At 55.8% G+C, this 55,695-nt stretch carries 60 protein-coding genes, 6 tRNA genes and 2 rRNA genes (1 of these 68 cut by a window edge); 57 read left to right on the forward strand and 11 right to left on the reverse strand.

Annotated features, from left to right (window positions below):
• The 54 genes from NK667_RS30615 (at window position 1) to bfr (ending at window position 40,298) form a co-directional block, all read left to right on the forward strand.
• Window positions 1–77: transfer RNA gene (locus NK667_RS30615), tRNA-Ile, on the forward strand.
• A 10-nt stretch (window positions 78–87) separates the two neighbouring features.
• Window positions 88–163 (forward strand) — tRNA-Ala (locus NK667_RS30620).
• A gap of 237 nt (window positions 164–400) precedes the next feature.
• Window positions 401–3,292: ribosomal RNA gene (locus NK667_RS30625) — 23S ribosomal RNA — on the forward strand.
• 176 nt (window positions 3,293–3,468) lie between these two features.
• Window positions 3,469–3,584, forward strand: a 5S ribosomal RNA gene (gene rrf / locus NK667_RS30630).
• A 136-nt stretch (window positions 3,585–3,720) separates the two neighbouring features.
• The gene (gene birA, locus NK667_RS30635; protein ID WP_054616807.1) at window positions 3,721–4,680 is read left to right on the forward strand and encodes a bifunctional biotin--[acetyl-CoA-carboxylase] ligase/biotin operon repressor BirA; all 960 of its coding nucleotides are present in this window, start codon (window positions 3,721–3,723) and stop codon (window positions 4,678–4,680) included.
• Complete coding sequence (locus tag NK667_RS30640; RefSeq protein WP_054616806.1) at window positions 4,670–5,419, forward strand: pantothenate kinase; 750 nt, start codon at window positions 4,670–4,672, stop codon at window positions 5,417–5,419. Before birA ends, NK667_RS30640 begins: the two co-directional genes overlap by 11 nt.
• Window positions 5,420–5,426: 7 nt before the next feature.
• A complete protein-coding gene (locus NK667_RS30645; protein ID WP_054616805.1) occupies window positions 5,427–5,867 on the forward strand; it encodes a hypothetical protein in 441 nt (146 codons plus the stop codon).
• Window positions 5,868–6,009: 142 nt separating this feature from the next.
• Window positions 6,010–6,094 (forward strand) — tRNA-Tyr (locus tag NK667_RS30650).
• Between the two features lie 24 nt (window positions 6,095–6,118).
• Window positions 6,119–6,192, forward strand: a tRNA-Gly gene (locus tag NK667_RS30655).
• A 26-nt stretch (window positions 6,193–6,218) separates the two neighbouring features.
• A tRNA-Thr gene (locus NK667_RS30660) sits at window positions 6,219–6,294 on the forward strand.
• A gap of 84 nt (window positions 6,295–6,378) precedes the next feature.
• Window positions 6,379–7,572 (forward strand): elongation factor Tu, encoded by a 1,194-nt coding sequence (gene tuf / locus NK667_RS30665; RefSeq protein ID WP_007896619.1) that lies wholly within the window; start codon window positions 6,379–6,381, stop codon window positions 7,570–7,572.
• A 53-nt stretch (window positions 7,573–7,625) separates the two neighbouring features.
• Window positions 7,626–7,701, forward strand: a tRNA-Trp gene (locus tag NK667_RS30670).
• A 45-nt stretch (window positions 7,702–7,746) separates the two neighbouring features.
• Window positions 7,747–8,115, forward strand: a complete 369-nt coding sequence (gene secE, locus NK667_RS30675; protein ID WP_008145488.1) for a preprotein translocase subunit SecE — start codon at window positions 7,747–7,749, stop codon at window positions 8,113–8,115.
• Between the two features lie 9 nt (window positions 8,116–8,124).
• On the forward strand, window positions 8,125–8,658 hold the full coding sequence (gene nusG / locus NK667_RS30680; protein ID WP_054052239.1) for a transcription termination/antitermination protein NusG: 534 nt from the start codon (window positions 8,125–8,127) through the stop codon (window positions 8,656–8,658).
• 117 nt (window positions 8,659–8,775) lie between these two features.
• Window positions 8,776–9,207, forward strand: a complete 432-nt coding sequence (gene rplK / locus NK667_RS30685; protein WP_003228756.1) for a 50S ribosomal protein L11 — start codon at window positions 8,776–8,778, stop codon at window positions 9,205–9,207.
• Window positions 9,207–9,902 (forward strand): 50S ribosomal protein L1, encoded by a 696-nt coding sequence (gene rplA / locus NK667_RS30690; RefSeq protein ID WP_007896626.1) that lies wholly within the window; start codon window positions 9,207–9,209, stop codon window positions 9,900–9,902. The genes rplK and rplA overlap by 1 nt, the downstream gene beginning before the upstream one ends.
• A 198-nt stretch (window positions 9,903–10,100) precedes the next feature.
• Window positions 10,101–10,601 carry a 50S ribosomal protein L10 gene (gene rplJ / locus NK667_RS30695; RefSeq protein ID WP_054616804.1) on the forward strand — a complete coding sequence of 167 codons (501 nt, stop codon included), beginning with the start codon at window positions 10,101–10,103 and terminating at the stop codon, window positions 10,599–10,601.
• Window positions 10,602–10,681: 80 nt separating this feature from the next.
• Entirely contained in the window at window positions 10,682–11,047 is a 366-nt protein-coding gene (gene rplL / locus NK667_RS30700; protein ID WP_010467258.1) for a 50S ribosomal protein L7/L12, read from the forward strand.
• A 220-nt stretch (window positions 11,048–11,267) separates the two neighbouring features.
• On the forward strand, window positions 11,268–15,341 hold the full coding sequence (gene rpoB / locus NK667_RS30705; RefSeq protein WP_054052241.1) for a DNA-directed RNA polymerase subunit beta: 4,074 nt from the start codon (window positions 11,268–11,270) through the stop codon (window positions 15,339–15,341).
• A 64-nt stretch (window positions 15,342–15,405) separates the two neighbouring features.
• Window positions 15,406–19,605 (forward strand): DNA-directed RNA polymerase subunit beta', encoded by a 4,200-nt coding sequence (rpoC, locus tag NK667_RS30710; protein ID WP_054052245.1) that lies wholly within the window; start codon window positions 15,406–15,408, stop codon window positions 19,603–19,605.
• Between the two features lie 216 nt (window positions 19,606–19,821).
• Entirely contained in the window at window positions 19,822–20,193 is a 372-nt protein-coding gene (gene rpsL / locus NK667_RS30715) for a 30S ribosomal protein S12 (RefSeq protein ID WP_002555494.1), read from the forward strand.
• A 118-nt stretch (window positions 20,194–20,311) separates the two neighbouring features.
• Window positions 20,312–20,782: a 30S ribosomal protein S7 gene (gene rpsG / locus NK667_RS30720; protein WP_002555493.1), complete on the forward strand. Its 471-nt coding sequence runs from the start codon at window positions 20,312–20,314 to the stop codon at window positions 20,780–20,782.
• 30 nt (window positions 20,783–20,812) lie between these two features.
• On the forward strand, window positions 20,813–22,918 hold the full coding sequence (gene fusA / locus NK667_RS30725; protein WP_054052247.1) for an elongation factor G: 2,106 nt from the start codon (window positions 20,813–20,815) through the stop codon (window positions 22,916–22,918).
• A 31-nt stretch (window positions 22,919–22,949) separates the two neighbouring features.
• Window positions 22,950–24,143, forward strand: a complete 1,194-nt coding sequence (tuf, locus tag NK667_RS30730; protein ID WP_008145495.1) for an elongation factor Tu — start codon at window positions 22,950–22,952, stop codon at window positions 24,141–24,143.
• A gap of 141 nt (window positions 24,144–24,284) precedes the next feature.
• Complete coding sequence (rpsJ, locus tag NK667_RS30735) at window positions 24,285–24,596, forward strand: 30S ribosomal protein S10 (protein ID WP_003186070.1); 312 nt, start codon at window positions 24,285–24,287, stop codon at window positions 24,594–24,596.
• An 80-nt stretch (window positions 24,597–24,676) separates the two neighbouring features.
• The gene (rplC, locus tag NK667_RS30740) at window positions 24,677–25,312 is read left to right on the forward strand and encodes a 50S ribosomal protein L3 (protein ID WP_003186059.1); all 636 of its coding nucleotides are present in this window, start codon (window positions 24,677–24,679) and stop codon (window positions 25,310–25,312) included.
• Between the two features lie 12 nt (window positions 25,313–25,324).
• The gene (gene rplD, locus NK667_RS30745; protein WP_007896707.1) at window positions 25,325–25,927 is read left to right on the forward strand and encodes a 50S ribosomal protein L4; all 603 of its coding nucleotides are present in this window, start codon (window positions 25,325–25,327) and stop codon (window positions 25,925–25,927) included.
• Entirely contained in the window at window positions 25,924–26,223 is a 300-nt protein-coding gene (gene rplW, locus NK667_RS30750) for a 50S ribosomal protein L23 (protein ID WP_002555488.1), read from the forward strand. The genes rplD and rplW overlap by 4 nt, the downstream gene beginning before the upstream one ends.
• A gap of 14 nt (window positions 26,224–26,237) precedes the next feature.
• The gene (rplB, locus tag NK667_RS30755) at window positions 26,238–27,062 is read left to right on the forward strand and encodes a 50S ribosomal protein L2 (RefSeq protein ID WP_003176423.1); all 825 of its coding nucleotides are present in this window, start codon (window positions 26,238–26,240) and stop codon (window positions 27,060–27,062) included.
• A 16-nt stretch (window positions 27,063–27,078) separates the two neighbouring features.
• Window positions 27,079–27,354 carry a 30S ribosomal protein S19 gene (gene rpsS / locus NK667_RS30760; RefSeq protein ID WP_002555486.1) on the forward strand — a complete coding sequence of 92 codons (276 nt, stop codon included), beginning with the start codon at window positions 27,079–27,081 and terminating at the stop codon, window positions 27,352–27,354.
• A gap of 13 nt (window positions 27,355–27,367) precedes the next feature.
• Window positions 27,368–27,700, forward strand: a complete 333-nt coding sequence (gene rplV, locus NK667_RS30765) for a 50S ribosomal protein L22 (protein WP_003103908.1) — start codon at window positions 27,368–27,370, stop codon at window positions 27,698–27,700.
• A gap of 13 nt (window positions 27,701–27,713) precedes the next feature.
• The gene (gene rpsC / locus NK667_RS30770; protein ID WP_003176422.1) at window positions 27,714–28,400 is read left to right on the forward strand and encodes a 30S ribosomal protein S3; all 687 of its coding nucleotides are present in this window, start codon (window positions 27,714–27,716) and stop codon (window positions 28,398–28,400) included.
• Window positions 28,401–28,412: 12 nt separating this feature from the next.
• Entirely contained in the window at window positions 28,413–28,826 is a 414-nt protein-coding gene (gene rplP / locus NK667_RS30775) for a 50S ribosomal protein L16 (RefSeq protein WP_008145497.1), read from the forward strand.
• On the forward strand, window positions 28,826–29,017 hold the full coding sequence (rpmC, locus tag NK667_RS30780; RefSeq protein ID WP_008030901.1) for a 50S ribosomal protein L29: 192 nt from the start codon (window positions 28,826–28,828) through the stop codon (window positions 29,015–29,017). The genes rplP and rpmC overlap by 1 nt, the downstream gene beginning before the upstream one ends.
• Before the next feature lie 2 nt (window positions 29,018–29,019).
• Window positions 29,020–29,286 (forward strand): 30S ribosomal protein S17, encoded by a 267-nt coding sequence (gene rpsQ, locus NK667_RS30785; RefSeq protein WP_003176419.1) that lies wholly within the window; start codon window positions 29,020–29,022, stop codon window positions 29,284–29,286.
• Between the two features lie 23 nt (window positions 29,287–29,309).
• Complete coding sequence (gene rplN, locus NK667_RS30790; protein WP_002555479.1) at window positions 29,310–29,678, forward strand: 50S ribosomal protein L14; 369 nt, start codon at window positions 29,310–29,312, stop codon at window positions 29,676–29,678.
• An 11-nt stretch (window positions 29,679–29,689) separates the two neighbouring features.
• On the forward strand, window positions 29,690–30,004 hold the full coding sequence (gene rplX, locus NK667_RS30795; RefSeq protein WP_003176416.1) for a 50S ribosomal protein L24: 315 nt from the start codon (window positions 29,690–29,692) through the stop codon (window positions 30,002–30,004).
• 20 nt (window positions 30,005–30,024) lie between these two features.
• Window positions 30,025–30,564 carry a 50S ribosomal protein L5 gene (rplE, locus tag NK667_RS30800; protein WP_003176415.1) on the forward strand — a complete coding sequence of 180 codons (540 nt, stop codon included), beginning with the start codon at window positions 30,025–30,027 and terminating at the stop codon, window positions 30,562–30,564.
• Between the two features lie 13 nt (window positions 30,565–30,577).
• On the forward strand, window positions 30,578–30,883 hold the full coding sequence (rpsN, locus tag NK667_RS30805) for a 30S ribosomal protein S14 (protein WP_003176414.1): 306 nt from the start codon (window positions 30,578–30,580) through the stop codon (window positions 30,881–30,883).
• Window positions 30,884–31,092: 209 nt separating this feature from the next.
• On the forward strand, window positions 31,093–31,485 hold the full coding sequence (gene rpsH / locus NK667_RS30810; protein WP_003186040.1) for a 30S ribosomal protein S8: 393 nt from the start codon (window positions 31,093–31,095) through the stop codon (window positions 31,483–31,485).
• Window positions 31,486–31,497: 12 nt separating this feature from the next.
• The gene (rplF, locus tag NK667_RS30815; RefSeq protein ID WP_007896774.1) at window positions 31,498–32,031 is read left to right on the forward strand and encodes a 50S ribosomal protein L6; all 534 of its coding nucleotides are present in this window, start codon (window positions 31,498–31,500) and stop codon (window positions 32,029–32,031) included.
• Window positions 32,032–32,041: 10 nt separating this feature from the next.
• The gene (gene rplR, locus NK667_RS30820; RefSeq protein ID WP_003186037.1) at window positions 32,042–32,392 is read left to right on the forward strand and encodes a 50S ribosomal protein L18; all 351 of its coding nucleotides are present in this window, start codon (window positions 32,042–32,044) and stop codon (window positions 32,390–32,392) included.
• Window positions 32,393–32,395: 3 nt separating this feature from the next.
• The gene (gene rpsE, locus NK667_RS30825; RefSeq protein WP_007943782.1) at window positions 32,396–32,896 is read left to right on the forward strand and encodes a 30S ribosomal protein S5; all 501 of its coding nucleotides are present in this window, start codon (window positions 32,396–32,398) and stop codon (window positions 32,894–32,896) included.
• A 2-nt stretch (window positions 32,897–32,898) separates the two neighbouring features.
• Window positions 32,899–33,075 carry a 50S ribosomal protein L30 gene (gene rpmD / locus NK667_RS30830; protein WP_003186033.1) on the forward strand — a complete coding sequence of 59 codons (177 nt, stop codon included), beginning with the start codon at window positions 32,899–32,901 and terminating at the stop codon, window positions 33,073–33,075.
• 3 nt (window positions 33,076–33,078) lie between these two features.
• Window positions 33,079–33,516, forward strand: coding sequence for a 50S ribosomal protein L15 (rplO, locus tag NK667_RS30835; RefSeq protein WP_007896782.1), 438 nt, complete (start codon window positions 33,079–33,081; stop codon window positions 33,514–33,516).
• Window positions 33,517–34,845, forward strand: a complete 1,329-nt coding sequence (gene secY / locus NK667_RS30840; protein WP_003228718.1) for a preprotein translocase subunit SecY — start codon at window positions 33,517–33,519, stop codon at window positions 34,843–34,845.
• A 27-nt stretch (window positions 34,846–34,872) separates the two neighbouring features.
• Window positions 34,873–34,989: a 50S ribosomal protein L36 gene (rpmJ, locus tag NK667_RS30845; protein ID WP_002555468.1), complete on the forward strand. Its 117-nt coding sequence runs from the start codon at window positions 34,873–34,875 to the stop codon at window positions 34,987–34,989.
• A gap of 130 nt (window positions 34,990–35,119) precedes the next feature.
• Window positions 35,120–35,476 (forward strand): 30S ribosomal protein S13, encoded by a 357-nt coding sequence (gene rpsM, locus NK667_RS30850; RefSeq protein WP_003186020.1) that lies wholly within the window; start codon window positions 35,120–35,122, stop codon window positions 35,474–35,476.
• Window positions 35,477–35,506: 30 nt separating this feature from the next.
• Window positions 35,507–35,896, forward strand: a complete 390-nt coding sequence (gene rpsK, locus NK667_RS30855; protein ID WP_002555466.1) for a 30S ribosomal protein S11 — start codon at window positions 35,507–35,509, stop codon at window positions 35,894–35,896.
• An 18-nt stretch (window positions 35,897–35,914) separates the two neighbouring features.
• The gene (gene rpsD / locus NK667_RS30860; RefSeq protein ID WP_003210056.1) at window positions 35,915–36,535 is read left to right on the forward strand and encodes a 30S ribosomal protein S4; all 621 of its coding nucleotides are present in this window, start codon (window positions 35,915–35,917) and stop codon (window positions 36,533–36,535) included.
• Between the two features lie 22 nt (window positions 36,536–36,557).
• On the forward strand, window positions 36,558–37,559 hold the full coding sequence (locus NK667_RS30865) for a DNA-directed RNA polymerase subunit alpha (protein ID WP_003186012.1): 1,002 nt from the start codon (window positions 36,558–36,560) through the stop codon (window positions 37,557–37,559).
• A gap of 42 nt (window positions 37,560–37,601) precedes the next feature.
• Window positions 37,602–37,988: a 50S ribosomal protein L17 gene (gene rplQ / locus NK667_RS30870; RefSeq protein WP_008145500.1), complete on the forward strand. Its 387-nt coding sequence runs from the start codon at window positions 37,602–37,604 to the stop codon at window positions 37,986–37,988.
• 241 nt (window positions 37,989–38,229) lie between these two features.
• On the forward strand, window positions 38,230–39,678 hold the full coding sequence (locus NK667_RS30875) for a catalase (protein WP_054616803.1): 1,449 nt from the start codon (window positions 38,230–38,232) through the stop codon (window positions 39,676–39,678).
• Window positions 39,679–39,833: 155 nt separating this feature from the next.
• Window positions 39,834–40,298: a bacterioferritin gene (gene bfr / locus NK667_RS30880; RefSeq protein WP_007933692.1), complete on the forward strand. Its 465-nt coding sequence runs from the start codon at window positions 39,834–39,836 to the stop codon at window positions 40,296–40,298.
• 77 nt (window positions 40,299–40,375) lie between these two features.
• Here bfr and uvrA read toward each other — a convergent pair whose 3' ends face one another.
• Complete coding sequence (gene uvrA / locus NK667_RS30885) at window positions 40,376–43,210, reverse strand: excinuclease ABC subunit UvrA (RefSeq protein WP_054616802.1); 2,835 nt, start codon at window positions 43,208–43,210, stop codon at window positions 40,376–40,378.
• A gap of 191 nt (window positions 43,211–43,401) precedes the next feature.
• Here uvrA and NK667_RS30890 point away from each other — a divergent pair, with 191 nt between their 5' ends.
• Together NK667_RS30890 and NK667_RS30895 are read left to right on the forward strand one after the other, a co-directional pair.
• Window positions 43,402–44,799 carry an MFS transporter gene (locus tag NK667_RS30890; protein ID WP_054052253.1) on the forward strand — a complete coding sequence of 466 codons (1,398 nt, stop codon included), beginning with the start codon at window positions 43,402–43,404 and terminating at the stop codon, window positions 44,797–44,799.
• A 9-nt stretch (window positions 44,800–44,808) separates the two neighbouring features.
• Window positions 44,809–45,336, forward strand: coding sequence for a single-stranded DNA-binding protein (locus NK667_RS30895; protein WP_010467282.1), 528 nt, complete (start codon window positions 44,809–44,811; stop codon window positions 45,334–45,336).
• A gap of 74 nt (window positions 45,337–45,410) precedes the next feature.
• Here the strand turns inward: NK667_RS30895 and NK667_RS30900 are convergent, their stop codons facing one another.
• The 10 genes from NK667_RS30900 to NK667_RS30950 form a co-directional block, all read right to left on the reverse strand.
• On the reverse strand, window positions 45,411–47,615 hold the full coding sequence (locus tag NK667_RS30900) for an OsmC domain/YcaO domain-containing protein (protein ID WP_054616801.1): 2,205 nt from the start codon (window positions 47,613–47,615) through the stop codon (window positions 45,411–45,413).
• 146 nt (window positions 47,616–47,761) lie between these two features.
• Window positions 47,762–48,919 carry a glutathionylspermidine synthase family protein gene (locus NK667_RS30905; protein ID WP_054616800.1) on the reverse strand — a complete coding sequence of 386 codons (1,158 nt, stop codon included), beginning with the start codon at window positions 48,917–48,919 and terminating at the stop codon, window positions 47,762–47,764.
• Between the two features lie 11 nt (window positions 48,920–48,930).
• Entirely contained in the window at window positions 48,931–49,659 is a 729-nt protein-coding gene (locus NK667_RS30910) for a DUF1190 domain-containing protein (RefSeq protein WP_054616799.1), read from the reverse strand.
• Window positions 49,660–49,680: 21 nt separating this feature from the next.
• Complete coding sequence (locus NK667_RS30915; protein ID WP_054052260.1) at window positions 49,681–50,109, reverse strand: DUF350 domain-containing protein; 429 nt, start codon at window positions 50,107–50,109, stop codon at window positions 49,681–49,683.
• Between the two features lie 15 nt (window positions 50,110–50,124).
• Entirely contained in the window at window positions 50,125–50,805 is a 681-nt protein-coding gene (locus NK667_RS30920; RefSeq protein WP_054052262.1) for a DUF2491 family protein, read from the reverse strand.
• Window positions 50,792–51,826: an ion channel gene (locus tag NK667_RS30925; RefSeq protein WP_054616798.1), complete on the reverse strand. Its 1,035-nt coding sequence runs from the start codon at window positions 51,824–51,826 to the stop codon at window positions 50,792–50,794. Before NK667_RS30925 ends, NK667_RS30920 begins: the two co-directional genes overlap by 14 nt.
• A gap of 60 nt (window positions 51,827–51,886) precedes the next feature.
• A complete protein-coding gene (locus NK667_RS30930; protein ID WP_054052266.1) occupies window positions 51,887–52,450 on the reverse strand; it encodes a rhomboid family intramembrane serine protease in 564 nt (187 codons plus the stop codon).
• 178 nt (window positions 52,451–52,628) lie between these two features.
• Window positions 52,629–53,327, reverse strand: a complete 699-nt coding sequence (locus tag NK667_RS30940; protein ID WP_054052268.1) for a PspA/IM30 family protein — start codon at window positions 53,325–53,327, stop codon at window positions 52,629–52,631.
• Window positions 53,328–53,351: 24 nt separating this feature from the next.
• Entirely contained in the window at window positions 53,352–53,933 is a 582-nt protein-coding gene (locus tag NK667_RS30945; RefSeq protein WP_152981122.1) for a YjfI family protein, read from the reverse strand.
• Window positions 53,934–54,202: 269 nt separating this feature from the next.
• Window positions 54,203–54,751, reverse strand: coding sequence for a cysteine hydrolase family protein (locus NK667_RS30950; protein ID WP_054052273.1), 549 nt, complete (start codon window positions 54,749–54,751; stop codon window positions 54,203–54,205).
• A 101-nt stretch (window positions 54,752–54,852) separates the two neighbouring features.
• Between NK667_RS30950 and NK667_RS30955 the strand changes: the two genes are divergently transcribed.
• Window positions 54,853–55,695, forward strand: partial view of a GlxA family transcriptional regulator gene (locus NK667_RS30955; RefSeq protein ID WP_054616797.1) — the 5' portion only. 138 nt of this gene lie beyond the right edge of the window; the window shows 843 of its 981 coding nt (coding positions 1–843); the start codon lies at window positions 54,853–54,855; the stop codon falls past the right edge of the window.

The raw sequence follows: 55,695 nt of genomic DNA on the forward strand, positions 1-55,695 counted from the left end.
GGGTCTGTAGCTCAGTTGGTTAGAGCGCACCCCTGATAAGGGTGAGGTCGGCAGTTCGAATCTGCCCAGACCCACCAATTTTGTTATGGGGCCATAGCTCAGCTGGGAGAGCGCCTGCCTTGCACGCAGGAGGTCAACGGTTCGATCCCGTTTGGCTCCACCACTACTGCTTCTGTTTGTTAAAGCTTAGAAATGAGCATTCCAATGTGAATATTGATTTCTAGTCTTTGATTAGATCGTTCTTTAAAAATTTGGGTATGTGATAGAAAGATAGACTGAACGTTACTTTCACTGGTAACGGATCAGGCTAAGGTAAAATTTGTGAGTTCTCTTAATTGAGAAATTCGAATTTTCGGCGAATGTCGTCTTCACAGTATAACCAGATTGCTTGGGGTTATATGGTCAAGTGAAGAAGCGCATACGGTGGATGCCTTGGCAGTCAGAGGCGATGAAAGACGTGGTAGCCTGCGAAAAGCTTCGGGGAGTCGGCAAACAGACTTTGATCCGGAGATGTCTGAATGGGGGAACCCACCTAACATAAGTTAGGTATCTTAAGCTGAATACATAGGCTTAAGAAGCGAACCAGGGGAACTGAAACATCTAAGTACCCTGAGGAAAAGAAATCAACCGAGATTCCCTTAGTAGTGGCGAGCGAACGGGGACTAGCCCTTAAGTGGCTTTGAGATTAGCGGAACGCTCTGGAAAGTGCGGCCATAGTGGGTGATAGCCCTGTACGCGAAAATCTCTTAGTCATGAAATCGAGTAGGACGGAGCACGAGAAACTTTGTCTGAATATGGGGGGACCATCCTCCAAGGCTAAATACTACTGACTGACCGATAGTGAACTAGTACCGTGAGGGAAAGGCGAAAAGAACCCCGGAGAGGGGAGTGAAATAGATCCTGAAACCGTATGCGTACAAGCAGTGGGAGCCCACTTTGTTGGGTGACTGCGTACCTTTTGTATAATGGGTCAGCGACTTATTTTCAGTGGCGAGCTTAACCGAATAGGGGAGGCGTAGCGAAAGCGAGTCTTAATAGGGCGTCTAGTCGCTGGGAATAGACCCGAAACCGGGCGATCTATCCATGGGCAGGTTGAAGGTTGGGTAACACTAACTGGAGGACCGAACCGACTACCGTTGAAAAGTTAGCGGATGACCTGTGGATCGGAGTGAAAGGCTAATCAAGCTCGGAGATAGCTGGTTCTCCTCGAAAGCTATTTAGGTAGCGCCTCATGTATCACTGTAGGGGGTAGAGCACTGTTTCGGCTAGGGGGTCATCCCGACTTACCAAACCGATGCAAACTCCGAATACCTACAAGTGCCGAGCATGGGAGACACACGGCGGGTGCTAACGTCCGTCGTGAAAAGGGAAACAACCCAGACCGTCAGCTAAGGTCCCAAAGTTATGGTTAAGTGGGAAACGATGTGGGAAGGCTTAGACAGCTAGGAGGTTGGCTTAGAAGCAGCCACCCTTTAAAGAAAGCGTAATAGCTCACTAGTCGAGTCGGCCTGCGCGGAAGATGTAACGGGGCTCAAACCATACACCGAAGCTACGGGTATCACTTAGGTGATGCGGTAGAGGAGCGTTCTGTAAGCCTGTGAAGGTGAGTTGAGAAGCTTGCTGGAGGTATCAGAAGTGCGAATGCTGACATGAGTAACGACAATGGGTGTGAAAAACACCCACGCCGAAAGACCAAGGTTTCCTGCGCAACGTTAATCGACGCAGGGTTAGTCGGTCCCTAAGGCGAGGCTGAAAAGCGTAGTCGATGGAAAACAGGTTAATATTCCTGTACTTCTGGTTATTGCGATGGAGGGACGGAGAAGGCTAGGCCAGCTTGGCGTTGGTTGTCCAAGTTTAAGGTGGTAGGCTGGAATCTTAGGTAAATCCGGGATTCTAAGGCCGAGAGCTGATGACGAGTGTTCTTTTAGAACACGAAGTGGTTGATGCCATGCTTCCAAGAAAAGCTTCTAAGCTTCAGGTAACCAGGAACCGTACCCCAAACCGACACAGGTGGTTGGGTAGAGAATACCAAGGCGCTTGAGAGAACTCGGGTGAAGGAACTAGGCAAAATGGCACCGTAACTTCGGGAGAAGGTGCGCCGGTGAGGGTGAAGCATTTACTGCGTAAGCCCATGCCGGTCGAAGATACCAGGCCGCTGCGACTGTTTATTAAAAACACAGCACTCTGCAAACACGAAAGTGGACGTATAGGGTGTGACGCCTGCCCGGTGCCGGAAGGTTAATTGATGGGGTTAGCTAACGCGAAGCTCTTGATCGAAGCCCCGGTAAACGGCGGCCGTAACTATAACGGTCCTAAGGTAGCGAAATTCCTTGTCGGGTAAGTTCCGACCTGCACGAATGGCGTAACGATGGCGGCGCTGTCTCCACCCGAGACTCAGTGAAATTGAAATCGCTGTGAAGATGCAGTGTATCCGCGGCTAGACGGAAAGACCCCGTGAACCTTTACTATAGCTTTGCACTGGACTTTGAATTTGCTTGTGTAGGATAGGTGGGAGGCTTTGAAGCGTGGACGCCAGTTCGCGTGGAGCCAACCTTGAAATACCACCCTGGCAACTTTGAGGTTCTAACTCAGGTCCGTTATCCGGATCGAGGACAGTGTATGGTGGGTAGTTTGACTGGGGCGGTCTCCTCCTAAAGAGTAACGGAGGAGTACGAAGGTGCGCTCAGACCGGTCGGAAATCGGTCGTAGAGTATAAAGGCAAAAGCGCGCTTGACTGCGAGACAGACACGTCGAGCAGGTACGAAAGTAGGTCTTAGTGATCCGGTGGTTCTGTATGGAAGGGCCATCGCTCAACGGATAAAAGGTACTCCGGGGATAACAGGCTGATACCGCCCAAGAGTTCATATCGACGGCGGTGTTTGGCACCTCGATGTCGGCTCATCACATCCTGGGGCTGAAGCCGGTCCCAAGGGTATGGCTGTTCGCCATTTAAAGTGGTACGCGAGCTGGGTTTAGAACGTCGTGAGACAGTTCGGTCCCTATCTGCCGTGGACGTTTGAGATTTGAGAGGGGCTGCTCCTAGTACGAGAGGACCGGAGTGGACGAACCTCTGGTGTTCCGGTTGTCACGCCAGTGGCATTGCCGGGTAGCTATGTTCGGAATAGATAACCGCTGAAAGCATCTAAGCGGGAAACTAGCCTCAAGATGAGATCTCACTGGGACCTTGAGTCCCCTGAAGGGCCGTCGAAGACTACGACGTTGATAGGTTGGGTGTGTAAGCGCTGTGAGGCGTTGAGCTAACCAATACTAATTGCCCGTGAGGCTTGACCATATAACACCCAAGCAATTTGCTTGCTTCGAGCTGAAAAGCGAAAGAGCACCAGATTGCGGTGTGTGAAGACGAAACGAACCGAAAGTTCGAAACTGCTCACAAAACACCGAGATCTATCACATACCCATTCGCTGGAGCGTAAACCCGCAAGGGCAAACGAGCCGGCTCCCGAATTTCTTGACGACCATAGAGCATTGGAACCACCTGATCCCATCCCGAACTCAGCAGTGAAACGATGCATCGCCGATGGTAGTGTGGGGTTTCCCCATGTGAGAGTAGGTCATCGTCAAGATTAAATTCCGAAACCCCTATCTGCGTATGCAGGTAGGGGTTTTGTTTTGCCCGAAGAAAAATCCGACCAATAGGGTTTCTATGCAACGGCTCGGGGCATGGCTATCATTCGGGCCTCATTGTGAGGCGAGACTTGCATGCTGACGTTGTTAAAGCTTCTCAAGGATGGCAGATTCCATTCAGGCCAGGCCTTGGGCATCGCTCTGGGTATTAGCCGTAGTGCGGTATGGAAACAGCTCCAGCATCTGGAGGCTGAGTTGGGTTTATCAATCCATAAGGTGCGCGGACGCGGCTATCAATTGGCTGCGCCATTGACGCTGCTCGATCCTGTTGAAATAGACTGTAAGTCGCCCACTTGCGGTTGGCCTGTCCAGGTCTTCGATTCTATCGACTCCACTAACGCCGAAGCCCTGCGCGCAATCGAGCGGGGGCAAGCTGCGCCTTTTTTGGTGATTGCAGAGCGGCAAACGGCTGGTCGCGGACGGCGAGGTCGTAAGTGGGTGAGTCCATTCGCGGAAAACATCTATTACAGCCTGGTGCTGCGCATCGAAGGTGGGATGCGACAGCTAGAGGGCTTGAGTCTGGTCGTTGGGCTCGCCGTAATGCACTCCCTACGAAAACAGGGTGTTCCTGGTGTCGGACTGAAGTGGCCTAATGATCTTCTTGTGGGGCAAAAAAAAATCGCCGGCATACTGCTTGAGCTGGTAGGTGATCCCGCGGATGTGTGTCATGTAGTGCTAGGTGTAGGCATCAATGTAAACATGCAGTCGGCTGATGAGGTTGATCAGCAGTGGACGTCCATGCGTCTGGAGTCTGGCCAAGTGTTTGATCGCAATCAGTTGGTAGCGGACCTGGGGCTTGTACTGCAGGCATATCTGAATCGGCATCAGAGCGATGGGTTTGCCGCTATCCATGCTGAGTGGGAGCAAAACCATCTATGGCAAGGGCGAGCCGTGTCGTTGATTGCCGGTGTTAACCAGATAGATGGGGTTGTAATGGGTATCGACAGTCAGGGTGCCTTGCGCTTGAAGGTGGGCGAAGTGGAAAAAATCTTTAGTGGTGGTGAGCTCAGCCTGAGGTTGCGTGATGATTCTTGAGCTCGACTGCGGAAACAGCTTTATCAAGTGGCGTGTGCTGGGTGCGGACGTCCGGCTGGTGGTCGCAGAAGGCGTCGTCGATTCGGATCTTGCGTTGCTGGAGAGTTTGAATCGGCTCAGTGATCTGGTTCTGAATCACTGTCGCCTGGTAAGTGTTAGAACGGGCGAAGAAACCAGCGCTTTGATTTCCCTTCTGAGTCAGGCATTTGGGGTGTCTGTGATATGCGCGGCACCTGCTCGTGAAACATCCGGCGTGCGTAACGGCTACGAGGATTATGAAAAACTGGGTCTCGATCGCTGGCTTGCGATGCTCGGAGGGTTTCATCTCGCTTCGGGCGCATGCCTTGTGTTGGATTTTGGTACGGCGGTCACTGCTGATTTTATCGCGGGTGACGGAGAACATCTGGGAGGATTCATTTGTCCAGGTATGCCTCTGATGCGTAACCAGCTGCGCACCCACACCCGGCGAATCCGTTACGGGGATCTTGCAGCTGAGCGTGCTCTGGAAAGTCTTGTTCCTGGCCGTACTACCGTGGAAGCAGTTGAGAGGGGGTGTTCCTTGATGCTCCGGGGTTTTGTCCTGACCCAGCTCCAGTTGGCGCGTAGCTACTGGGGGGAGCATTTCACTGTATTCCTTACTGGAGGGGATGCGGACCTGGTTTCTGAAGTAGTGCCTGAAGCCAGGGTGGTTCCTGATCTCGTTTTTGTCGGTTTGGCTATGGCGTGTCCTTTGCCCTGAGGTTCTTATGCGTTGGTTGTTTCTGCTGCTGCTCGTCCTCAATGTGTTTTATTACATCTGGCATCAACAAGAGGCGCCACTTCGCGCGAAAGATGTAACGCCTTTAAGTCTGTATCGAGGTTCCCAGCAGGATATTCGCTTGTTGAGCGAGGCGACTGACGCTACTCGCGATAAGGGAAAGCCTCTTCAGGCGGATAGCGATTGCCTCTATGTGGGAGGTTTTTCCCGTCAGGACACCCAACAAGCAATCGAGCGTCGATTAAATGGCATGGATATCAAGGTTCAGTCATTGCCAAAGGACTCTCCTGAGGCCGGGGGGTTCTGGGTTCGTGTAGCGCCCGAAAGCCGGCGTTTACTGGACGACTCGAAGCTGCAAAACCTTTCCAAAGAATTCAATGAGTTAAAACATAAAATAATGCCGTGCGAGGGGGTTGCACCTGTCGAATAGTTTGCATAGAATGGCGCCCGCTTCGCAGTGAACACCTTTAACGGTGAACATCGCGAAGCGGTGTCAACGCAGCTAACCTCAGGTTTTTTATGAGAAAATGCTTGACAGAAGGCTGGCATGATATAGAATGCCGGCTCGCTTAGGAGGGGTTCCCGAGCGGCCAAAGGGATCAGACTGTAAATCTGACGTCTACGACTTCGAAGGTTCGAATCCTTCCCCCTCCACCATTTTTAGCGAGAGCTGCAAGCTCCGCGGGTATAGTTTAGTGGTAGAACCTCAGCCTTCCAAGCTGATGATGCGGGTTCGATTCCCGCTACCCGCTCCAAGTTTGCAGATCCTGCAAAGTGTTGCGCTCTTGTAGCTCAGTTGGTAGAGCACACCCTTGGTAAGGGTGAGGTCAGCGGTTCAAATCCGCTCAAGAGCTCCATATAACAAGGCAGATATGAAAATATCTGCCTTTGTTTTAATGGCTGATGTTACTTGCTCAATTCTTCTGCTGGGGGTTATTTCGATGGCTAAGGAAAAGTTCGAACGTAATAAGCCGCACGTCAACGTGGGCACCATTGGTCACGTCGACCATGGCAAAACTACTTTGACAGCTGCCTTGACTCGTGTCTGCTCCGAAGTTTTCGGTTCGGCAAAGGTCGACTTCGACAAGATCGATAGCGCCCCAGAAGAAAAAGCTCGTGGTATCACCATCAACACCGCTCACGTTGAATACGATTCGGCCGTGCGTCACTACGCACACGTTGACTGCCCAGGTCACGCTGACTACGTAAAAAACATGATTACCGGTGCTGCTCAGATGGATGGCGCGATCCTGGTTTGCTCGGCCGCTGATGGTCCGATGCCGCAAACTCGTGAGCACATCTTGCTCTCTCGCCAGGTTGGCGTTCCGTACATCGTTGTCTTCCTGAACAAGGCTGACATGGTTGATGATGCTGAGCTGCTTGAGCTGGTTGAGATGGAAGTGCGCGATCTGCTGAGCACTTATGATTTCCCAGGTGATGACACTCCGATCATCATCGGTTCTGCGCTGATGGCGTTGAACGGTCAAGACGACAACGAGATGGGCACAACTGCCGTCAAGAAGTTGGTTGAGACTCTGGATAGCTACATTCCGCAGCCTGAGCGCGCTATCGATAAGCCGTTCCTGATGCCGATCGAGGATGTATTCTCGATTTCCGGTCGCGGCACTGTTGTGACTGGTCGTGTTGAGCGTGGCATTGTCCGCATTCAGGAAGAAGTTGAGATTGTCGGTCTTCGTGATACTGTCAAAACTACTTGCACTGGTGTTGAGATGTTCCGCAAGCTGCTCGACGAAGGTCGTGCTGGCGAGAACTGTGGGGTGCTGCTGCGCGGTACCAAGCGTGATGATGTTGAGCGTGGCCAGGTTCTGGTCAAGCCGGGCACTGTCAAGCCGCACACCAAGTTCACTGCAGAGGTTTACGTTCTGAGCAAGGAAGAAGGCGGGCGCCACACTCCGTTCTTCAAAGGCTACCGTCCACAGTTCTACTTCCGTACTACGGATGTGACCGGTAACTGCGAGCTGCCAGAGGGCGTTGAAATGGTGATGCCGGGTGATAACGTTCAGATGACCGTTACCCTGATCAAAACCATCGCGATGGAAGATGGTCTTCGTTTCGCTATCCGTGAAGGCGGTCGTACCGTCGGCGCTGGTGTCGTAGCTAAAGTCATCGAGTAAGTTGTTGTAATGTCTTTTTCAGGCCGGCATAATGGTCGGCCTGATTTTGTTTTAGGTCAGTAGCTCAATTGGCAGAGCGACGGTCTCCAAAACCGTAGGTTGGGGGTTCGATTCCCTCCTGACCTGCCAGATTCACTTGGTGTGTCTGGCTTTCTTTTCACAGGATCTTCATAGATGACTCCTAAAGCTGAAGCTCAAGGCTCTCGCTTCGATCTGCTCAAGTGGCTAGTAGTAGTCGCTTTGGTGGTTGTTGGCGTTGTTGGCAATCAGTATTACTCTGCTTCGCCGATCCTGTACCGCGTACTAGCTTTGCTCGCCATTGCTGCTGTAGCTGCCTTTGTAGGCCTGCAGACAGTCAAGGGCAAGTCTTTCTTTGTACTGGTTAAGGAAGCTCGCACCGAGATTCGTAAAGTCGTATGGCCAACTCGCCAAGAAACCACGCAGACCACGTTGATTGTAGTGGCTGTTGTTCTGGTTATGGCGTTGCTGTTGTGGGGGCTTGATTCCCTGCTCGGCTGGCTTGTTTCCTTGATCGTCGGCTAAGGGTGTCCCGTGGCTAAGCGTTGGTACGTTGTGCATGCTTACTCCGGTTACGAGAAGCATGTCATGCGCTCGCTGTTAGAGCGCGTAAAGCTGGCTGGCATGGAAGATGGCTTCGGCGAAATTCTGGTTCCCACTGAAGAAGTGGTTGAAATGCGTAATGGCCAGAAACGCAAAAGTGAGCGTAAGTTCTTCCCAGGTTATGTGCTGGTTCAGATGGACATGAATGAGGGTACTTGGCACTTGGTCAAGGATACTCCTCGGGTGATGGGTTTCATCGGCGGTACTGCTGATAAGCCTGCGCCAATCACAGATAAAGAGGCAGAAGCGATTCTGCGTCGTGTTGCTGATGGTAGCGACAAACCGAAGCCGAAGACTCTCTTCGAGCCAGGTGAGTCGGTACGCGTCAACGACGGACCGTTTGCTGATTTTACCGGCACGGTTGAAGAAGTTAACTACGAAAAGAGCCGGATCCAAGTGGCGGTGCTCATTTTCGGTCGCTCTACTCCGGTAGAGCTAGAGTTCAGCCAGGTCGAAAAGGTCTAGCCGAACAAGCATCCCAACCCCGCAGCCCTGGGCTGTGGGGTTTTGTCGTCACTGGGATAAACGCGCAAGTAACCGGGGAGCCTTTCGAGGCGTTCGAACCCGTAATTGGAGTGCCTCATGGCCAAGAAGATTACCGCTTACATCAAGCTGCAAGTGAAGGCCGCTCAGGCTAACCCAAGCCCACCTGTTGGTCCTGCTCTGGGTCAGCACGGCGTGAACATCATGGAATTCTGCAAGGCTTTCAACGCCCGTACTCAGGGTCTTGAAGCAGGTCTGCCGACTCCAGTGATCATCACTGTCTATAGCGACCGTAGCTTCACTTTCGAAACCAAATCCACACCTGCTTCGGTTCTGCTGAAGAAAGCTGCTGGTCTGACTAGCGGTTCGGCTCGTCCGAACACTGTCAAGGTTGGCACCGTTACCCGTGCTCAGCTGGAAGAAATCGCGAAAACCAAAAACGCGGATCTGACTGCAGCTGATATGGACGCGGCCGTGCGTACTATCGCCGGTTCTGCTCGTAGCATGGGCCTTAACGTGGAGGGTGTGTAATGGCTAAGTTGACCAAACGTCAAAAGGCTATCGCCGGCAAAATCGAAGCAGGCAAGTCCTACAACTTTGTAGACGCTGCCGCTCTGCTGGCCGAGCTGTCGACTGTCAAGTTCAGCGAGTCGTTTGACGTTGCTGTAAACCTGGGTGTTGACCCGCGTAAATCCGACCAGGTCGTTCGTAGCGCTACTGTGCTGCCACACGGCACTGGCAAGACTGTTCGCGTTGCTGTGTTCACCCAGGGTCCAGCTGCTGAGGCCGCTCTGGCTGCCGGCGCTGACCGTGTAGGTATGGACGACCTGGCTGCCGAAATGAAAGGCGGCGACCTGAACTATGACGTAGTTATCGCATCCCCGGATGCAATGCGCGTTGTTGGTCAGTTGGGTCAGATCCTCGGTCCACGTGGCCTGATGCCTAACCCTAAAGTCGGCACCGTAACTCCAGACGTAGCTACCGCGGTTAAAAACGCCAAGGCTGGTCAGGTTCGTTATCGCACCGACAAAAACGGCATCATCCACACTTCCGTTGGCAAGGTCGGTTTCGACGCTGTCAAGCTGAAGGAAAACGTTGAAGCCCTGATCGCTGATCTGAAGCGTATCAAGCCGGCTTCCTCGAAAGGCATTTACGTCAAGCGCGTTACCCTGAGCACCACCATGGGTCCAGGTCTGGTCATCGACCAAGGCTCGCTCGACGCGTAAGACACAGGTTGGCGCAAGCGATTGCGCCAATTGAAAGATTGGGGTCCCTGCCTGGCGGGGGCTATCCAAGACCGTAGGCGACGCAAGTCTTAAACCTCAAGCCTACGCAGATGGTGCTCCCGGTTCCTTACCGAATCAGACACCAAAACGACATCCGGCTCCGGTTGGATGAAACGGTAACAAGCAGGAGTTAAACCCGTGGCAATTAAACTCGAAGACAAGAAGGCCATCGTCGCTGAAGTCAACGAGGCTGCCAATGTTGCCCTGTCTGCTGTTGTGGCTGATGCCCGCGGCGTGACAGTAAGCGCTATGACCGGACTCCGTAAAGAGGCTCGTGAAGCTGGCGTTTACGTACGTGTTGTACGTAACACCCTGCTCAAGCGCGCCGTTGCTGGCACTCAATATGACGTGCTCAACGACGTGTTCACTGGCCCGACCTTGATTGCATTCTCCAAAGATCATCCGGGCGCTGCTGCTCGTATCTTCAAAGAGTTCGCAAAAGGTCAGGATAAGTTCGAGATCAAGGCAGCTGCGTTCGAGGGCAAGTTCCTCGCAGCTAATCAGATCGACGTACTGGCAAGTCTGCCGACCCGTGACGAAGCAATTTCTCAGCTGATGAGCGTGATTCAAGGCGCAACCAGCAAATTGGCTCGTACTCTGGCGGCCCTTCGCGACCAGAAAGAAGCTGCCGCAGCCTAAGGCTGAGCGACTCCTTTCAGCGTTTATTGTTTATTTCGATGGCCGCGTAGGCTGTCACCCCAATACAGGAATTTATAGTCATGTCTCTGACTAACGACCAAATCATCGAAGCAATCGGCGAAAAATCCGTTCTGGAAATCGTTGAGCTGATCAAGGCCATGGAAGAGAAGTTCGGCGTTTCCGCTGCCGCTGCTTCCGCTGGTCCAGCTGCTGTCGCTGCTGTTGTTGAAGAACAAACTGAATTCAACGTCATGCTGCTGGAAGCTGGCGAGAAGAAAGTTAACGTGATCAAGGCAGTACGTGAACTGACCGGTCTGGGCTTGAAAGAAGCCAAGGCTGTAGTTGACGGCGCTCCTGGCATGGTACTGGAAGCTGTTTCGAAAGACGCAGCTGACAAAGCCAAAGCCACTCTGGAAGAAGCAGGCGCTAAAGTCGAGCTGAAGTAAGCATCGACTTTGCGTCTCCAGCCCGAGCGTTAAGCGAAAGGCTGATGGCTGGTGGCTCTTGCCACCGGCCTTTTTCCGTTATTGGCAGCCGACTGGGTCGGTGCTGGTAACGAGCTGTAACCACCCGATGCGGTGGCGCAAACCATGGGGTTTGCACGATTTTCTGGCTGCTCCCGTCGGGAGGGGCCAAACAAGCAGGTGACCAAGCTGGGGAACGCTGATGGCTTACTCATATACTGAGAAAAAACGTATCCGCAAGGACTTTAGCAAGTTGCCGGACGTCATGGATGTGCCGTACCTCCTGGCCATCCAGCTGGATTCGTATCGTGAATTCTTGCAAGCGGGAGCGACTAAAGATCAGTTCCGCGACGTGGGCCTGCATGCGGCCTTCAAATCCGTTTTCCCGATCATCAGCTACTCCGGCAATGCTGCGCTGGAGTACGTCGGTTATCGCTTGGGCGAACCGGCATTTGATGTCAAAGAATGCGTATTGCGCGGTGTAACTTACGCCGTACCTTTGCGGGTAAAAGTGCGCCTGATCATTTTCGACAAAGAATCGTCGAACAAAGCGATCAAGGACATCAAAGAGCAAGAAGTCTACATGGGTGAAATCCCCCTGATGACTGAGAACGGTACCTTCGTAATCAACGGTACCGAGCGTGTAATCGTTTCCCAGCTGCACCGTTCCCCGGGCGTGTTCTTCGACCACGACCGTGGCAAGACGCACAGCTCCGGTAAACTGCTGTACTCCGCGCGCATCATTCCTTACCGCGGTTCGTGGTTGGACTTCGAGTTCGATCCGAAAGACTGCGTGTTCGTGCGTATCGACCGTCGTCGCAAGCTGCCTGCATCGGTATTGCTGCGCGCGCTCGGCTATACCACTGAAGAAGTGCTCGACGCGTTCTACACCACCAACGTTTTCCATCTGAGCGGCGAAACCCTCAGCCTGGAACTGATTGCTTCGCGTCTGCGTGGTGAAATCGCTGTACTTGATATTCAGGACGAGAAGGGCAAGGTCATCGTTGAGGCTGGTCGCCGTATTACTGCGCGCCACATCAACCAGATCGAAAAAGCCGGTCTCAAGACCCTGGAAGTGCCTTTGGACTACGTCCTGGGTCGCACTACCGCCAAGGCCATCGTGCATCCGGCAACCGGCGAAATCCTGGCAGAGTGCAACACCGAGCTGAACACCGAGATCCTGGCAAAAATTGCCAAGGCCCAGGTTGTTCGCATCGAAACGCTGTACACCAACGATATCGACTGCGGTCCGTTCGTCTCCGACACTCTGAAGATCGACTCCACCAGCAACCAATTGGAAGCGCTGGTAGAAATCTATCGCATGATGCGTCCAGGCGAGCCGCCAACCAAAGACGCTGCCGAGACTCTGTTCAACAACCTGTTCTTCAGCCCTGAGCGCTATGACCTGTCTGCGGTCGGCCGGATGAAGTTCAACCGTCGTATCGGTCGTACCGAGATCGAAGGTTCGGGCGTGTTGTGCAAAGAAGACATCGTCGCGGTTCTGAAGACTTTGGTCGACATCCGTAACGGTAAAGGCATCGTCGATGACATCGACCACCTGGGTAACCGTCGTGTTCGCTGTGTAGGCGAAATGGCCGAGAACCAGTTCCGCGTTGGCCTGGTACGTGTTGAGCGTGCGGTCAAAGAGCGTCTGTCGATGGCTGAAAGCGAAGGCCTGATGCCGCAAGACCTGATCAACGCCAAGCCAGTGGCTGCGGCGGTGAAAGAGTTCTTCGGTTCCAGCCAGCTTTCCCAGTTCATGGACCAGAACAACCCGCTGTCCGAGATCACCCACAAGCGTCGTGTGTCTGCACTCGGCCCTGGCGGTTTGACTCGTGAGCGTGCTGGCTTTGAAGTTCGTGACGTACACCCGACTCACTACGGTCGTGTATGCCCGATTGAAACGCCGGAAGGTCCGAACATCGGCCTGATCAACTCCCTGGCTGCCTATGCGCGCACCAACCAGTACGGCTTCCTCGAGAGCCCGTACCGAGTGGTGAAAGACGCTCTGGTCACCGACGAGATCGTATTCCTGTCCGCCATCGAAGAAGCTGATCACGTGATCGCTCAGGCTTCGGCCACGATGAACGACAAGAAAATGCTGATCGACGAACTGGTAGCTGTTCGTCACTTGAACGAGTTCACCGTCAAGGCGCCGGAAGACGTCACCTTGATGGACGTATCGCCGAAGCAGGTAGTTTCGGTTGCAGCGTCGCTGATCCCGTTCCTCGAGCACGATGACGCCAACCGTGCGTTGATGGGTTCGAACATGCAGCGTCAAGCTGTACCAACCCTGCGCGCTGACAAGCCGCTGGTCGGTACCGGCATGGAGCGTAACGTAGCTCGTGACTCCGGCGTTTGCGTCGTGGCTCGTCGTGGCGGCGTGATCGACTCTGTAGATGCAAGCCGTATCGTGGTTCGTGTTGCTGATGACGAAGTTGAAACCGGTGAAGCTGGTGTCGACATCTACAACCTGACCAAATACACCCGCTCCAACCAGAACACCTGCATCAACCAGCGTCCGCTGGTGCGTAAAGGTGATCGGGTTCAGCGCAGCGACATCATGGCCGATGGTCCGTCCACCGACATGGGTGAGCTGGCACTGGGTCAGAACATGCGCATCGCGTTCATGGCCTGGAACGGTTACAACTTCGAAGACTCCATCTGCCTGTCGGAACGAGTTGTTCAAGAAGATCGCTTCACCACGATCCACATTCAGGAACTGACCTGTGTGGCGCGTGACACCAAGCTTGGGCCAGAGGAAATCACTGCAGACATCCCGAACGTGGGTGAAGCTGCACTGAACAAGCTGGACGAAGCCGGTATCGTTTACGTAGGTGCTGAAGTTGGCGCAGGCGACATCCTGGTTGGTAAGGTCACTCCGAAAGGCGAGACCCAACTGACTCCGGAAGAGAAGCTGTTGCGTGCCATCTTCGGTGAAAAAGCCAGCGACGTTAAAGACACCTCCCTGCGCGTGCCTACCGGCACCAAGGGTACCGTCATCGACGTACAGGTCTTCACTCGTGACGGCGTTGAGCGTGATGCTCGTGCGCTGTCCATCGAGAAGACTCAACTCGACGAGATCCGCAAGGACCTGAACGAAGAGTTCCGTATCGTTGAAGGCGCAACTTTCGAACGTCTGCGTTCCGCTCTGGTCGGCCACAAAGCCGAAGGCGGCGCCGGCCTGAAGAAAGGTCAGGACATCACCGACGAAGTTCTCGACGGTCTTGAGCATGGTCAGTGGTTCAAACTGCGCATGACTGAAGATGCTCTGAACGAGCAGCTCGAGAAGGCTCAGGCCTACATCGTTGATCGTCGCCGTCTGCTGGACGACAAGTTCGAAGACAAGAAGCGCAAACTGCAGCAGGGCGATGACCTGGCTCCAGGCGTGCTGAAAATCGTCAAGGTTTACCTGGCAATCCGTCGCCGCATCCAGCCGGGCGACAAGATGGCCGGTCGTCACGGTAACAAAGGTGTGGTCTCCGTGATCATGCCGGTTGAAGACATGCCGCACGATGCCAATGGCACCCCGGTCGACGTCGTCCTCAACCCGTTGGGCGTACCTTCGCGTATGAACGTTGGTCAGATCCTTGAAACCCACCTCGGCCTCGCGGCTAAAGGTCTGGGCGAGAAGATCAACCGGATGATCGAAGAGCAGCGCAAAGTCGCTGAGCTTCGTAAATTCCTCGACGAGATCTACAACCAGATCGGCGGTCGTAACGAAGATCTGGATAGCTTCTCTGACCAGGAAATCCTGGATCTGGCGAAGAACCTGCGTGGCGGCGTTCCAATGGCCACTCCAGTGTTCGACGGCGCCAAGGAAAGCGAAATCAAGGCCATGCTGAAACTGGCAGACCTGCCAGAAAGCGGCCAGATGCAGCTGACCGACGGCCGTACCGGCAACAAGTTCGAGCGCCCGGTTACTGTTGGCTACATGTACATGCTGAAGCTGAACCACTTGGTAGACGACAAGATGCACGCTCGTTCTACCGGTTCGTACAGCCTGGTTACCCAGCAGCCGCTGGGTGGTAAGGCACAGTTCGGTGGTCAGCGTTTCGGGGAGATGGAGGTCTGGGCACTGGAAGCATACGGTGCTGCTTACACTCTGCAAGAAATGCTCACAGTGAAGTCGGACGATGTGAACGGCCGTACCAAGATGTACAAAAACATCGTGGATGGCGATCACCGTATGGAGCCGGGCATGCCCGAGTCTTTCAACGTGTTGATCAAGGAAATTCGTTCCCTCGGCATCGATATCGATCTGGAAACCGAATAACACGTGACGCGAATCGAGAGCGGGGCAGGATTGCCCGCTCTCTGCTCCGCCAGGAGGAAAGGCCTTGAAAGACCTACTGAATTTGCTGAAAAACCAGGGTCAAGTCGAAGAGTTCGACGCCATCCGTATTGGATTGGCATCGCCTGAGATGATCCGTTCGTGGTCGTTCGGTGAAGTTAAAAAGCCGGAAACCATTAACTACCGTACGTTCAAACCTGAACGTGACGGCCTGTTCTGCGCCAAGATTTTTGGCCCGGTAAAGGATTACGAGTGCCTGTGCGGTAAGTACAAGCGCTTGAAGCACCGCGGTGTGATCTGCGAGAAGTGCGGCGTTGAAGTCGCTCTGGCTAAAGTTCGTCGTGAGCGCATGGCGCACATCGAACTGGCTTCGCCGGTTGCCCACATCTGGTTCCTGAAATCGCTGCCGTCGCGTATCGGCTTGCTGATGGACATGACCCTGCGTGATATCGAACGCGTTCTCTACTTCGAGAGCTACGTCGTTATCGACCCAGGCATGACCACCCTTGAAAAAGGTCAGCTGCTGAACGATGAGCAGTACTTCGAAGCGCTGGAAGAGTTCGGCGACGATTTCGATGCCCGCATGGGTGCCGAAGCTGTCCGCGAACTGCTGCACGCTATCGACCTGGAACACGAGATTGGCCGTCTGCGCGAAGAAATTCCGCAAACCAACTCCGAAACCAAAATCAAGAAGCTGTCCAAGCGTCTGAAGTTGATGGAAGCCTTCCAGGGTTCCGGCAACCTTCCAGAATGGATGGTGCTGACCGTTCTGCCGGTTCTGCCGCCAGATCTGCGTCCACTGGTCCCGCTGGATGGCGGTCGCTTCGCGACTTCCGACCTCAACGATCTGTATCGTCGAGTGATCAACCGTAACAACCGCTTGAAGCGCCTGCTTGATCTGTCCGCTCCGGACATCATCGTGCGCAACGAAAAGCGTATGTTGCAGGAAGCCGTCGATGCACTGCTCGACAACGGTCGTCGTGGCCGCGCTATCACAGGTTCCAACAAGCGTCCTCTGAAATCCCTGGCTGACATGATCAAGGGTAAGCAAGGTCGTTTCCGTCAGAACTTGCTCGGTAAGCGTGTTGACTACTCCGGTCGTTCGGTAATTACCGTAGGTCCGACCCTGCGTCTGCACCAGTGCGGTCTGCCGAAGAAAATGGCTCTCGAGCTGTTCAAGCCGTTCATTTTCGGCAAGCTGGAAATGCGTGGTCTCGCTACCACCATCAAAGCTGCCAAGAAGATGGTTGAGCGCGAGCTGCCAGAGGTTTGGGACGTTCTCGCTGAAGTGATCCGTGAACACCCGGTTCTCCTCAACCGTGCACCGACCCTTCACCGTCTGGGTATCCAGGCGTTTGAACCAGTACTGATCGAAGGTAAGGCTATCCAGCTGCACCCTCTGGTCTGTGCTGCGTACAACGCCGACTTCGACGGCGACCAAATGGCCGTGCACGTACCGCTGACACTGGAAGCCCAGTTGGAAGCGCGTGCGTTGATGATGTCGACCAACAACATTCTGTCGCCAGCCAACGGTGAGCCAATCATCGTTCCGTCGCAGGACGTTGTATTGGGTCTGTACTACATGACTCGTGAAGCGATCAACGCCAAGGGCGAAGGTCGTGTGTTCGCGGATCTGCAAGAAGTTGACCGTGTGTTCCGTGCCGGTGAAGCCGCACTGCACGCTAAAGTCAAAGTGCGGATCAACGAAACCGTCAACGATCGTGATGGTGGCAGCGTCAAGAACACCCGTATCGTCGACACCACTGTTGGCCGTGCGCTGTTGTTCCAGGTTGTTCCACCTGGCCTGTCGTACGACGTCGTCAACCAGCCGATGAAGAAAAAGGCGATCTCCAAGCTGATCAACCAGTGCTACCGCGTGGTTGGTTTGAAAGAGACCGTGATCTTCGCTGACCAGTTGATGTACACCGGTTTTGCCTATTCGACCATTTCCGGCGTTTCCATCGGTGTTAACGACTTCGTTATCCCGGATGAAAAAGCCCGCATCATCAATGCTGCAACTGATGAAGTGAAAGAGATCGAAAGTCAGTACGCCTCCGGCCTGGTAACCCAGGGCGAGAAGTACAACAAAGTGATCGACCTTTGGTCCAAGGCGAACGACGAAGTTTCCAAGGCGATGATGGCCAACCTCTCGAAAGAGAAAGTCATCGACCGCCATGGCGTCGAAGTCGACCAAGAGTCCTTCAACTCGATGTACATGATGGCCGACTCGGGCGCACGGGGTTCTGCTGCGCAGATCCGTCAGCTCGCCGGTATGCGTGGCCTGATGGCCAAGCCGGACGGTTCCATCATCGAAACGCCGATTACTGCGAACTTCCGTGAAGGTTTGAGCGTACTTCAGTACTTCATCTCGACTCACGGTGCTCGTAAAGGTTTGGCGGATACCGCGTTGAAAACTGCGAACTCCGGTTACCTGACTCGTCGTCTGGTAGACGTGGCGCAGGATCTGGTTGTGACCGAGATCGATTGCGGCACCGAGCATGGCCTGGTAATGACTCCGCACATTGAAGGCGGTGACGTTGTCGAGCCGCTGGGTGAGCGCGTATTGGGTCGTGTCATTGCCCGTGACGTGTTCAAGCCAGGTACCGAAGAAATCATCGTTCCTGCCGGCACTCTGGTAGACGAGAAGTGGGTTGAGTTCATCGAGCTGAACAGCATCGATGAAGTGATCGTGCGTTCGCCGATCAGCTGCGAAACCCGCTACGGCATTTGCGCCAAGTGCTACGGCCGTGACTTGGCTCGTGGTCACCAGGTGAACATCGGTGAAGCGGTCGGCGTTATCGCTGCCCAGTCCATCGGTGAGCCGGGTACCCAGCTGACCATGCGTACGTTCCACATCGGTGGTGCGGCAAGCCGGACCTCCGCAGCTGACAGCGTTCAGGTGAAGAATGGCGGTACCGTCCGTCTGCATAACCTGAAGCACGTTGAGCGAGTGGATGGTTGCCTGGTTGCTGTGTCCCGTTCCGGTGAGCTGGCAATCGCTGATGACTTCGGTCGTGAGCGCGAGCGTTACAAGCTGCCGTACGGTGCTGTGATTTCGGTTAAAGAAGGTGACAAGGTCGACGCTGGCGCAATCGTGGCCAAGTGGGATCCGCACACTCACCCAATCGTTACCGAAATGAAAGGTACCGTGACCTACGTGGGCATGGAAGAAGGCATCACGATCAAGCGTCAGACTGACGAATTGACCGGTATGACCAACATTGAAGTACTCGACGCCAAAGACCGTCCAGCTGCCGGTAAGGACATCCGTCCTGCCGTTAAGATGGTCGGTGTCGATGGCAAGGATCTGCTGCTGCCAGGTACCGACGTACCGGCTCAGTACTTCCTGCCGGCTAACGCTCTGGTTGGTGTAGCGGATGGTGTGCAGGTTGCGATCGGTGATGTTATCGCCCGTATCCCGCAAGAAACTTCGAAAACACGCGACATCACCGGTGGTCTGCCGCGTGTTGCCGACTTGTTCGAAGCCCGTCGTCCGAAAGAAGCCTCGATCCTGGCTGAAGTCAGCGGCACCATTGCGTTCGGTAAAGAGACCAAAGGCAAGCGCCGTCTGGTTATCACTCCGAACGACGGTACCGATCCGTACGAAGAGCTGATTCCGAAGTGGCGTCACCTGAACGTCTTCGAAGGCGAACAGGTAAACCGCGGCGAAGTTATCTCCGACGGCCCGAGCGATCCACACGACATCCTGCGTCTGCTGGGTGTGAGTGCGCTGGCCAAGTACATCGTGAACGAGATCCAGGACGTTTATCGTCTGCAGGGCGTGAAGATCAACGATAAGCACATCGAGACCATCCTGCGTCAGATGCTGCGTAAAGTTGAAATCGCTGAATCCGGCGACTCGACTTTCATCAAGGGCGACCAGATGGAGTTGACTCACGTTCTGGTAGAGAACGAGCGTCTGGCTGGCGACGAGAAATTCGTTTCCAAGTTCACTCGCGTGCTGTTGGGTATCACCAAGGCGTCGTTGTCCACCGAATCGTTCATCTCGGCGGCTTCCTTCCAGGAAACCACTCGCGTACTGACCGAAGCGGCGGTAACCGGCAAGCGCGATTACCTGCGCGGCCTGAAAGAAAACGTGGTTGTGGGTCGTCTGATCCCGGCCGGTACCGGTCTGGCTTATCACAGCGAGCGCAAGCGCCGCCGTGATGCTGACAAACCGTTGCGCGTAAGCGCCAGTGAAGTGGAAGCTGCACTGACCGAAGCATTGAACTCGAGCGGTAACTGAGTTCAGCAGTAAATAAGCGTGGGGCCCCGGCCTTTCCGTTCATCGAATCGAGACATTTTGTCGAGGTTGGATGAGCGGGGAGGTTGGGGCCTTGCCTTGACTGGGGACAAGATCCTCTTTAGACTCTTGTACCCCTAAATTTGGCGGGAATTCGTTCCTGCCATTTTGCTTTTCTTGCAAGACAATAGCGTCGCAAGACAACAGTGGAGCTAGTAGATGGCAACTATCAACCAGCTGGTACGTCAGCCGCGTAAGCGTATCGTCGAGAAATCCGACGTACCTGCGCTGCAGAACTGCCCGCAACGTCGTGGCGTATGCACCCGTGTGTATACCACCACGCCGAAAAAACCTAACTCGGCACTGCGTAAAGTATGCCGTGTGCGTCTGACCAACGGTTTCGAGGTTTCCTCGTACATCGGCGGTGAAGGCCACAACCTGCAAGAGCACAGCGTGGTACTGATCCGCGGCGGTCGTGTAAAAGACTTGCCAGGTGTTCGTTACCACACCGTACGCGGTTCTTTGGATACTTCCGGCGTTAAAGGTCGTAACCAGGGTCGTTCGAAGTACGGTACCAAGAAGCCTAAGTAGTAGCGGCTTTTTGTAAAAACTGATTTTCTATTTTTCTGAGTCGATAAGAGTAAGGTCGGAGGCGTCCCGAAAGGGCACCGATTCCGAGCGAACCTGAAGACCGTTTGAGGGCTTATCCATGCCAAGAAGACGCGTAGCAGCCAAGCGCGAAGTGCTTGACGATCCAAAATACGGAAGCCAAATCCTGGCCAAGTTCATGAACCACGTTATGGAAAGCGGCAAGAAAGCCGTTGCCGAGCGTATCGTTTATGGCGCGCTGGAAAAGGTTAAAGAACGCAAGAACAGCGATCCCCTGGAAATCTTCGAGAAAGCTCTCGACGCCATCGCTCCGCTGGTCGAAGTGAAGTCGCGCCGTGTAGGCGGTGCTACTTACCAGGTTCCGGTCGAAGTTCGCCCGTCCCGTCGTAACGCCCTGGCAATGCGCTGGTTGGTAGACTTCGCCCGCAAGCGCGGCGAGAAGTCTATGGCTCTGCGTTTGGCTGGCGAACTGTTGGACGCCGCTGAAGGTAAAGGTGCTGCAGTTAAGAAGCGTGAAGACGTGCACCGTATGGCTGAAGCCAACAAGGCTTTCTCGCACTACCGCTTCTAATTTTAGCGTCACTAATTTTGCGAGGGCTTTATGGCTCGTACTACACCGATTAATCGCTACCGTAACATTGGTATCGTTGCTCACGTGGATGCTGGTAAAACCACCACCACCGAGCGCGTCCTTTTTTACACTGGCAAAAGTCACAAAATGGGCGAGGTGCATGACGGCGCCGCGACCACAGACTGGATGGTGCAGGAGCAGGAGCGTGGTATTACCATTACTTCTGCTGCCATTACCGCCTTCTGGCAGGGTTCCGAGAAGCAGCACAAGGACCAATACCGTTTCAACGTCATCGACACCCCGGGCCACGTTGACTTCACTATTGAAGTTGAGCGTTCCCTGCGTGTTCTCGACGGCGCGGTTGTTGTGTTCTGCGGCACCTCGGGTGTTGAGCCTCAGTCGGAAACCGTATGGCGTCAAGCCAACAAATACGGCGTTCCACGTCTTGTTTACGTAAACAAGATGGACCGTGCTGGTGCCAACTTCCTGCGCGTGATCGGTCAGATCAAGCAGCGTCTGGGTCACACTCCGGTGCCAATCCAGTTGGCTATCGGTTCCGAAGACAACTTCCAGGGTCAGATCGATCTGATGGCTATGGAAGCTGTTTATTGGAATGATTCTGACAAGGGTATGGTCCCAGTTCGTAAGCCTATCCCTGCTGAACTGCAGGAACTGGCTGACGAGTGGCGCGGCAACATGGTTGAGGCTGCGGCCGAAGCCAGCGAAGAGCTGATGAACAAGTACCTCGAGGGTGAAGAACTCACCAACGAGGAAATCAAGGCCGCTCTGCGTCAGCGTACTATCGCTGGTGAGATCGTTCTGGCTGTTTGCGGTTCTTCCTTCAAGAACAAGGGTGTTCCCCTGGTTCTCGACGCCGTTATCGATTACCTGCCTGCGCCTGTTGATATTCCTGCCATCAAGGGTACTGACCCGGATGACGAGACTATCGATCTGGAGCGTCATGCAGACGATAACGAACCGTTCTCTGCTCTGGCATTCAAAATTGCCACTGACCCATTCGTGGGTACCTTGACCTTCGTTCGAGTTTACTCGGGCGTGTTGGCCTCCGGCGACGGCGTGATCAACTCGGTTAAAGGCAAGAAAGAGCGCGTGGGTCGTATGGTGCAAATGCACGCAAACGCCCGTGAAGAAATCAAGGAAGTACGCGCTGGTGACATCGCGGCCTTGATCGGCATGAAGGACGTCACCACTGGTGAGACTTTGTGCAACGCTGACAAGCCAATCATCCTGGTTCGCATGGACTTCCCGGAGCCGGTTATTTCGGTTGCCGTAGAGCCTAAGACCAAGGACGACCAGGAAAAAATGGGTATCGCTCTGGGCAAACTTGCTCAGGAAGACCCGTCTTTCCGCGTCAAAACTGATGAAGAGACTGGTCAAACGATCATCTCCGGCATGGGCGAGTTGCACCTGGACATCCTGGTTGACCGGATGCGCCGTGAGTTCAACGTCGAAGCCAACATCGGTAAGCCTCAAGTTTCGTACCGTGAGCGCATCACGAAGAGCTGCGAAATCGAAGGCAAGTTCGTTCGTCAATCCGGTGGTCGTGGCCAGTTCGGTCATTGCTGGATTCGTTTTGCTCCTGCTGACGAAGGTCAGGAAGGTCTGCAATTCCTGAACGAAGTAGTGGGTGGTGTGGTTCCTAAGGAATACATCCCGGCTATCCAGAAGGGTATCGAAGAGCAGATGAAGAACGGCGTAGTTGCCGGCTATCCGCTGATCGGCCTGAAGGCTACCGTGTTTGATGGTTCCTACCACGACGTCGACTCCAACGAGATGGCGTTTAAGGTGGCTGCTTCCATGGCGACCAAGCAACTGGCCCAGAAGGGCGGTGGTGAGTTGCTTGAGCCGATCATGGCGGTAGAGGTTGTTACGCCTGAAGACTATATGGGTGACGTGATGGGCGACCTTAACCGTCGTCGCGGCATGATCCTGGGTATGGAAGACACGGTTTCCGGCAAAGTGATTCGCGCCGAGGTTCCGTTGGGTGAGATGTTCGGTTATGCGACCGACGTCCGTTCCATGTCCCAAGGTCGCGCAAGCTACTCTATGGAATTCAAAAAATACAATACGGCTCCGTCGCACATCGTCGAAACCGTTACCAAAAAACAAGGCTGATTCAGCCCCTTTAGGCTAGGAGTTAATTGTCGTGGCTAAAGAAAAATTTGACCGTACCCTCCCGCACGTCAACGTTGGCACCATCGGTCACGTCGACCACGGTAAAACCACGCTGACCGCTGCTCTGACTCGCGTCTGCTCCGAAGTTTTCGGTTCGGCTGTTGTTGCTTTCGATAAAATCGACAGCGCTCCAGAAGAAAAGGCTCGTGGTATCACCATCAACACCGCACACGTTGAATACAACTCGCTGATCCGTCACTACGCTCACGTTGACTGCCCAGGTCACGCTGACTATGTGAAGAACATGATCACCGGTGCTGCTCAAATGGACGGCGCTATTCTGGTTTGCTCGGCCGCTGATGGTCCGATGCCACAAACCCGTGAGCACATCCTGTTGTCCCGTCAGGTTGGCGTTCCGTACATCGTTGTCTTCCTGAACAAGGCTGACATGGTTGACGACGCTGAGCTGCTGGAGCTGGTTGAGATGGAAGTGCGCGATCTGCTGAGCACTTACGACTTCCCAGGTGACGACACTCCGATCATCATCGGTTCGGCTCTGATGGCTCTGAACGGCCAAGACGACAACGAAATGGGCACCACTGCCGTTCGTAAACTGGTTGAGACTCTGGACAGCTACATCCCAGATCCAGTCCGTGTTATCGACAAGCCGTTCCTGATGCCAATCGAAGACGTATTCTCGATCTCCGGTCGCGGTACTGTTGTAACTGGCCGTATCGAGCGCGGTATCGTCAAGGTTCAGGATCCACTGGAAATCGTTGGTCTGCGTGACACTACCGTCACCACCTGCACCGGTGTTGAAATGTTCCGTAAGCTGCTCGACGAAGGTCGTGCTGGCGAGAACTGCGGCGTGCTGCTGCGCGGCACCAAGCGTGACGACGTTGAGCGTGGCCAGGTTCTGGTCAAGCCAGGTTCGGTTAAGCCGCACACTACCTTCGAAGCTGAAGTGTATGTGTTGAGCAAAGAAGAAGGCGGTCGTCACACTCCGTTCTTCAAAGGCTACCGTCCACAGTTCTACTTCCGGACCACTGACGTGACCGGTAACTGCGAACTGCCGGAAGGCGTTGAAATGGTAATGCCAGGCGACAACATCAAAATGGTTGTCACCCTGATCAAAACCATCGCAATGGAAGATGGTCTGCGTTTCGCTATTCGTGAAGGCGGTCGTACCGTCGGCGCTGGCGTCGTAGCCAAAATCATCGCTTAATAAGTGATGACTTGAAAAAGCCCCCGCCTAGCGGGGGCTTTTTTATTGGGTTGACACTGTAGTAGCCCGTCTATAGAATTGCGCCTCCTTTTAACGGGCGTATTGCGCTCGGTGGGAATAGCAGCCGGAGTCTGAAATCCAATGCAAAATCAGCAAATCCGTATCAGGTTGAAGGCTTTTGACCATCGCCTGATCGACCAATCCACCCAGGAAATCGTGGAAACCGCGAAACGTACTGGTGCTCAAGTGCGTGGTCCAATTCCACTGCCTACCCGTAAAGAGCGGTTCACCGTTCTGGTCTCCCCGCACGTCAACAAAGACGCGCGTGACCAGTACGAGATCCGTACTCATAAGCGCGTACTGGACATCGTCCAGCCAACGGATAAAACCGTTGATGCTCTTATGAAGCTTGATCTTGCGGCCGGTGTGGAAGTACAGATCAGCCTCGGCTAAGACTCGGTCTTAGTCGTGTAACGCTCTGAAATGGGCGGCCATAGCGGGTGAAAGCCCCGTACACTCATGAGGTTTACAACATGACTATTGGTGTAGTCGGTCGTAAATGCGGTATGACCCGTATTTTCACCGAAGAAGGTGTCTCCATTCCGGTCACGGTCATTGAGATCGAACCGAATCGCGTCACCCAGTTCAAAACTGAAGAGACCGATGGCTATCGTGCAGTGCAAGTCACTGTAGGCGAGCGTCGTGCTTCGCGTGTTACAGCTGCTCAAGCTGGCCACTTCGCTAAAGCGAACGTTGCCGCTGGTCGTACCGTAATGGAATTCCGCCTTGAAGAAGGCGAGTACCAGGCCGGCGATCTGATCAACGCTGAAATCTTCGCCGCTGGTCAACTGGTTGATGTAACCGGTCAGTCCAAGGGTAAAGGCTTCCAGGGTACGATCAAGCGTTGGAATTTCCGCGGGCAAGATAATACCCACGGTAACTCCGTGTCCCACCGCGTTCCAGGCTCTATCGGCCAGTGCCAGACTCCTGGTCGTGTATTCAAGGGCAAAAAAATGTCCGGTCATATGGGCGCTGAGCGCGTGACCGTGCAGTCCCTGGAAGTAGTGCGCGTGGACGCTGAACGCAATCTGTTGTTGGTCAAGGGTGCTGTTCCTGGCGCTACTGGCGGCAACTTGGTTGTACGTCCAGCAGCCAAGGCTCGCGGTTAAGGGGAAGCTGACATGCAATTAAATGTAAATGACGCTCAAGCGATCGAAGTTTCCGAACTGACATTTGGCGGCGAATTCAACGAGACGCTGGTTCACCAAGCAGTCGTGGCCTACATGGCCGGCGGCCGTCAAGGTAGCAAGCAGCAAAAGACCCGTTCCGACGTTCGTGGTGGCGGTAAGCGCCCTTGGCGTCAGAAAGGTACTGGCCGTGCTCGTGCCGGTACTATCCGTAGCCCAATCTGGCGTGGCGGCGGTACCACTTTCGCAGCTCGTCCTCAGGATCACACCCAGAAGCTGAACAAGAAGATGTATCGCGCAGCAATGCGTTCCATCCTTGCTGAGCTGGTGCGTACTGATCGTCTGGTTGTGGTTCAGGACTTCGCTGTTGATGCACCGAAGACCAAAGATCTGCTGAACAAACTGACCGGCATGGGCCTGACTGACGTCTTGATCGTGTCTGAAGTTGTTGATCAGAACCTGTACCTGGCTGCTCGTAACCTGCCACACGTTGATGTACGTGACGTTCAAGGTTCCGATCCAGTTAGTCTGATCGCATACGACAAGGTGTTGATCACCGTGTCGGCCGTGAAGAAATTCGAGGAGCTGCTGGGATGAACCAGGAACGCGTATTTAAAGTTCTGCTTGGCCCGCACGTTTCCGAAAAGGCTACGGTTCTGGCTGACAAGAAAGGCCAGTTCGTTTTCAAGGTTGCAACTGACGCAACCAAGCTGGAAATCAAGAAGGCCGTCGAAAGCCTGTTCAGCGTGAAAGTAGAGCGTGTTACTACCCTGAATGTTCTGGGTAAGAGCAAGCGCACTGCTCGCGGTCTGGGCAAGCGTAATGACTGGAAGAAGGCAGTTATCTCCCTTCAACCAGGCCAAGATCTCGATTTCAGCAGCAGTGCTGAGTAAGGAAGGGGTGCATCATGGCAATCGTTAAATGCAAACCGACTTCCCCTGGCCGCCGTTTTGTGGTCAAGGTGGTCAACCAGGAGCTGCATAAAGGCGCTCCTCACGCACCGCTGCTCGAGAAAAAATCGAAGACTGGTGGTCGTAACAACAATGGTCGCATTACCACTCGTCACATCGGTGGTGGCCATAAGCAGCATTATCGTCTGGTCGATTTCCGTCGCAACGACAAAGATGGCATCTCTGCCACTGTCGAGCGTATTGAATACGATCCAAACCGTACTGCTCACATCGCTCTGCTGCTGTACGCAGATGGCGAGCGTCGCTACATCATCGCCCCTAAAGGCGTGAGTGCTGGTGACCAGCTGATCGCAGGTGCTTTGGCACCGATCAAGCCGGGCAACGCTCTGCAACTGCGTAACATTCCAGTTGGTAGCACCGTACACGGCATCGAATTGAAGCCAGGTAAAGGCGCGCAAATCGCTCGTTCCGCTGGTGCTTCGGCTCAGCTGATCGCTCGTGAAGGTGTCTACGTGACCCTGCGTCTGCGTTCTGGTGAGATGCGTAAAGTGCTGGCTGAATGCCGCGCGACCCTGGGTGAAGTCTCGAACTCCGAGCACAGCCTGCGTTCGCTGGGTAAAGCTGGTGCCAAACGCTGGCGTGGCGTTCGCCCAACCGTTCGTGGTGTTGCCATGAACCCGGTTGACCACCCACATGGTGGTGGTGAAGGTCGTACCTCTGGTGGTCGTCATCCGGTATCGCCATGGGGCTTCCCGACTAAGGGCGCGAAGACTCGTGGTAATAAGCGTACCGACAAAATGATCGTCCGTCGTCGCAAGTAAATAGAGGGATACGACAGTGCCACGTTCTCTGAAAAAAGGTCCTTTTATTGATCTTCACCTACTGAAGAAGATCGAAGTGGCGGCGGAAAAGAACGATCGCAAACCAGTTAAGACCTGGTCGCGTCGTTCGATGATCCTGCCACAAATGGTCGGTTTGACCATTGCAGTGCATAACGGTCGTCAACATGTTCCAGTTCTCGTGAACGAAGACATGGTCGGCCACAAACTAGGCGAGTTTGCCGGTACCCGCACATATCGTGGGCACGTGGCAGACAAGAAAGCCAAGCGTTAAGGGGTAAGGAACGATGGAAGTAGCCGCTAAGTTGTCGGGCGCTCGAATCTCCGCCCAGAAAGCCCGCTTGGTCGCCGACCAGATCCGCGGGAAGAAGGTGGGCGAAGCGCTCAACCTGTTGGCTTTCAGCAGTAAGAAAGCCGCCGAGATCATGAAGAAAGTGCTGGAGTCGGCCGTAGCCAACGCCGAGCATAACGAAGGCGCAGACGTTGATGACCTTAAAGTCAGCACCGTTTTCGTCAACGAAGGGCGTTCGCTGAAGCGAATCATGCCACGTGCCAAAGGCCGTGCTGATCGCATCGTCAAGCGGTCTTGCCATATCACTGTCAAGGTTGCTGACAAGTAACGGAGTCGAAGAGATGGGTCAGAAAGTACATCCCATTGGCATTCGCCTGGGAATCGTCAAGGAGCACACCTCCGTCTGGTACGCAGACGGTCGGACTTATGCGGACTATTTGTTCGCTGATCTGAAGGTGCGCGAGTATCTCCAAGACAAACTAAAAAGCGCGTCCGTAAGCCGTATCGATATCCATCGTCCGGCTCAAACTGCACGTATCACCATCCACACCGCTCGTCCAGGTATCGTTATCGGGAAGAAAGGTGAAGATGTTGAGAAACTGCGTCAGGACCTGACCAAGCAAATGGGTGTGCCTGTGCACATCAATATCGAAGAGATCCGCAAGCCGGAGCTTGACGGTATGCTGGTTGCGCAGAGCGTAGCTCAGCAGCTGGAGCGTCGCGTAATGTTCCGTCGCGCTATGAAGCGCGCTGTTCAGAACGCCATGCGCATTGGTGCCAAAGGCATCAAAATCCAAGTGAGCGGTCGTCTCGGCGGTGCTGAAATCGCACGTACTGAATGGTATCGCGAAGGTCGTGTGCCACTGCACACCCTGCGTGCCGACATCGACTATGCCAACTACGAAGCTCACACCACTTACGGTGTGATCGGTGTAAAGGTTTGGATCTTCAAAGGCGAAGTAATTGGTGGTCGCCAAGAAGAACTGAAACCACAAGCACCAGCGCCTCGTAAAAAAGCTGCTAAGTAAGGGGTACGCCAAATGTTGCAACCAAAGCGTACGAAGTTCCGCAAGCAGATGACAGGCCACAACCGTGGTCTGGCTCAGCGCGGTAGCAAAGTCAGCTTCGGCGAGTTCGCGCTGAAGTCTGTAGCTCGTGGTCGTCTCACCGCTCGTCAGATCGAGTCAGCGCGTCGTGCTCTGACCCGTCACGTTAAACGTGGCGGCAAGATCTGGATCCGTGTATTCCCGGACAAGCCTATTTCCAAAAAGCCACTCGAAGTTCGGATGGGTAAAGGTAAGGGTAGTGTGGAGTACTGGGTTGCCCAGATTCAGCCAGGTAAAGTCCTGTATGAAATCGAGGGTGTAACTGAAGAGCTGGCGCGTGAGGCTTTTGCCCTGGCTGCTGCAAAGCTGCCGCTCGCCACCGCCTTTGTTAAACGGACGGTGATGTGATGAAAGCGAATGAACTTCGTGAAAAAGACGCGCCGCAGCTTAACGAGCAACTGCTCGGCCTGCTGCGCGACCAGTTCAATCTGCGCATGCAGAAAGCAACTGGCCAGTTGGGGCAGTCTCACCTGCTCCGGCAAGTTAAGCGTGACATCGCTCGCGTGAAGACTGTGCTCAAACAGCAGGCAGGTAAGTAATCATGGCTGAAGCCGAAAAAACCGTCCGTACGCTGACTGGCCGTGTTGTCAGCGACAAAATGGACAAGACCATCACCGTTCTGATCGAGCGTCGCGTAAAGCACCCGATCTACGGTAAATACGTTAAGCGTTCGACTAAGCTGCACGCGCACGACGAAACCAATCAGTGCCACATCGGCGACAAAGTCACTATTCGTGAAACTCGTCCTTTGGCCAAGACTAAGTCTTGGGCGCTGGTTGATGTTCTCGAACGCGCTGTGGAAGTCTAAGGACTAGGGGTCGGAGAAATTATATGATTCAGACTCAATCCATGCTCGATGTGGCCGATAACTCTGGCGCTCGCCGTGTTATGTGCATCAAGGTGCTGGGTGGCTCCCATCGTCGTTACGCTGGTATCGGTGACATCATCAAAGTTACCGTGAAGGAAGCAATTCCTCGCGGTAAAGTGAAAAAAGGCCAAGTGATGACTGCTGTTGTAGTCCGCACTCGTCACGGCGTACGTCGTGCTGATGGCTCCATTATCCGCTTTGATGGCAACGCTGCTGTTCTTCTGAACAACAAGCAAGAGCCGATCGGCACCCGTATCTTTGGGCCAGTGACCCGTGAACTTCGTACTGAGAAGTTCATGAAGATCGTCTCGCTCGCCCCAGAAGTGCTGTAAGGAGATCCGACATGCAAAAGATTCGTCGTGACGACGAGATCATCGTGATCGCCGGCAAAGACAAAGGTAAGCGCGGTAAGGTGCTTAAGGTTCTCGCTAATAACCGTCTGGTTATCGGCGGTCTGAACCTGGTTAAGCGTCATACCAAGCCTAACCCGATGTCGGGCGTACAAGGCGGTATCGTCGAAAAAGAAGCTCCACTGGACGCTTCTAACGTCGCCATTTTCAACGGCGAAACCAACAAGGCTGACCGCGTTGGTTTCAAAGTAGAAGACGGCAAGAAAATTCGTGTCTTCAAGTCGACCCAAAAAGCGGTTGATGCTTGAACACTGCTAGGTAGAAGACCATGGCACGACTAAAAGAGATTTACTGGAAGGAAATCGCACCGAAGCTTAAGGAAGAACTTAAGCTTTCGAACGTGATGGAAGTTCCACGCGTTACAAAGATCACCCTGAACATGGGTCTGGGCGAAGCGGTCGGTGACAAAAAAGTCATCGAGCACGCTGTTGCCGACCTGGAAAAGATCACCGGTCAGAAAGTCGTTGTGACTTACGCTCGGAAATCCATCGCTGGCTTTAAAGTCCGTGAAGGTTGGCCGATCGGCGTCAAAGTGACTCTGCGCCGTGAGCGTATGTATGAATTCCTGGATCGTCTGCTGTCGATCTCCCTGCCTCGGGTTCGCGACTTCCGCGGCCTGAATGCCAAGTCCTTCGATGGTCGTGGTAACTACAGCATGGGCGTTAAAGAGCAGATCATCTTCCCGGAAATCGACTACGACAAGATCGATGCTCTCCGCGGTCTGGACATTACCCTGACCACCACTGCCAAGAACGATGATGAAGGTCGCGCGCTGCTGCGTGCTTTCAAATTCCCGTTCCGCAACTGATTGGAGTAGGAAAATGGCCAAGATGAGCATGAAAAACCGCGAGCTGAAGCGTCAGCTCACGGTTGCCAAGTACGCCAAAAAGCGTGCAGCACTGAAAGCAATCATCGTTGATCTGAACGCAAGTCCAGAAGCGCGTTGGGAAGCTACAGTAGCTCTGCAGAAGCAGCCACGTGACGCAAGCGCTTCGCGCATGCGTAACCGCTGCCGCCTGACCGGTCGTCCACACGGCGTTTACCGCAAGTTCGGCCTCGGCCGTAACAAACTGCGTGAAGCTGCAATGCGTGGTGACGTACCTGGTCTGGTTAAAGCCAGCTGGTAAGCACTATCAAAGTCTCGGCGTCCAGTTTCGCAAGATACTGACCGCCGGTGACCTTGAACTTGAATCAAGCCCCTATTGGGGCTTGATTCATTTGTGGGGTGTGTCTAGAATACCCGGCTCGCCTGAGCCCGTGCTTTTTTCGCATGGATGAGCTCGGCGACAAGTAGTAGCCGCAAGGCTAATTTTTTTGTATTAGGAGCGTCTAGCCCATGAGTATGCAGGACCCGTTAGCGGACATGCTAACTCGAATCCGTAATGCCCAGATGGCTGAAAAGTCCGTCGTAAGCATGCCATCTTCTACTTTGAAGGTAGCTGTTGCCAAAGTCCTGAAGGACGAAGGTTACATTGCGGGTTATCAGATCAGCAGCGAAATCAAACCACTGCTGTCCATCGAGCTGAAGTACTTCGAAGGCCGTCCGGTCATCGAGGAAGTGAAGCGCGTTAGCCGTCCAGGCCTGCGTCAGTACAAGTCCGTCGATGATCTGCCAAAAGTTCGTGGCGGTCTCGGTGTGTCTATCGTCTCCACCAACAAAGGTGTGATGACGGATCGTGCTGCGCGCGCTGCCGGTGTCGGCGGCGAAGTTCTTTGCACTGTGTTCTAAGGGGGGATAAGCATGTCACGCGTCGCTAAGAACCCCGTTAAGCTGCCAGCCGGTGTCGAAGTAAAATTCGCAGGCCAACAGCTTTCGGTGAAGGGTGCCAAGGGCACTCTCGAACTGAACATCCATTCGTCCGTTGAGATCGTTGAAGAAGCTGGTGAGCTGCGTTTCGCTGCTCGCAATGGCGATCAACAAACTCGCGCAATGGCTGGTACCACTCGTGCGTTGGTAAACAACATGGTCCAAGGCGTAAGCCAAGGCTTCGAGCGCAAGCTCCAGCTGGTCGGTGTTGGTTACAAAGCGCAAGCAAAAGGCACAGTGCTGAACCTGGCTCTTGGCTTCTCGCACCCAGTGGATTATGAACTGCCGGAAGGCATCACCGCTGAGACTCCTAGCCAAACCGACATCCTGATCCGGGGTATCGATAAGCAGCTGGTAGGTCAAGTGGCCGCCGAGATCCGCGACTTCCGTCCACCAGAGCCGTACAAAGGCAAAGGTGTGCGCTACGCGGACGAAGTCGTCCGTCGTAAAGAAGCCAAGAAGAAGTAGGGCATAGCAAATGACCGACAAAAAAGTTACTCGACTGCGTCGCGCTCGCAAAGCACGCCTGAAAATGCACGAACTCGAAGTCGTGCGTCTCTGCGTGTTCCGCTCGTCGCAGCACATCTACGCCCAGGTCATTTCGGCCGACGGCAACAAAGTCCTGGCATCTGCCTCGACTTTGGATAAAGAACTGCGTGATGGCGCCACTGGCAACATCGACGCGGCCACTAAGGTTGGCCAGCTGGTCGCTACGCGTGCTAAAGCCGCTGGCGTCTCGCAGGTGGCTTTCGACCGCTCTGGCTTCAAGTACCACGGCCGCGTCAAGGCGCTGGCTGATGCTGCTCGTGAAGCTGGGCTGGAGTTCTAAGTTATGTCAAATAACGACCAAAAGCGCGACGAAGGCTACATTGAGAAGCTGGTTCAAGTTAACCGCGTAGCCAAAACCGTTAAAGGCGGCCGTATCTTCACTTTCACCGCGTTGACCGTGGTTGGTGATGGTAAAGGGCGCGTTGGCTTCGGCCGTGGCAAGTCACGTGAAGTGCCTGCCGCGATCCAGAAGGCAATGGAAGCTGCTCGCCGCAACATGATCCAAGTTGATCTGAACGGCACTACCCTGCAGTACGCAATGAAGTCCGGTCACGGCGCTTCGAAGGTGTACATGCAGCCTGCCTCTGAAGGTACCGGTATCATCGCTGGCGGCGCTATGCGTGCTGTCCTCGAAGTTGCTGGCGTTCAGAACGTTCTGGCCAAGTGCTACGGCTCGACTAACCCGGTAAACGTGGTTCACGCCACTTTCAAAGGTTTGAAAGCTATGCAATCTCCTGAATCCATTGCCGCCAAGCGTGGCAAAAGCGTCAAGGAGATCTTCTGATCATGGCTACCGTTAAAGTTACGCTGATCAAAAGCATGACCGGCCGCATCCCTAACCACAAACTGTGCGTTAAGGGTCTGGGTCTGCGTCGCATCGGTCACACTGTAGAAGTACTTGATACTCCCGAGAATCGCGGGATGATCAACAAGGCTTACTACATGCTGCGTGTCGAGGGTTAATCGATGAAACTCAATGATCTGAGTCCAGCGCCGGGTTCCCGTCGCGAAAAGCATCGTCCGGGCCGTGGTATCGGTAGTGGTTTGGGCAAGACCGGTGGCCGTGGCCACAAAGGTCAGTCCTCTCGCTCCGGTGGCACCATTGCTCCAGGCTTTGAAGGCGGTCAACAGCCGCTGCATCGTCGCCTGCCGAAATTCGGTTTCGTTTCCCTGAAAGCCATGGACCGCGCAGAAGTGCGTCTGTCCGAGCTGGCCAAAGTGGAAGGCGACATCGTCACCGTGCAGTCCCTGAAAGATGCCAACGTGATTAACGTCAACGTACAGCGTGTGAAAATCATGCTGTCCGGCGAAGTTACTCGCGCTGTTACCATCGGAAAGGGAATCGGCGCCACCAAAGGTGCGCGTGCGGCTATCGAAGCAGCTGGCGGCAAGTTCGAGGAATAAATGGCTAAGCAAGGTGCTCTCTCTGCGCTCGGCAAAGGCGGTATGTCTGAACTCTGGGCTCGTCTGCGTTTTCTGTTCCTGGCGATTATCGTCTACCGAATAGGCGCACACATCCCGGTTCCAGGTATTAACCCGGACCGACTCGCGGACCTGTTTCGACAGAATGAGGGGACCATTCTTAGCTTGTTCAACATGTTTTCCGGCGGCGCGCTGGAACGGATGAGCATCTTTGCACTGGGGATCATGCCGTACATTTCGGCATCGATCATCATGCAGCTGATGACCGCCGTTAGCCCGCAGCTGGAACAGTTGAAGAAGGAAGGTGAAGCTGGCCGTCGCAAGATCAGCCAGTACACCCGCTACGGCACTGTCGTCCTCGCTCTCGTTCAGGCAATTGGCATGTCCATTGGTCTGGCAGGGCAGGGCGTTGCGTTCACTGGTGACTTTGGCTTCCATTTCGTCGCGGTATCCACTTTTGTGGCTGGTGCGATGTTCATGATGTGGCTGGGTGAGCAGATTACTGAGCGTGGTGTTGGCAACGGTATCTCGATGTTGATTTTTTCGGGTATCGTCGCCGGTCTTCCGAGAGCGATCGGGCAGTCTTTCGAGTCTGCACGTCAGGGTGATATCAACATCTTCGCCCTGGTAGCCATCGGTTTGCTGGCAGTAGCGATTATCGGTTTCGTGGTGTTCATTGAGCGTGGTCAGCGTCGTATTGCTGTTCACTACGCCAAGCGTCAGCAGGGCCGCAAGGTCTTTGCTGCGCAGACTAGCCACTTGCCGCTGAAGGTGAACATGGCCGGCGTTATTCCGGCCATTTTCGCGAGCAGCATTTTGCTGTTCCCGGCTTCGTTGGGTGCCTGGTTTGGTCAGTCTGAAGGTATGGGCTGGTTGCAGGACATCTCGCAGTCGATCGCTCCTGGTCAGCCGTTGAATATTCTGCTGTTTAGTGCAGGGATTATTTTCTTCTGCTTCTTCTATACGGCGTTGATGTTCAATCCGAAAGACGTAGCGGAAAACCTGAAGAAGTCCGGTGCCTTTATTCCGGGCATCCGTCCAGGCGAGCAGTCTGCGCGCTACATTGATGGCGTTCTGACTCGTTTGACCATGTTCGGTGCTCTTTACATGACGGCCGTGTGTCTGCTTCCCCAGTTCCTGGTGGTTGCGGCAAACGTACCGTTCTACCTTGGCGGGACCTCGTTGCTGATCGTCGTCGTGGTTGTGATGGACTTCATGTCCCAAGTACAATCGCACCTCGTTTCGCACCAGTACGAATCCCTGATGAAGAAAGCCAACCTGAAGGGTTACGGCAGCGGCATGTTGCGCTGAGTACCCATAAGGTTCGAGGAGTTGGTGATGAAAGTTCGTGCATCGGTGAAAAAGCTGTGCCGTAACTGCAAGATTATTCGCCGCGAAGGTGTTGTTCGAGTAATTTGCAGCGCGGAACCGCGTCACAAACAGCGCCAAGGCTGAGTGTGATTGTGCTTCAAGCCCGGCAGCTAGTGCGCTGCCGGGTTGATTATTTGTTATTACAGCGATATTATCTCGCGCCCTATTTCTTGGCTTCCGGGGCGTAGGTAGCTGTCAATTGGAGTCCCACTGAATGGCCCGTATTGCAGGCGTTAACATTCCAGATAACAAGCATACTGTTATCTCGCTGACCTACATCTATGGTGTTGGTCGCACTACTGCACAGAAGATTTGTGCAGTGACTGGGGTAAACCCAGCCGCAAAGATCAAAGATCTGAGCGACGAGCAGATTGAACAGCTGCGTGGCGAAGTGGCGAAGTTCACCACTGAAGGTGACCTGCGTCGCGAAATCAACATGAAAATCAAGCGTTTGATGGACCTCGGTTGCTATCGCGGTCTGCGTCATCGTCGTGGTCTTCCAGTGCGCGGTCAGCGTACCAAGACTAACGCGCGTACCCGTAAAGGTCCGCGTAAGCCGATCCGCAAGTAATCGCCCCAGCGAATCGACAGGAAATTAATCATGGCTAAACCTGCTGCTCGTCCTCGTAAAAAAGTTAAAAAGACAGTGGTTGATGGCATCGCCCACATCCACGCGTCGTTTAACAACACAATCGTGACCATCACCGACCGTCAAGGCAACGCTCTTTCCTGGGCTACCTCCGGTGGTTCGGGTTTCCGCGGTTCCCGCAAGTCCACGCCGTTTGCTGCTCAAGTAGCTGCTGAACGTGCTGGTCAAGCTGCGCTGGAATACGGTCTGAAAAACCTCGACGTTAACGTCAAAGGTCCAGGCCCAGGTCGTGAATCCGCAGTCCGCGCTTTGAACGGCTGTGGCTACAAGATCGCCAGCATCACCGACGTGACGCCAATCCCGCACAACGGGTGCCGTCCGCCGAAGAAGCGCCGCGTGTAATCCAGGAGATTGTAAAGAATGGCTCGTTACATTGGTCCAAAATGCAAACTCGCTCGTCGTGAAGGCACCGATCTCTTTCTGAAGAGCGGCGTGCGCGCGATCGAATCGAAGTGCAACATTGAAGCAGCACCTGGTATCCACGGCCAACGCCGCGGTCGCCAGTCCGATTACGGCACCCAACTGCGTGAAAAGCAGAAGGTCCGTCGTATCTACGGCGTTCTCGAGCGTCAATTCAGCGGCTACTACAAAGAAGCTGCTGGCAAGAAAGGTGCAACTGGCGAAAACCTGTTGCAACTGCTCGAATGCCGTCTGGACAACGTTGTATACCGTATGGGTTTTGGCTCTACTCGTGCCGAATCCCGTCAGCTGGTATCGCACAAATCCGTAAGCGTTAACGGTCAGACCGTAAACGTGCCGTCGTACCAGGTTCGTGCTGGTGACGTGGTCGCGATTCGCGAGAAAGCAAAGAACCAACTTCGCATTGTCCAAGCTCTCGATCTGTGTGCCCAACGTGGCCGCGTAGAATGGGTAGAAGTAGACACTGAGAAGAAGTCGGGCGTTTTCAAGAACGTTCCTGCTCGCAGTGATCTGTCCGCCGACATCAACGAAAGCCTGATTGTCGAGCTCTACTCCAAGTAAGGGCTAGAAAATAGGTGCATCCATGCAGATTTCGGTAAATGAGTTCCTGACACCCCGCCATATTGATGTGCAGGTTGTCAGTCCAACCCGCGCCAAGATCACTCTCGAGCCTCTCGAGCGTGGTTTTGGCCACACCCTGGGCAACGCGCTGCGACGCATCCTGTTGTCCTCAATGCCCGGCTGTGCAGTAGTCGAGGCCGAGATTGACGGTGTGCTCCACGAGTACAGCGCCATCGAAGGTGTACAGGAAGACGTAATTGAAATCCTGTTGAACCTTAAAGGTCTGGCTATCAAGCTGCACGGCCGTGACGAAGTTACGCTGACCTTGTCGAAGAAGGGTTCGGGGGTGGTTACCGCTGCCGATATTCAGCTGGATCATGATGTCGAGATCGTTAACCCCGATCACGTAATCGCTAACCTGGCGTCTAACGGCGCCCTGAACATGAAGCTCACCGTAGCTCGTGGTCGTGGTTATGAACCGGCAGACTCGCGTCAGAGCGATGAAGACGAAAGCCGCAGCATTGGTCGCTTGCAGCTTGACTCTTCGTTCAGCCCGGTTCGCCGTATCGCATACGTGGTGGAAAACGCCCGTGTCGAGCAGCGTACTAACCTGGACAAGCTGGTTATTGATCTGGAAACCAACGGTACCCTGGATCCTGAAGAGGCTATCCGTCGCGCTGCAACCATCCTGCAACAGCAGTTGGCTGCGTTCGTCGACCTCAAAGGTGACAGTGAGCCAGTGGTTGTCGAGCAGGAAGACGAGATCGATCCGATCCTGCTTCGCCCGGTTGACGATCTGGAACTGACTGTACGTTCGGCTAACTGCCTTAAGGCGGAAAACATCTACTACATCGGTGACCTGATTCAGCGTACCGAAGTAGAGCTGTTGAAGACTCCGAACCTTGGCAAGAAATCCTTGACTGAAATCAAGGACGTTCTGGCCTCCCGCGGTCTGTCCCTCGGCATGCGCCTCGACAACTGGCCGCCTGCAAGTCTTAAGAAGGACGACAAGGCGACTGCCTGATCGTCGTAATCACCGAACGTTGTGTTTGGTAAGGAATGAACCATGCGTCATCGTAAAAGTGGTCGTCACCTGAGCCGCACTAGCTCGCACCGCAAGGCCATGTTTCAAAACATGGCAGTGTCGCTGTTCGAGCACGAGCTGATCAAAACTACACTGCCGAAAGCTAAAGAACTGCGTCGCGTTGCTGAGCCGCTGATCACTTTGGCCAAGACAGACAGCCTGGCTAACCGCCGTCTGGCTTTCGACCGTACTCGTTCGAAAGCTATCGTTGGTAAGCTCTTCAACGACCTGGGCAAGCGTTACGCTACCCGTGAGGGTGGCTACCTGCGCATCCTCAAGTGCGGTTTCCGCACTGGCGACAACGCGCCTATGGCGTACGTCGAGTTGGTTGATCGTCCTGCCGGTGGTGAAGCTGTATCCGCTGAGTAAGACGTCAGTCTGAAACGAAGAACCGGGCCTAGTGCCCGGTTTTTTGTGCCTGTAAGAAACGCGCTGTTTATACAAGCTTCACCGCGGTCTCTACCGTCATGATGCGAACGGGTTTCGTTGGTAGTATTTTTCTATTGATCGCTACAAATTAATGAATTTGTAGCCTTCCTGATGAATGGTCAATACTCCGTCCCAAGCCGATTAGCCGGCAGTTCCAAAACTGACAGAGGAAGAAGATCGCATGAGCCAAAACAAAACGCTTACGACCGCCAGTGGCGCTCCTGTCGCCGACAACCAGAATTCCCGCTCCGCCGGCCCTCGTGGTCCGCTGCTGCTCGACGATTTTCATCTGATCGAGAAGCTTGCCCACTTCAACCGTGAAAACATCCCTGAGCGTCGCGTACACGCCAAAGGTTCGGGCGCTTACGGCACGTTCACCGTCACTCGCGACATCACTCAATACACCAGCGCCAAGCTGTTCGAATCCGTTGGCAAGCAAACGCCTACCTTCTTGCGGTTTTCCACCGTAGGTGGTGAGCGCGGTTCGGCGGATACCGAGCGCGATCCTCGCGGCTTCGCTTTGAAGTTCTACACCGAAGAAGGCAACTGGGACATCGTTGGCAACAACACGCCAGTGTTCTTCATTCGCGACCCACTGAAATTCCCTGACTTTATCCACACCCAAAAGCGCCTGCCGCAAAGCAACCTGAAAAGCGCTCAGATGATGTGGGACTTCTGGTCGCACTCTCCAGAGGCGCTGCACCAGGTCACTATCCTGTTCTCGGACCGCGGCATCCCTGACGGCTACCGTCACATGCACGGCTTCGGCAGCCACACTTACAGCCTGATCAACGCCGTGGGCGAGCGTCACTGGGTGAAATGGCACTACAAGACCAAGCAAGGGATCAAGAACCTTGCGCCGGCAGACGCTGCCCGCCTGGCTGGTACCGACCCGGATTACGCCCAGCGGGATCTGTTCGGTGCGATCGAGCGCGGTGACTTCCCGAAATGGCGCGTGTGCATTCAGGTCATGACCGAAGCCCAGGCTGCGGCGCACTACGAGAACCCGTTCGACGTGACCAAAACCTGGTCGCAGAAAGAATTCCCGCTGATCGAAGTGGGCGAACTGGAGCTCAACCGCAATCCGCAGAACTATTTCGCTGAAGTGGAGCAAGCGGCATTCGGTCCGAGCAACATGGTCCCGGGTGTTGGTCTGTCGCCGGATCGCATGCTGCAAGGTCGTGTGTTCGCATACGCTGATGCACACCGCTACCGTGTCGGCACCAACCACCAGCAACTGCCGGTGAATGCCCCGCGCAATCAGGTCAATACCTACCAGCGCGACGGTTCGATGGCATTCGGCAGCAACGGTGGTGCTGCGCCGAACTACGAGCCAAACAGCTACGTGGAATCGCCGAAACAGGCGCCTCGTTATGCTGAACCTGCGTTGGCCCTGAGCGGTGCGGCGGATCGTTACGATCACCGCGAAGATACCGATTACTACAGCCACGCCGGTGCGCTGTTCCGCCTGATGAGTGACGAGCAGAAGATCCTGCTGATCAACAACATTGCCGGCGCGATGGCCGGGGTTTCCAGCGACGTCGTTGACCGTCAACTGCAGCACTTCTTCCGCGCTGACCCGGCGTACGGAGAAGCAATCGCAAAGGCGTTGGGCGTACAGCTTAACTAAGTCTAAACGAGAAGCAGAACCGCCCTCATTTGGGCGGTTTTTGCGTTATTTAAACCACTTTTCTCAGAATATCTTCGCTTTTATCGCGCATTCGGCGTGACCAAACAGTCTCCTTGGTTCAAACTACAGACTTTCAAGCAGGGAGATGTAGGGCGATGCAAGGCCACCCAGACGTAATCGATTACCTCAACACGTTGCTGACCGGCGAACTGGCGGCGCGTGATCAATATTTCATCCATTCGCGGATGTACGAGGACTGGGGTTTCACCGAGCTCTACGAACGTATCAACCACGAGATGGAAGAAGAAGCGCAGCACGCTGACGCCCTGATGCGTCGCATCCTGATGCTCGAAGGCACGCCACGCATGCGTCCGGACGACCTGGATGTGGGCACCACAGTGCCTGACATGCTCGCTGCCGACCTGCGACTGGAATACAAGGTCCGTGCCGCACTCTGCAAGGGCATCGAGCTCTGCGAGTTGCACAAGGACTACGTCAGCCGCGAGATTCTGCGCATTCAGCTGAACGATACCGAAGAAGATCACACCTACTGGCTGGAGAAGCAGTTGGGTCTGATCAAGTTGATCGGTCTGGAGAATTACCTGCAATCGCAGTTCTGATTCCCGGAAAAACCCCCCCGGATACAAAAAAGCCCCTGTCACCGACAAAGTGACAGGGGCTTTTTCATGGGCCTGGATCAGGCCTTGTCGCGAGCCAGCAGCGGCTTGAGGTAGAAGCCGGTGTGAGACTGCTTCATCTCCGACACTTCTTCCGGCGTACCGACGGCAATGATCTGCCCACCTTTGGAACCGCCTTCCGGCCCAAGATCCACCAACCAGTCAGCAGTCTTGATCACGTCCAGGTTGTGCTCGATCACCACCACGGTGTTGCCGTGGTCGCGCAGGCGATGCAGTACATCGAGCAATTGCTGGATATCCGCGAAGTGCAGGCCGGTGGTCGGCTCATCGAGGATGTACAGGGTCTTGCCGGTATCACGCTTGGACAGCTCGCGGGACAGTTTCACCCGCTGGGCTTCGCCGCCGGACAGCGTCGTCGCGGATTGACCAAGCTTGATGTACGACAGACCGACATCCATCAGTGTCTGAAGCTTGCGCGCCAGAGCTGGCACCGCGTCGAAGAACACCCGCGCTTCCTCAATGGTCATCTCGAGGGTTTCGTGGATGCTCTTGCCCTTGTACTTGATCTCCAGGGTTTCGCGGTTGTAACGCTTGCTCTTGCACACGTCGCACGGCACATAGATGTCCGGCAGGAAGTGCATTTCCACCTTGATCAGGCCATCGCCCTGGCAAGCTTCGCAGCGTCCGCCCTTCACGTTGAAGGAGAAACGCCCCGGGCCGTAACCACGGGAGCGGGACTCAGGCACGCCGGCGAACAGTTCGCGAATCGGCGTAAACAGCCCGGTGTAAGTCGCCGGGTTGGAACGCGGCGTCCGACCAATTGGGCTCTGGTCGATGTCCACAACCTTGTCCAGATGCTCCAGGCCCTTGATGCTGTCGTGAGCGGCAGCTTCCAGCGTCGTCGCGCCGTTGAGTGCCGTGGCGCTCAGCGGGAACAGGGTGTTGTTGATCAGCGTCGATTTGCCCGAACCGGAGACGCCAGTCACGCACGTCAGCAGGCCCAGCGGAATTTCCAGATCGACGTTGCGCAGGTTGTTGCCGCGAGCGCCCTTGAGCGACAGGGTCATCTTCTTGTTGCGCGGCGTACGTTTGGCCGGCACGGCAATCTTCACGCGGCCCGACAGGTACTTGCCGGTCAGCGAGTCCGGGTGCGCCATGACTTCGGCTGGCGTACCTTCGGCGACGATATGCCCACCGTGCACACCGGCACCAGGACCGATGTCGACCACGTAGTCCGCCAGACGAATCGCATCTTCGTCGTGCTCGACCACAATCACCGTGTTGCCGATGTCGCGCAGGTGCTTGAGGGTGCCAAGCAAGCGGTCGTTGTCCCGCTGGTGCAGGCCAATCGACGGTTCGTCGAGGATGTACAGAACCCCCACCAGGCCGGCGCCGATCTGGCTGGCCAAGCGAATACGCTGGGCCTCACCGCCGGACAAGGTGTCCGCGCTGCGATCCAGCGACAGATAATCAAGACCGACGTTAACCAGGAACTGCAGGCGCTCGCGGATTTCCTTGAGAATCTTGTCGGCAATTTCGCCGCGACGGCCCGTCAGCTTCAACACGCCGAAATATTCGCATGCATCGCCAATCGGCAGATTGGTCACGGCCGGCAAAGTCTTCTCGCCCACCCAGACGTGCCGCGCTTCGCGACGCAGACGCGTGCCACGGCAATCCGGGCAAGGCTGGGTGCTGAGGAATTTCGCCAGTTCTTCGCGCACCGAGGCGGACTCGGTTTCGCGGTAGCGGCGTTCCAGGTTCGGCACGATGCCTTCGAACGGGTGCGAACGTTTGACGATGTCGCCACGGTCGTTCAGGTACTTGAAATCGACATTCTGCGAACCGCTGCCGTGCAGGATGAACTTCTGCTGATCGGCCGGCAGATCGTTGAACGGCACTTCCAGGCTGAACTTGTAGTGGGACGCCAGCGACCCGAGCATCTGGAAGTAATAGACGTTGCGCCTGTCCCAGCCGCGAATCGCGCCTTCTGCCAGGGTCAGTTCGCCGTTCACCAATCGCTTGATGTCGAAGAATTGTTTAACCCCCAGGCCATCGCACGTCGGGCAGGCGCCGGCCGGGTTGTTGAAGGAAAACAGCTTGGGTTCCAGCTCGCTGATCGCATGGCCGCAGATTGGGCAGGCGAAGCGCGCGGAGAAGATGATCTCTTCGCCAGGCTCGTCGTCCATCGGCGCCACCAGGGCGATACCGTCGGCCAGTTTCAGCGCAGTCTCGAAGGATTCGGCGAGGCGCTGTTGCAGATCGGCGCGGACCTTGAAGCGGTCGACGACAACATCAATCGAATGCTTCTTCTGTTTATCCAGCTTCGGCAACTCGTCCAGCTCGCACAGCCGGCCGTTGACCCGCGCACGCACAAAACCCTGGGCGCGCAGTTCTTCGAAGACCGACAGATGCTCGCCTTTACGCTCGCGAATCACCGGGGCCAACAGCATCAACTTGCTGCCTTCCGGTTGTGCGAGGACCAGGTCGACCATCTGACTGACGGTCTGGGCTTCCAGCGGAATATCGTGATCCGGGCAGCGCGGAATACCGACGCGGGCGTAAAGCAGGCGCAGGTAGTCGTAGATTTCGGTGATGGTGCCGACGGTCGAACGCGGGTTATGCGACGTCGACTTTTGTTCGATGGAGATCGCTGGCGACAGGCCTTCGATGGTGTCGACGTCAGGCTTTTCCATCATCGACAGGAACTGCCGGGCGTAGGCCGACAGCGATTCGACATAGCGGCGCTGGCCTTCGGCGTACAGCGTGTCGAATGCCAGGGAAGACTTGCCGGAGCCGGACAGGCCGGTGATGACGATCAGTTTGTCCCGTGGCAGGGTCAGGTCGATGTTCTTCAGGTTGTGGGTTCGGGCCCCACGAATCAGGATCTTGTCCAAAGTGGCCTCGCTCGGCGGGCGTCGAAAACGTAGGAGTATACGGCCAAATACTGGATGGATGCACACTATCAAATGCGGGGTGCGCAGGCTTACATGAAGACTGCGTCATCTATGCGCGTCATAGCGTCGCGATATACCCCGTCAATCGATGGGACTGGTAGAATCGCCGCCGGTTCACATGAGGTTTTTCCATGCACGATCCCCACAGCGAACGCATGAGTGGCAGTGAGACCCGCGCAGCAAGCGGTCTGGCCCTGGTGTTCGCCTTCCGTATGCTTGGCATGTTCATGGTGTTGCCGGTACTGGCGACCTATGGGATGGATCTGGCGGGAGCGACCCCGGCCCTTATCGGGTTGGCGATTGGCGCTTACGGCCTGACCCAGGCGCTGTTCCAGATTCCGTTCGGGATCATTTCCGACCGTATCGGCCGACGCCCGGTGATTTACCTGGGGCTGATCGTTTTCGCCCTGGGCAGCGTGCTGGCGGCCAACGCCGATTCGATCTGGGGCGTTATCGCCGGACGCGTCCTGCAAGGCGCCGGCGCGATTTCCGCAGCGGTCATGGCCTTGCTGTCAGACCTGACCCGCGAGCAGCACCGGACCAAAGCCATGGCCATGATCGGCATGACGATCGGTCTGTCGTTCGCTGTCGCGATGGTGGTTGGACCGCTGCTGACCCGCGCCTTCGGACTGTCCGGACTGTTCCTCGCCACCGGCGGCATGGCGCTGTTCGGCATCGTGATCGTGATGTTCATGGTGCCGAAATCTACCGGCCCGTTGCAGCATCGCGAATCCGGCGTCGCACGCCAGGCTTTACTGCCGACACTCAAGCACCCGGACCTGCTGCGCCTGGACCTGGGCATTTTTGTGTTACATGCGATGTTGATGTCGAGCTTCGTTGCATTGCCCCTGGCCCTGGTCGAAAAAGCCGGGTTGCCCAAAGAACAGCACTGGTGGGTCTACCTGACCGCGCTGCTGATTTCCTTCTTCGCCATGATCCCGTTCATCATCTACGGCGAGAAGAAACGCAAAATGAAACGAGTTTTATTGGGCGCCGTCGCGACGCTGATGCTCACTGAGCTATTCTTCTGGCAGTTCGGTGACAGCTTGCGAGCCCTGGTGATCGGGACGGTGGTGTTCTTCACCGCGTTCAATCTGCTGGAAGCTTCCTTGCCATCGCTGATCAGCAAGGTTTCACCGGCGGGCGGCAAAGGCACTGCGATGGGGGTTTATTCCACCAGCCAGTTCCTTGGTTCGGCGCTCGGTGGCATCCTCGGAGGCTGGCTTTTCCAGCATGGCGGTTTGTCGGTTGTGTTCCTTGGATGCGCCGGCCTGGCTGCACTTTGGCTAGCCTTTGCTGTTACCATGCGCGAACCTCCCTACGTGACGAGTCTGCGCTTGCCGTTGTCGGCCGAGGCGATCCGCGAAGCGGGTCTGGTCGAGCGCCTGAAGGCCGTCGTAGGGGTAACAGATGCAGTGATCGTTGCAGACGAAGCGGCGATTTACATCAAATTGGACACAGAACTATTGGATCGCACCACCCTCGAGCGCCTGGTGAACAACCCGCCCGAGGCAGCGTGCGTAGCCTAGGAGAACGTTATGGCCCGTGGGGTTAACAAAGTCATATTGGTCGGTACTTGCGGCCAGGATCCCGAAGTTCGCTACTTGCCTAACGGTAACGCCGTGACCAACCTGAGTCTGGCGACCAGCGAACAGTGGACCGACAAGCAAACCGGTCAGAAGGTCGAGAAGACCGAATGGCACCGTGTTTCGATGTTCGGCAAGGTTGCCGAAATCGCCGGCGAATACCTGCGCAAGGGTTCGCAGGTCTACATCGAAGGCAAGCTGCAAACCCGCGAGTGGGAAAAAGACGGTATCAAGCGTTACACCACTGAAATCGTGGTCGACATGCAAGGCACCATGCAACTGCTGGGTGGCCGTCCACAACAGGGCGACCAACAAGGCGGGGGCAATAACTACCAGCAGTCCGCTCCAGCCCCACGCCAACAGGCTCCGCGTCCGCAGCAGTCGGCTCCACAGCAGTCGCGCCAGGCTCCGCCTCCACAGCAGGCAGCGCCGCAACCGGCTCCGGATTTCGACAGCTTTGATGACGATATCCCGTTCTGATTTGTAGCTTTCTCAGAACCGTAAACAAAAAAAGCGAAGCCATTCATCTGGCTTCGCTTTTTTGTTGGTGTTGTTTAACGGCTTGAAGCGGTCACATTAGCCCGTGCCGAGTGCAGTTTCTTGTAGCTCTCGATCAACCGCAGGTGCCGGTCGAGTCCCTCCAATTTCATGCTGGTCGGCGCCAAGCCATGGAAGCGCACGCTGCCGTCCACCGAACCAATCGCTGCATCCGTGCGCTCGTTGCCAAACATCCGGCGGAAATTGGCCTCGTAGTCTTCCAGTTCCAGGTCTTCGTCCAGTTTCATCTCCAGCACCACGTTGACGGCCTGGTAGAACAAGCCGCGCTCAACCGTGTTGTCGTTGTACTGCAGGAACATTTCCACCGCTTCTTTTGCCTCTTCGTATTGCTGCAGGGCGAGATAAATCAGCAGCTTCAACTCCAGGATCGTCAACTGACCCCACGCCGTGTTGTCGTCGAATTCGATGCCGATCAACGAAGTGATGTCGGTGTAGTCATCCAGCTCACTTTCCACCAGACGCTCCACCAATGCTCGCAGTTCTTCTTCGTCCAAGCGATGCAGGTTGAGGATGTCGGCGCGGAAGAACAGCGCTTTGTTGGTGTTATCCCAGATCAGGTCGTCGGCGGGATAGATTTCCGAGTAGTCCGGCACCAGGATGCGGCAGGCCTTCGCTCCGATATGCTCGTAGACCGCCATGTACACTTCTTTGCCCATGTCTTTGAGAATGCCGAACAGGGTCGCGGCTTCCTCGGCATTCGAGTTTTCACCCTGGCCGGAGAAGTCCCACTCCACGAATTCGTAATCGGACTTGGAGCTGAAGAAGCGCCACGACACCACGCCGCTGGAGTCGATAAAGTGCTCGACGAAATTATTCGGCTCGGTCACCGCATGGCCTTCAAACGTCGGCTGCGGCAAGTCGTTGAGACCTTCGAAGCTGCGGCCCTGGAGCAATTCGGTGAGGCTGCGTTCCAGCGCCACTTCCAGGCTTGGGTGCGCGCCGAACGAGGCGAACACACCGCCAGTGCGCGGGTTCATCAGCGTGACGCACATCACCGGGAATTCACCGCCCAGGGACGCATCCTTCACCAGCACCGGGAACCCTTGTTCTTCCAGCGCCTGAATCCCGGCGAGTATCCCAGGGTACTTCGCCAGCACGTCGGCCGGTACGTCCGGCAGGGCAAATTCGCCTTCGATGATTTCGCGTTTTACCGCACGCTCGAAGATTTCCGACAGGCACTGCACCTGGGCTTCGGCCAGCGTGTTACCGGCGCTCATGCCGTTGCTCAGGAACAGGTTTTCGATGAGGTTGGATGGGAAATACACGACTTCGCCGTCCGACTGACGCACGAACGGCAGCGAGCAGATGCCGCGTTCTTCGTTGCCCGAGTTGGTGTCGATCAGGTGGGAGCCGCGCAGCTCGCCTTCGCGGTTGTAAATCTTCAGGCAGTACTCGTCGAGGATTTCGCTCGGCAATGCATCTTTGCGGCCAGGCTTGAACCAGCGTTCATCTGGGTAATGCACAAACTCTGCGTTGGCGATGTCTTCGCCCCAGAACTGGTCGTTGTAGAAGAAGTTGCAGTTGAGTCGCTCGATAAACTCGCCCAGCGCCGACGCCAATGCGCCTTCTTTGGTCGCGCCCTTGCCATTGGTGAAGCACATCGGCGAGTGCGCGTCGCGGATGTGCAGCGACCACACGTTGGGCACGATATTGCGCCACGAGGCGATTTCAATCTTCATGCCGAGGTCCGCCAGAATGGCCGACATGTTGGCGATGGTCTGCTCCAGCGGCAGGTCCTTGCCAGCAATGAAAGTGCTCGCCTCTGAACTGGCAGCCGGCATCAACAACGCCTGGGCGTCGGCGTCGAGGTTTTCCACTTCTTCGATGACAAACTCAGGCCCGGCCTGCACCACTTTTTTCACGGTGCAGCGGTCGATGGAACGCAGGATGCCCTGGCGGTCCTTGTCGGAAATATCCGCAGGCAGTTCGACCTGAATCTTGAAAATCTGGTTGTAGCGGTTTTCCGGATCAACAATGTTGTTCTGCGACAGGCGGATATTTTCGGTGGGAATACTGCGAGTGTCGCAGTACAGCTTCACGAAATACGCCGCACACAACGCCGATGAAGCGAGGAAGTAATCGAACGGGCCCGGTGCCGAGCCATCGCCCTTGTAGCGGATAGGTTGATCGGCCACCACCGTGAAGTCATCGAACTTTGCTTCAAGCCGAAGGTTGTCGAGAAAGTTGACCTTGATTTCCATGGGGGATTACCAGAATAACGGGATAGACGAATTGGCCGCCATTATCCGGCTTTTCAGTCGTAAGTCTCGTTCTGTGCCTGGTTTGTCCCTGTTTCACCCTGAAGCCCGATGCACGGCACCGGGCCTTTTTTTAGGCGATGGATCGATCAATCAAGAATCAGGTGCGGCAGGAACCGGCTCGAATCCTTGGTGATCAGGCTGTTGTCTTCGCGCACGCCGATGCCGGCTGCCTGGTCGCCGATCACCCACGAACCGACCAGCGTGAAGCTGTCGTCAAACCGGGGCAGGGGGGCGAACTCCTGAAGGATAAACGGCGCATCCGTGTAGGGGCCGCCCTCTTTGACGATCAGACCGTCGGCAGTTTGCAACTCGATGTTGGCGCCTTCCCGGGAGAAGTAGGGCTTGCGCACCCAGCCTTTCGGCACGGCTTTGCTCGGGTCGGTATCCACGTGCGCCGCGAGCAGGTTCGGGTGACCTTTGTTGAATTCCCACAGCAACGGCAGGATGCCTTTGTTGGAGATGATCGATTTCCAGGCCGGCTCGAAAAACTGCGTGTCGCTCTGGGCGATTGCAGCGCCAAACGGCTCGTGGAAGATGAACTCCCAGGCATGCAGCTTGAACAGGTGCGGGATCCAGCGATCTTCAAGATCGACGAAACGTCCGTCACTGGTGAGGCCAATGTCTTCGAGGTCGATGTGGCGTGATTCGATGCCGACTTTTTCCGCGATCAGGCGCAGGTAATCGGTGGTGCCTTTGTCTTCGACCGAGTCTTTCATCGACGCAAAATAGAACGGCTGCTTGAGCTGCAACTGCGCAAAAGCCTGATGCAGCTTGGTGTCGATGCTGTTGAACTGGTCGGCATGCTTGGGCAGCAAGCCGCGTTCGATGCATTGCTCCAGCCAGCCCCACTGAAACGCCGCCGCTTCATACAGACTGGTCGGCGTGTCGTAGTTGAGTTCCAGCAACTTGGCCGGCCCGGTGCCGTTGTAGGAGAAGTCCATGCGCCCGTACAGGTGCGGATGGCCTTCGAGCCATGAAGTACGAACCAGGTCGAAGAACGGCGCGGGAATGCTCAGGCGCTCCAGCAATTCCTCGCTCTGCACCACGCGTGCCACCAGGTCCATGCACATGTGATGCAGCTCGGTGGTCGGGTCTTCCAGGTCGTTTTCGATCTGCTTGAGCGTGAACTGGTAGTACGCGCTCTCATCCCAATAGGGTTCGTCGTCGATGGTGTGGAACAGAAAACCGAGACTTTCGGCCGTCTGTTTCCAGTCATGACGTTCGGCGCAGAGGATTTTCTTCATGGCCCTGCTCCTTAGCTGCTCGAACCGCCAGAACTCTTGCTCGATCCGCCCCAGCCACTGCGTGCGCTGGCCTGGCTGCCGAAGCCGCCGCGCGAGGTGGCCGAGGCAACCGTCGCCGCTTTGCTGCGGGTGATGGTGTCGCTGTAGTTGCTGCTGCCGTAGCGCGCCTGGTTGGACCGGTTGAAGGTCGAACCGCTCGAAACCCGCTGGCTGAGTGTCGAGTTCGAGTAGCTGCCGCGATCATCGCGATAGCGGTAGACCGGCTCGGAGTAGTAGCTGTTGCGGTTGTTGCTCAGCATGTTGCCGATCAGCAAACCGGTCAGCAGGCTGCTGCCGGAGAACCCCGAGCCACTGGCGGCGCTGGCTTCCGACGCGGGCAGCTTGGCTTTGGCCGCATCCACTTCGGATTGCGTCACTTCGCCATCGGCGTTCAGTTCGAAACCGCCGAGCTTGGGGATGAACTTGCCGGCGGAGTCCTGCTGGCACCAGTCGGCGACAAAGTCGGCGTCGCAATCGGCCTGGTTGTCGTACACCGGCGCGATTTGGCGATGTTCGGCCATGGCCTTCATGTAGGCATCGGAACAGATGTCGACCGGCAGCTTTTCATCGGCGCACTGCTGGACGGACTGGAAGTTGTACTTCTTGTGTATCTCGTAGGTTTTTTCCGTCGGCCCGCAGCCTGAGATCGCCATGGCGACCGACGCGGCCAGGGAGAGCTGAACGTACTTGCTTCGTTTCATCACAATCTCCGTTGCGCGCGATCAGTTCTGGGAAGGGGTCATACACGCGGCGTTGAGCATGCCGACACTGATGGCCACGGCTGCCACGTAGATGCCGGCAGCGATTTCACCATTGCGGATGCGCTCGGACGTGCCCTTGAGTACCAGCGTGGTCATCAGGAACGCCAGCAGTTGAACGAACGCTGCGATCACGGCCCAGACCACGAAATCGAGGATGTTGATCGAATAGGCAATCACGTTGCTCGCTGGAATGGCGAAGCCGATTATCGCGCCACCCAGGGCAATCGCCGCGGCCACGTTGCCGGAGCGAATCAGTTCGAATTCCTTGTGCGGCGTGATGCGGGTGTAGATGAATTGGAACAGCGCGAACAACACGGCGGCGCCGATGATGTACGTCACAAACCCGAGGACGGCGGCCTTGTTCAGGGAGATGGAGAGCGCTTCAAGCATGGGAATCTTCCTTTTTTAAAGAGTGTTCAAGTCGGTGGTGTACAGCGAAATACCCAGCGAAGTGCTCAGGCTGATGGTGCCTTCAGCGTCTTCCTCCACGGAAAACAGCAGCAACTCGCGGCGATCGGTCAGGCCGGTATCACGGGCATACAGCATCGAACGGTGCTCGATGGTGTAGGACTCGTCCGGATTCCTGACGTGTTCGCTCAGGGGCACGAGTTCCGTTTGCCCTTCCTCGGTCCCCCATTCACGGGTGTATTCGACGCCGTTGTGGGTGTAGGTCGGCAGCCCGATCAGGCTTTGCGGGCCGGCCAATCGACGCAATTCCGCTTCGCTGGTGATGGTCACGTAGCTGAGGTAATTGAACAGAATCACTGACTCTACCTGCCCATCGATTTCGCCGGTGGTGTGGACTTGCAGCCAGTAGTCTTCGTCGTTCATGTAATAGCGCGAGAGCCAGGTCGATTGCCCGAGGTCGACATGGCCGACGCTCCAGATCTGCTGGGAACCGGGGATGGTCACGCTGGTTTTTTCGTCGAGCAGCAATTTCAGGGTGCTGTCGAACATCACGCCTTTGCCCTGCGCCAGACCCAGCGGGCCGACAACCGGTGGCGTGTCGTTGGCGGTCCACTTCGAGTTGGAGTTGGAATTCGTGCCCGGGGCCTCAAGCCCCATCAACTGTTTAAACCATCCCATTGGAGATTTCCTTCAGGCGAGTGGAGGCGATGTAGAAGAGTTCACCGCCCTCAATGCGCGTGGCATTGGGCGGATTGATCGAAGGTTGCTGCGCACCCCTGGCGCGGTAGCCGATGAGCGTCGCGTTGTGGCGATCTTTCATCCGCGAGTACAGCTCACCGAAGGTTGCCACATAGGTTTGGGGCAATTTCATCAGGTATTGCGTGGCGCCTTGGCCCACACACAGTAACTCGTTGATCACGACAGAGGAGCCCGGATCCTGGGAGGCGCGCACCAGCATTTCGATGGCCATGCTCGACGTGCATTCCAGGCTCGGCGCGTAGGAACTGGCGAGGGCGGCGATTTCGCTTTCGTTGAAGTGGGCGACCACGTGTCCGACCGGTTTCAGTTGATTGACCGCCAGCACGGTGGCCAGGGTCAAGTCGTCGGAATGAGTACGCACCAGCACGCGTTCAGCCCCGGGCACGCCGGCGCGCACCAACAGCGCGCCGGAGGACAGGCTTTCGCCTTTGATAAACGCGGCTTTGCCCTGCATCGGGTTTTCTTCAAGGTCGCAATCGCAAATAACGATCAGGTTGTCGTTGGAGGTTTCATCCTCCAGCAGCAACTCAATGACCCGCTCACTGGACGAGCCTTCCCAGCCGATGAGCACCGTATGGCCGGTCTTGCCGGTGAAATCGCCTTTGCCCTTCATGCCTTTTCTCCATACATCGATAACGCTGCTGGTGGTCTTGCCGATGGCTGCCGTTAACAGCGCAATGCCCCCGAGCATGACCCAGGTAGCCACGAAAACGCGCCCGGCCGCGGTCTGTGGCGCGAGATCGCCATAGCCGACAGTCAGCGTGGTGGTGAGATAGAAGTAGGTAAATGTGGCGGGGGCGGTGAGATGTTGCTCGCCCAACAGCACCAGGCCGAGATACGCCGTGCTCAGGTGAATGCCCAAGGCAATCGCCAGTCCCGCCCAGCCGAAACGGTGGAAGAAGGTCGAGGCGTACACGCGTAATAGAAGAAAAATCGACATGACGTCCCTGACTCCTTGGGAAGGCTAGTTCCAGGTAATGCTCGTGGCCCGAATCTGCAGTTACCGGGCGGCATTAAACCTGTTGCGCGGCGCCGAGAGAAGTACCTTGGCTGCAATAAATCCGGCGAAAGCCCCGGCGATATGACCCTCGAAGGAAACACCCTGGCGTGGCAGGAAGCCAAAGACCAATCCGCCATACAACAGCGCGACGACAATCGCCGTGATCAGGTTGCCCCAACTGTGCTGGAACCAGGCGCGCGACAGGATGTACGCCCACAGCCCGAACACCCAGCCGCTGGCGCCAATGTGCACGCCGGAAAAACCGAACAGCCAGACCAGCAAGCCGCCCAGGCCGATGATGATCGCGCTGGCGGCGATGAAACGGTTGAGTCCGTCGACGATGACCAACGTGCCGAGGATCAAGAAGGGAATCAGGTTGGCGCTCAGGTGCGCGAAAGATGCGTGGAGAAAAGGCGAGGTGAAGATGCCGGGCAGTCCGTAGAGGGTTCTCGGGACCAGGCCAAATGAAAGGAGGCTGTAGCCGCTGACGGCGTTGAGCACTTGCAGCGCGACCATGAAAATCGCCAGGCCGGCGATTGTCTTGAAACCCTTCAGGGCATCCATCCTTGACCTCGACTCGATAGAAAAGGGACAGCAACCAATTTTCCAGGGTGATATATGCAATCCATGTGGGAGCGGGCTTGCTCGCGAAGGCGTCTTGTCAGGCAGCATCAATGCTGAATGACACACCGCCTTCGCGAGCAAGCCCGCTCCCACAGGTTAGGTTATGCGCCCGGCCTGATTACTCCGCCGATTTTTGCTTCAGGCGTTCCAGGATCGCATTGGCGCTGCCGGTGTCCGGCGTAATACCGGCTTCGCGCAGTTTGCGCTCCAGGTCAGTGCCGGTCGATACGTCGGCCAGTTCGTCCTGGGCTTGCAGCTCGGCAGCACGTTGCTGCTGCTTGGCCTGCAAACGGTTCAGCGTACCGACGGCGGTTTCCAGCTTGCCGTTGGCGCCGCCACTGGCAATCGAAGCGCTGACCTGGGCTTTCTGCACGCTTTCGCGAGCCTTGGCCATGTCCACTTGCTGGCGCAGGCTTTTGATCCGGCTTTCGGCCTTGGTGATGTCTTTGCGCATGCTGTCCGCGTAACCGCCGAATTCGGTGGCTTGCTTCTGCTCGACGTCGAGTTCGTTGGTCAGGGTCGAAATGGCTTCGGCCACTTCCAGCGCCAGGTCTTCGCGGTTGGCCTGGATCGCGGCCATGGCCTTGGATTCCAGGTCCTTGATCTTGGCGTTGTACTCGGCCACGCGATCGGCCGACAGCTTGTGCTTGGCCATGATGGTGACCAGCTCGCGCTTGGCGTTGGCCAGGGCGCCATCAGCGTCGCGGATTTCCTGGTCGAGGATACGCAGGGCCTGTTGGTCGACGATGGACTCGCCGACTTCACTGGCGCCGCCGCGCAGCGCGGTGAACAATTTGCTCCAAATGGACTGAGTCATTGGATATCGCCTATTCCTGAAAAATTAATGGAAGAACCGTTCAAAGGCTTCGCTGGCGCGCTGCACGTTGTCGACGAGGGTTTTGACCTCGGTCACAACGTTGGTCAGGCTGGAATCGGAGCTCAATGCGCCAAACATGTTGTAGACGGTCTGCCCGTTCGGCATCGACTCGATACCGATCGAGGACAACGGGAACAGCTCGCGGCTGCGCAGTACGGCGTCGTTGAAGGCCGGCACGTCCTTGATCGACTCGACGTCCACCAGCACGGTGTCGACGATGATCTGCTCGCCCACCACGGCGATGTAAATCGGCAAGCCGCCGAAGTCGTTCATCTCCAGCTTGATGCTCGGCTCGGAGCCCTGAACGAGGGAAAGGGTGATGTCGTTGGAAACCACTTCATCAAGGGCCTGGAGGGCGCTGAAGAGGCGGTCGATGTTCCAGTTTGTACCTGCGCTCATGTAATTCTCCGACATGAATGAGCCAGCCAGGATCGGTTGGCGTAGCTGTTTCTCCATCTGCTTGAGCAGGCTTCGGTTTTCGGGAAGCACCCAAGTCTCGTGTTTCACATAACCGGCGGCACCCAGGCCCGCACGCATCTGCTTCATGTAGAAGCTCGACGGTTTTTTCGCGGACGGCTTCGAGCGCTCTCCCTTGCGGCTCGCTGTATCGGTAACAGGCTCGGCAGGCGGACCTGACGGAGAGCTACTTTTCATGCTGGTGACTCCGTAGTGAAAATCTCACGCGTGAGAAACACTACAGTGAATTTTCGAGGGTCTCAATAGCTCACGCGTGAGATTTTTACGGATGGAAATACAAAGGCCCGCAGCGCGAGAACGCTGCGGGCCTTTTTATTTAACCAATTGTTTCGATGATGTCAGCTGGCGAGGAATTCGTCGGCGGATACCACGCTCGCATAAGCAAATCCCAGTGCCGACATGAAAGCTGCGTGAACGTGGGCAGCCGGAACCGTCACACCGTTGAACTCCAGATCGCGGCTGGCGCAGGCGTCGTGGATCACTGTCACGCTGTAGCCCAAATCAGCGGCGGCGCGGGTGATGCCATCGACGCACATGTGGCTCATGCTGCCGACTACCACCAGATTTTCGATGCCTTGCTGGTCAAGGATGGCTTCCAGCTCGGTTTCGCGGAACGAGTTGACGAAGTGCTTGAGCACCACCGGTTCGTCGGCGCGGTTGAGGACTTTGGGGTGCAGCTTCGCGCCTTCAGAGCCAGGTGTGAAGAAGGGTGCGGCATCGGAGGTGAACTCGTGGCGGATATGCACCACCGGATCGCCGGCCTCGCGGAAGGCGTTGATCAGCCGTACAGCCTTGTCCGCCGCCGCGTCGGCGCCGACCAGCGGCCACTTGCCTTGGGGGAAGTAGTCGTTCTGGATATCGACTACGATGAGCGCTTGCTTGGCCATGAGTGTTTCCTCGAAGTGTGTGTGGGTGTGGAATGAAGTATCGGCGCTGGCCGGCCCGCCGAGGATTGGCCGCACCGACAATAGAAGGGGGAAAACTGACAATGGGCGTAGAAAGGCCAGTCGCCGAACTGGGCGTGTTGATCTATCCCGGCGCGCAGATGGCGGCGGTGCATGGGTTGACGGACCTGTTCGGGGTCGCGAACCGGATTGCTGCGGAGCATCAGGCGGCGCAATTGCCGATGCTGCGCATCAGTCATTGGCGCGGCGAGGGCGATCAGGTGCCCGAGCGGGTGTACGACAGTCATCCCGGCCCGGACAGCGCCTTGGTAGCAGTGATGATCCCGCCATCGATTGGCGGCTTTTCCGAGAGCCAGGCGCCACAAGGCGTGATTCGCTGGATTCGCCAGCAACACGCCCAAGGCGCGACCCTGGGCGGCGTGTGCGTGGGCTCGATCCTGCTGGCCGAAAGCGGCTTGCTCGACGGTCGTAGCGCCACCACCCACTGGACCTCGGCCAAAACCTTCGCCGAGCGTTACCCGGCGATCAAACTCTTGGCCGATACGCCCATCGTCGATGACGGCGACCTGATCACCACCGCCGGGCTGATGGCCTGGTCCGAGCTGGGTTTGCGCATGGTCGATCGCTTGCTCGGGCCGAGCATCGCCAGCGGCACTGCACGGTTTTTGGTGGTCGAGCACAGCGACAGCGCGAGCCAGTGCGGCAGCAACTTCGCGCCGATTCTCAGCCATGGTGATGCGTCGATTCTCAAGGTCCAGCACTGGCTGCAAAGCACTGGCGCGACCGACGTATCGCTGACCGCGATGGCCGAGCGCGCAGGGCTGGAAGAGCGCACGTTCCTGCGCCGGTTCCGCGCGGCGACCGGGCTCAAACCCACCGAATACTGCCAGCATTTGCGGGTCGGCAAGGCCCGGGAAATGCTCGAA

The sequence above is a fragment of the Pseudomonas nunensis genome, assembly GCF_024296925.1.
In the GTDB taxonomy this organism is placed as follows: domain Bacteria; phylum Pseudomonadota; class Gammaproteobacteria; order Pseudomonadales; family Pseudomonadaceae; genus Aquipseudomonas; species Aquipseudomonas nunensis.

Excerpts from the sequence above, each read along its gene's own strand:
- rpsK (WP_002555466.1), top strand. The coding sequence starts at position 35,507 with ATGGCTAAACCTGCTGCTCGTCCTCGTAAAAAAGTTAAAAAGACAGTG.
- rpsQ (WP_003176419.1), top strand. The coding sequence starts at position 29,020 with ATGGCTGAAGCCGAAAAAACCGTCCGTACGCTGACTGGCCGTGTTGTC.
- rpsN (WP_003176414.1), top strand. The coding sequence starts at position 30,578 with ATGGCCAAGATGAGCATGAAAAACCGCGAGCTGAAGCGTCAGCTCACG.
- rplQ (WP_008145500.1), top strand. The coding sequence starts at position 37,602 with ATGCGTCATCGTAAAAGTGGTCGTCACCTGAGCCGCACTAGCTCGCAC.
- rplD (WP_007896707.1), top strand. The coding sequence starts at position 25,325 with ATGCAATTAAATGTAAATGACGCTCAAGCGATCGAAGTTTCCGAACTG.
- NK667_RS30895 (WP_010467282.1), top strand. The coding sequence starts at position 44,809 with ATGGCCCGTGGGGTTAACAAAGTCATATTGGTCGGTACTTGCGGCCAG.
- rpsE (WP_007943782.1), top strand. The coding sequence starts at position 32,396 with ATGTCAAATAACGACCAAAAGCGCGACGAAGGCTACATTGAGAAGCTG.
- rplX (WP_003176416.1), top strand. The coding sequence starts at position 29,690 with ATGCAAAAGATTCGTCGTGACGACGAGATCATCGTGATCGCCGGCAAA.
- NK667_RS30900 (WP_054616801.1), bottom strand. The coding sequence starts at position 47,615 with ATGGAAATCAAGGTCAACTTTCTCGACAACCTTCGGCTTGAAGCAAAG.
- rplC (WP_003186059.1), top strand. The coding sequence starts at position 24,677 with ATGACTATTGGTGTAGTCGGTCGTAAATGCGGTATGACCCGTATTTTC.
- rplW (WP_002555488.1), top strand. The coding sequence starts at position 25,924 with ATGAACCAGGAACGCGTATTTAAAGTTCTGCTTGGCCCGCACGTTTCC.
- rpmD (WP_003186033.1), top strand. The coding sequence starts at position 32,899 with ATGGCTACCGTTAAAGTTACGCTGATCAAAAGCATGACCGGCCGCATC.
- bfr (WP_007933692.1), top strand. The coding sequence starts at position 39,834 with ATGCAAGGCCACCCAGACGTAATCGATTACCTCAACACGTTGCTGACC.
- rplP (WP_008145497.1), top strand. The coding sequence starts at position 28,413 with ATGTTGCAACCAAAGCGTACGAAGTTCCGCAAGCAGATGACAGGCCAC.
- secY (WP_003228718.1), top strand. The coding sequence starts at position 33,517 with ATGGCTAAGCAAGGTGCTCTCTCTGCGCTCGGCAAAGGCGGTATGTCT.
- rplL (WP_010467258.1), top strand. The coding sequence starts at position 10,682 with ATGTCTCTGACTAACGACCAAATCATCGAAGCAATCGGCGAAAAATCC.
- rplB (WP_003176423.1), top strand. The coding sequence starts at position 26,238 with ATGGCAATCGTTAAATGCAAACCGACTTCCCCTGGCCGCCGTTTTGTG.
- rpmC (WP_008030901.1), top strand. The coding sequence starts at position 28,826 with ATGAAAGCGAATGAACTTCGTGAAAAAGACGCGCCGCAGCTTAACGAG.
- rpsJ (WP_003186070.1), top strand. The coding sequence starts at position 24,285 with ATGCAAAATCAGCAAATCCGTATCAGGTTGAAGGCTTTTGACCATCGC.
- rpsD (WP_003210056.1), top strand. The coding sequence starts at position 35,915 with ATGGCTCGTTACATTGGTCCAAAATGCAAACTCGCTCGTCGTGAAGGC.
- NK667_RS30645 (WP_054616805.1), top strand. The coding sequence starts at position 5,427 with ATGCGTTGGTTGTTTCTGCTGCTGCTCGTCCTCAATGTGTTTTATTAC.
- rplE (WP_003176415.1), top strand. The coding sequence starts at position 30,025 with ATGGCACGACTAAAAGAGATTTACTGGAAGGAAATCGCACCGAAGCTT.
- NK667_RS30945 (WP_152981122.1), bottom strand. The coding sequence starts at position 53,933 with ATGAAGCAGATGCGTGCGGGCCTGGGTGCCGCCGGTTATGTGAAACAC.
- rpsC (WP_003176422.1), top strand. The coding sequence starts at position 27,714 with ATGGGTCAGAAAGTACATCCCATTGGCATTCGCCTGGGAATCGTCAAG.
- NK667_RS30875 (WP_054616803.1), top strand. The coding sequence starts at position 38,230 with ATGAGCCAAAACAAAACGCTTACGACCGCCAGTGGCGCTCCTGTCGCC.
- NK667_RS30915 (WP_054052260.1), bottom strand. The coding sequence starts at position 50,109 with ATGCTTGAAGCGCTCTCCATCTCCCTGAACAAGGCCGCCGTCCTCGGG.
- NK667_RS30905 (WP_054616800.1), bottom strand. The coding sequence starts at position 48,919 with ATGAAGAAAATCCTCTGCGCCGAACGTCATGACTGGAAACAGACGGCC.
- rplO (WP_007896782.1), top strand. The coding sequence starts at position 33,079 with ATGAAACTCAATGATCTGAGTCCAGCGCCGGGTTCCCGTCGCGAAAAG.
- NK667_RS30910 (WP_054616799.1), bottom strand. The coding sequence starts at position 49,659 with ATGAAACGAAGCAAGTACGTTCAGCTCTCCCTGGCCGCGTCGGTCGCC.
- rplK (WP_003228756.1), top strand. The coding sequence starts at position 8,776 with ATGGCCAAGAAGATTACCGCTTACATCAAGCTGCAAGTGAAGGCCGCT.
- rplR (WP_003186037.1), top strand. The coding sequence starts at position 32,042 with ATGACCGACAAAAAAGTTACTCGACTGCGTCGCGCTCGCAAAGCACGC.
- rpoB (WP_054052241.1), top strand. The coding sequence starts at position 11,268 with ATGGCTTACTCATATACTGAGAAAAAACGTATCCGCAAGGACTTTAGC.
- secE (WP_008145488.1), top strand. The coding sequence starts at position 7,747 with ATGACTCCTAAAGCTGAAGCTCAAGGCTCTCGCTTCGATCTGCTCAAG.
- rpsH (WP_003186040.1), top strand. The coding sequence starts at position 31,093 with ATGAGTATGCAGGACCCGTTAGCGGACATGCTAACTCGAATCCGTAAT.
- rplN (WP_002555479.1), top strand. The coding sequence starts at position 29,310 with ATGATTCAGACTCAATCCATGCTCGATGTGGCCGATAACTCTGGCGCT.
- rpsM (WP_003186020.1), top strand. The coding sequence starts at position 35,120 with ATGGCCCGTATTGCAGGCGTTAACATTCCAGATAACAAGCATACTGTT.
- NK667_RS30920 (WP_054052262.1), bottom strand. The coding sequence starts at position 50,805 with ATGGGATGGTTTAAACAGTTGATGGGGCTTGAGGCCCCGGGCACGAAT.
- rpmJ (WP_002555468.1), top strand. The coding sequence starts at position 34,873 with ATGAAAGTTCGTGCATCGGTGAAAAAGCTGTGCCGTAACTGCAAGATT.
- rplA (WP_007896626.1), top strand. The coding sequence starts at position 9,207 with ATGGCTAAGTTGACCAAACGTCAAAAGGCTATCGCCGGCAAAATCGAA.
- fusA (WP_054052247.1), top strand. The coding sequence starts at position 20,813 with ATGGCTCGTACTACACCGATTAATCGCTACCGTAACATTGGTATCGTT.
- tuf (WP_007896619.1), top strand. The coding sequence starts at position 6,379 with ATGGCTAAGGAAAAGTTCGAACGTAATAAGCCGCACGTCAACGTGGGC.
- NK667_RS30865 (WP_003186012.1), top strand. The coding sequence starts at position 36,558 with ATGCAGATTTCGGTAAATGAGTTCCTGACACCCCGCCATATTGATGTG.
- rplV (WP_003103908.1), top strand. The coding sequence starts at position 27,368 with ATGGAAGTAGCCGCTAAGTTGTCGGGCGCTCGAATCTCCGCCCAGAAA.
- NK667_RS30950 (WP_054052273.1), bottom strand. The coding sequence starts at position 54,751 with ATGGCCAAGCAAGCGCTCATCGTAGTCGATATCCAGAACGACTACTTC.
- NK667_RS30925 (WP_054616798.1), bottom strand. The coding sequence starts at position 51,826 with ATGTCGATTTTTCTTCTATTACGCGTGTACGCCTCGACCTTCTTCCAC.
- rpsG (WP_002555493.1), top strand. The coding sequence starts at position 20,312 with ATGCCAAGAAGACGCGTAGCAGCCAAGCGCGAAGTGCTTGACGATCCA.
- NK667_RS30940 (WP_054052268.1), bottom strand. The coding sequence starts at position 53,327 with ATGACTCAGTCCATTTGGAGCAAATTGTTCACCGCGCTGCGCGGCGGC.
- rpsL (WP_002555494.1), top strand. The coding sequence starts at position 19,822 with ATGGCAACTATCAACCAGCTGGTACGTCAGCCGCGTAAGCGTATCGTC.
- NK667_RS30930 (WP_054052266.1), bottom strand. The coding sequence starts at position 52,450 with ATGGATGCCCTGAAGGGTTTCAAGACAATCGCCGGCCTGGCGATTTTC.
- birA (WP_054616807.1), top strand. The coding sequence starts at position 3,721 with ATGCTGACGTTGTTAAAGCTTCTCAAGGATGGCAGATTCCATTCAGGC.
- NK667_RS30890 (WP_054052253.1), top strand. The coding sequence starts at position 43,402 with ATGCACGATCCCCACAGCGAACGCATGAGTGGCAGTGAGACCCGCGCA.
- rplF (WP_007896774.1), top strand. The coding sequence starts at position 31,498 with ATGTCACGCGTCGCTAAGAACCCCGTTAAGCTGCCAGCCGGTGTCGAA.
- NK667_RS30640 (WP_054616806.1), top strand. The coding sequence starts at position 4,670 with ATGATTCTTGAGCTCGACTGCGGAAACAGCTTTATCAAGTGGCGTGTG.